Source organism: Parahaemophilus parainfluenzae, from assembly GCF_001053575.1.
GTDB lineage: Bacteria > Pseudomonadota > Gammaproteobacteria > Enterobacterales > Pasteurellaceae > Haemophilus_D > Haemophilus_D parainfluenzae_S.
Window position 1 is genome coordinate 1 of record NZ_JVSL01000009.1, and the last position, 57671, is coordinate 57671.

The 57671-nt window shown below is 39.8% G+C and carries 49 protein-coding genes and 1 tRNA gene (1 of these 50 running past the window's edge); 31 read left to right on the forward strand and 19 right to left on the reverse strand.

Annotation, left to right across the window (positions count from 1 at the left end; all coding sequences use genetic code 11):
- Window positions 1-199 precede the first annotated feature (199 nt).
- Window positions 200-757, reverse strand: a complete 558-nt coding sequence (gene pgsA / locus AC979_RS00255; protein ID WP_049365349.1) for a CDP-diacylglycerol--glycerol-3-phosphate 3-phosphatidyltransferase — start codon at window positions 755-757, stop codon at window positions 200-202.
- 90 nt (window positions 758-847) lie between these two features.
- Window positions 848-1450 carry a peroxiredoxin C gene (locus AC979_RS00260; protein WP_049370140.1) on the reverse strand — a complete coding sequence of 201 codons (603 nt, stop codon included), beginning with the start codon at window positions 1448-1450 and terminating at the stop codon, window positions 848-850.
- Between the two features lie 140 nt (window positions 1451-1590).
- Between AC979_RS00260 and metC the strand changes: the two genes are divergently transcribed.
- The 3 genes from metC to AC979_RS00275 all read left to right on the forward strand — a co-directional run bounded on the left by metC (window position 1591) and on the right by AC979_RS00275 (window position 4809).
- Window positions 1591-2781 (forward strand): cystathionine beta-lyase, encoded by a 1191-nt coding sequence (metC, locus tag AC979_RS00265; RefSeq protein WP_049372389.1) that lies wholly within the window; start codon window positions 1591-1593, stop codon window positions 2779-2781.
- Window positions 2782-2872: 91 nt separating this feature from the next.
- Window positions 2873-4228 carry a UDP-N-acetylmuramate:L-alanyl-gamma-D-glutamyl-meso-diaminopimelate ligase gene (mpl, locus tag AC979_RS00270; protein WP_049372390.1) on the forward strand — a complete coding sequence of 452 codons (1356 nt, stop codon included), beginning with the start codon at window positions 2873-2875 and terminating at the stop codon, window positions 4226-4228.
- Between the two features lie 74 nt (window positions 4229-4302).
- Window positions 4303-4809 (forward strand): DUF2301 domain-containing membrane protein, encoded by a 507-nt coding sequence (locus AC979_RS00275; protein WP_049372391.1) that lies wholly within the window; start codon window positions 4303-4305, stop codon window positions 4807-4809.
- Window positions 4810-4922: 113 nt separating this feature from the next.
- Here the strand turns inward: AC979_RS00275 and AC979_RS00280 are convergent.
- A tRNA-Met gene (locus AC979_RS00280) sits at window positions 4923-4999 on the reverse strand.
- 191 nt (window positions 5000-5190) lie between these two features.
- Between AC979_RS00280 and mltA the strand changes: the two genes are divergently transcribed.
- From mltA to rlmKL, 4 genes are all read left to right on the forward strand, one after another.
- Window positions 5191-6318, forward strand: coding sequence for a murein transglycosylase A (gene mltA / locus AC979_RS00285; protein ID WP_049372392.1), 1128 nt, complete (start codon window positions 5191-5193; stop codon window positions 6316-6318).
- The gene (tcdA, locus tag AC979_RS00290; RefSeq protein ID WP_049372393.1) at window positions 6318-7079 is read left to right on the forward strand and encodes a tRNA cyclic N6-threonylcarbamoyladenosine(37) synthase TcdA; all 762 of its coding nucleotides are present in this window, start codon (window positions 6318-6320) and stop codon (window positions 7077-7079) included. The genes mltA and tcdA overlap by 1 nt, the downstream gene beginning before the upstream one ends.
- 167 nt (window positions 7080-7246) lie before the next feature.
- On the forward strand, window positions 7247-8227 hold the full coding sequence (znuA, locus tag AC979_RS00295) for a zinc ABC transporter substrate-binding protein ZnuA (protein ID WP_049372394.1): 981 nt from the start codon (window positions 7247-7249) through the stop codon (window positions 8225-8227).
- A 290-nt stretch (window positions 8228-8517) separates the two neighbouring features.
- The gene (gene rlmKL, locus AC979_RS00300; protein ID WP_049372395.1) at window positions 8518-10653 is read left to right on the forward strand and encodes a bifunctional 23S rRNA (guanine(2069)-N(7))-methyltransferase RlmK/23S rRNA (guanine(2445)-N(2))-methyltransferase RlmL; all 2136 of its coding nucleotides are present in this window, start codon (window positions 8518-8520) and stop codon (window positions 10651-10653) included.
- A gap of 35 nt (window positions 10654-10688) precedes the next feature.
- Here rlmKL and AC979_RS00305 read toward each other — a convergent pair whose 3' ends face one another.
- The gene (locus tag AC979_RS00305) at window positions 10689-12593 is read right to left on the reverse strand and encodes a monovalent cation:proton antiporter-2 (CPA2) family protein (protein WP_049372396.1); all 1905 of its coding nucleotides are present in this window, start codon (window positions 12591-12593) and stop codon (window positions 10689-10691) included.
- A 168-nt stretch (window positions 12594-12761) separates the two neighbouring features.
- Here AC979_RS00305 and AC979_RS00310 point away from each other — a divergent pair, with 168 nt between their 5' ends.
- From AC979_RS00310 to dcuC, 5 genes are all read left to right on the forward strand, one after another.
- The gene (locus tag AC979_RS00310) at window positions 12762-13214 is read left to right on the forward strand and encodes a DUF441 domain-containing protein (RefSeq protein ID WP_049372397.1); all 453 of its coding nucleotides are present in this window, start codon (window positions 12762-12764) and stop codon (window positions 13212-13214) included.
- Complete coding sequence (locus AC979_RS00315) at window positions 13215-13604, forward strand: DUF423 domain-containing protein (RefSeq protein ID WP_049372398.1); 390 nt, start codon at window positions 13215-13217, stop codon at window positions 13602-13604.
- A complete protein-coding gene (hrpA, locus tag AC979_RS00320) occupies window positions 13601-17512 on the forward strand; it encodes an ATP-dependent RNA helicase HrpA (protein ID WP_049372399.1) in 3912 nt (1303 codons plus the stop codon). Before AC979_RS00315 ends, hrpA begins: the two co-directional genes overlap by 4 nt.
- A 9-nt stretch (window positions 17513-17521) precedes the next feature.
- Window positions 17522-18178 carry a hypothetical protein gene (locus tag AC979_RS00325; RefSeq protein WP_049365367.1) on the forward strand — a complete coding sequence of 219 codons (657 nt, stop codon included), beginning with the start codon at window positions 17522-17524 and terminating at the stop codon, window positions 18176-18178.
- Window positions 18179-18455: 277 nt separating this feature from the next.
- Window positions 18456-19814, forward strand: coding sequence for an anaerobic C4-dicarboxylate transporter DcuC (gene dcuC, locus AC979_RS00330; RefSeq protein WP_049372400.1), 1359 nt, complete (start codon window positions 18456-18458; stop codon window positions 19812-19814).
- A gap of 54 nt (window positions 19815-19868) precedes the next feature.
- Here dcuC and folK read toward each other — a convergent pair whose 3' ends face one another.
- From folK to dksA, 3 genes are all read right to left on the reverse strand, one after another.
- Window positions 19869-20372, reverse strand: coding sequence for a 2-amino-4-hydroxy-6-hydroxymethyldihydropteridine diphosphokinase (gene folK, locus AC979_RS00335; protein WP_014065105.1), 504 nt, complete (start codon window positions 20370-20372; stop codon window positions 19869-19871).
- Complete coding sequence (gene pcnB, locus AC979_RS00340) at window positions 20372-21730, reverse strand: polynucleotide adenylyltransferase PcnB (RefSeq protein WP_080971274.1); 1359 nt, start codon at window positions 21728-21730, stop codon at window positions 20372-20374. Before pcnB ends, folK begins: the two co-directional genes overlap by 1 nt.
- Before the next feature lie 235 nt (window positions 21731-21965).
- On the reverse strand, window positions 21966-22403 hold the full coding sequence (gene dksA, locus AC979_RS00345) for an RNA polymerase-binding protein DksA (RefSeq protein WP_049372402.1): 438 nt from the start codon (window positions 22401-22403) through the stop codon (window positions 21966-21968).
- A gap of 262 nt (window positions 22404-22665) precedes the next feature.
- Here dksA and AC979_RS00350 point away from each other — a divergent pair, with 262 nt between their 5' ends.
- The 7 genes from AC979_RS00350 to AC979_RS00380 all read left to right on the forward strand — a co-directional run bounded on the left by AC979_RS00350 (window position 22666) and on the right by AC979_RS00380 (window position 31493).
- The gene (locus AC979_RS00350) at window positions 22666-25068 is read left to right on the forward strand and encodes a DNA internalization-related competence protein ComEC/Rec2 (RefSeq protein ID WP_049372403.1); all 2403 of its coding nucleotides are present in this window, start codon (window positions 22666-22668) and stop codon (window positions 25066-25068) included.
- Between the two features lie 37 nt (window positions 25069-25105).
- The gene (gene msbA, locus AC979_RS00355; RefSeq protein WP_049372404.1) at window positions 25106-26869 is read left to right on the forward strand and encodes a lipid A ABC transporter ATP-binding protein/permease MsbA; all 1764 of its coding nucleotides are present in this window, start codon (window positions 25106-25108) and stop codon (window positions 26867-26869) included.
- 53 nt (window positions 26870-26922) lie between these two features.
- Window positions 26923-27903 carry a tetraacyldisaccharide 4'-kinase gene (lpxK, locus tag AC979_RS00360; RefSeq protein ID WP_049372405.1) on the forward strand — a complete coding sequence of 327 codons (981 nt, stop codon included), beginning with the start codon at window positions 26923-26925 and terminating at the stop codon, window positions 27901-27903.
- 17 nt (window positions 27904-27920) lie between these two features.
- On the forward strand, window positions 27921-28100 hold the full coding sequence (locus tag AC979_RS00365; protein WP_049372406.1) for a Trm112 family protein: 180 nt from the start codon (window positions 27921-27923) through the stop codon (window positions 28098-28100).
- Between the two features lie 9 nt (window positions 28101-28109).
- Entirely contained in the window at window positions 28110-28868 is a 759-nt protein-coding gene (gene kdsB / locus AC979_RS00370; RefSeq protein WP_049362145.1) for a 3-deoxy-manno-octulosonate cytidylyltransferase, read from the forward strand.
- Between the two features lie 9 nt (window positions 28869-28877).
- Entirely contained in the window at window positions 28878-30704 is a 1827-nt protein-coding gene (uvrC, locus tag AC979_RS00375; protein ID WP_049372407.1) for an excinuclease ABC subunit UvrC, read from the forward strand.
- Window positions 30705-30773: 69 nt separating this feature from the next.
- Window positions 30774-31493 carry a TerC family protein gene (locus tag AC979_RS00380; protein WP_049372408.1) on the forward strand — a complete coding sequence of 240 codons (720 nt, stop codon included), beginning with the start codon at window positions 30774-30776 and terminating at the stop codon, window positions 31491-31493.
- Between the two features lie 38 nt (window positions 31494-31531).
- Here the strand turns inward: AC979_RS00380 and AC979_RS00385 are convergent, their stop codons facing one another.
- The 3 genes from AC979_RS00385 to AC979_RS00395 form a co-directional block, all read right to left on the reverse strand.
- A complete protein-coding gene (locus AC979_RS00385; RefSeq protein WP_049370160.1) occupies window positions 31532-32584 on the reverse strand; it encodes an ABC transporter ATP-binding protein in 1053 nt (350 codons plus the stop codon).
- A gap of 13 nt (window positions 32585-32597) precedes the next feature.
- Window positions 32598-34118 (reverse strand): ABC transporter permease, encoded by a 1521-nt coding sequence (locus AC979_RS00390; RefSeq protein WP_049370161.1) that lies wholly within the window; start codon window positions 34116-34118, stop codon window positions 32598-32600.
- An 84-nt stretch (window positions 34119-34202) separates the two neighbouring features.
- Window positions 34203-35201, reverse strand: coding sequence for an iron ABC transporter substrate-binding protein (locus tag AC979_RS00395; protein ID WP_049355936.1), 999 nt, complete (start codon window positions 35199-35201; stop codon window positions 34203-34205).
- 206 nt (window positions 35202-35407) lie between these two features.
- Between AC979_RS00395 and gshAB the strand changes: the two genes are divergently transcribed.
- The 4 genes from gshAB to AC979_RS00415 all read left to right on the forward strand — a co-directional run bounded on the left by gshAB (window position 35408) and on the right by AC979_RS00415 (window position 40138).
- On the forward strand, window positions 35408-37681 hold the full coding sequence (gene gshAB, locus AC979_RS00400) for a bifunctional glutamate--cysteine ligase GshA/glutathione synthetase GshB (protein ID WP_049372409.1): 2274 nt from the start codon (window positions 35408-35410) through the stop codon (window positions 37679-37681).
- A gap of 98 nt (window positions 37682-37779) precedes the next feature.
- A complete protein-coding gene (locus tag AC979_RS00405) occupies window positions 37780-38868 on the forward strand; it encodes a PhoH family protein (RefSeq protein ID WP_049372410.1) in 1089 nt (362 codons plus the stop codon).
- 1 nt (window position 38869) lies between these two features.
- Window positions 38870-39334, forward strand: coding sequence for an rRNA maturation RNase YbeY (gene ybeY / locus AC979_RS00410; RefSeq protein WP_049372411.1), 465 nt, complete (start codon window positions 38870-38872; stop codon window positions 39332-39334).
- Between the two features lie 18 nt (window positions 39335-39352).
- Complete coding sequence (locus tag AC979_RS00415; protein ID WP_049372412.1) at window positions 39353-40138, forward strand: Cof-type HAD-IIB family hydrolase; 786 nt, start codon at window positions 39353-39355, stop codon at window positions 40136-40138.
- A gap of 40 nt (window positions 40139-40178) precedes the next feature.
- On the opposite strand, the gene hisC is transcribed toward AC979_RS00415, so the two are convergent.
- Together hisC and serC are read right to left on the reverse strand one after the other, a co-directional pair.
- Entirely contained in the window at window positions 40179-41282 is a 1104-nt protein-coding gene (gene hisC / locus AC979_RS00420) for a histidinol-phosphate transaminase (protein ID WP_049372413.1), read from the reverse strand.
- 64 nt (window positions 41283-41346) lie between these two features.
- Window positions 41347-42429, reverse strand: a complete 1083-nt coding sequence (serC, locus tag AC979_RS00425; protein ID WP_049372414.1) for a 3-phosphoserine/phosphohydroxythreonine transaminase — start codon at window positions 42427-42429, stop codon at window positions 41347-41349.
- Window positions 42430-42607: 178 nt separating this feature from the next.
- On the opposite strand from serC, the gene AC979_RS00430 reads away from it, so the two are divergent.
- Window positions 42608-42961: a DUF496 family protein gene (locus tag AC979_RS00430; protein WP_049372415.1), complete on the forward strand. Its 354-nt coding sequence runs from the start codon at window positions 42608-42610 to the stop codon at window positions 42959-42961.
- 76 nt (window positions 42962-43037) lie between these two features.
- Here AC979_RS00430 and AC979_RS00435 read toward each other — a convergent pair whose 3' ends face one another.
- Together AC979_RS00435 and rsmC are read right to left on the reverse strand one after the other, a co-directional pair.
- Window positions 43038-43535 carry a YbhB/YbcL family Raf kinase inhibitor-like protein gene (locus AC979_RS00435; RefSeq protein WP_049372416.1) on the reverse strand — a complete coding sequence of 166 codons (498 nt, stop codon included), beginning with the start codon at window positions 43533-43535 and terminating at the stop codon, window positions 43038-43040.
- Window positions 43536-43545: 10 nt separating this feature from the next.
- Window positions 43546-44538, reverse strand: a complete 993-nt coding sequence (gene rsmC, locus AC979_RS00440; RefSeq protein WP_049372417.1) for a 16S rRNA (guanine(1207)-N(2))-methyltransferase RsmC — start codon at window positions 44536-44538, stop codon at window positions 43546-43548.
- Between the two features lie 87 nt (window positions 44539-44625).
- Here rsmC and AC979_RS00445 point away from each other — a divergent pair, with 87 nt between their 5' ends.
- The 3 genes from AC979_RS00445 to rimI are packed head-to-tail and all read left to right on the forward strand — an operon-like array spanning window position 44626 to window position 46070.
- The gene (locus tag AC979_RS00445) at window positions 44626-45216 is read left to right on the forward strand and encodes a hypothetical protein (RefSeq protein ID WP_049372418.1); all 591 of its coding nucleotides are present in this window, start codon (window positions 44626-44628) and stop codon (window positions 45214-45216) included.
- Between the two features lie 3 nt (window positions 45217-45219).
- A complete protein-coding gene (locus AC979_RS00450; RefSeq protein ID WP_049370172.1) occupies window positions 45220-45624 on the forward strand; it encodes a DNA polymerase III subunit psi in 405 nt (134 codons plus the stop codon).
- Window positions 45625-45629: 5 nt separating this feature from the next.
- On the forward strand, window positions 45630-46070 hold the full coding sequence (rimI, locus tag AC979_RS00455) for a ribosomal protein S18-alanine N-acetyltransferase (RefSeq protein ID WP_049372439.1): 441 nt from the start codon (window positions 45630-45632) through the stop codon (window positions 46068-46070).
- Window positions 46071-46125: 55 nt separating this feature from the next.
- Here rimI and fdhE read toward each other — a convergent pair whose 3' ends face one another.
- From fdhE to fdnG, 4 genes are read right to left on the reverse strand one after another with little or no spacing between them, the layout of a single operon-like run.
- Window positions 46126-47034 (reverse strand): formate dehydrogenase accessory protein FdhE, encoded by a 909-nt coding sequence (gene fdhE, locus AC979_RS00460; protein ID WP_049372419.1) that lies wholly within the window; start codon window positions 47032-47034, stop codon window positions 46126-46128.
- Window positions 47035-47094: 60 nt separating this feature from the next.
- Entirely contained in the window at window positions 47095-47811 is a 717-nt protein-coding gene (locus AC979_RS00465) for a formate dehydrogenase subunit gamma (RefSeq protein ID WP_049372420.1), read from the reverse strand.
- A complete protein-coding gene (gene fdxH / locus AC979_RS00470; RefSeq protein ID WP_049366835.1) occupies window positions 47804-48736 on the reverse strand; it encodes a formate dehydrogenase subunit beta in 933 nt (310 codons plus the stop codon). The genes AC979_RS00465 and fdxH overlap by 8 nt, the downstream gene beginning before the upstream one ends.
- Before the next feature lies 1 nt (window position 48737).
- Window positions 48738-51821 carry a formate dehydrogenase-N subunit alpha gene (gene fdnG / locus AC979_RS00475; protein WP_152670480.1) on the reverse strand — a complete coding sequence of 1028 codons (3084 nt, stop codon included), beginning with the start codon at window positions 51819-51821 and terminating at the stop codon, window positions 48738-48740.
- A 274-nt stretch (window positions 51822-52095) separates the two neighbouring features.
- Between fdnG and fdhD the strand changes: the two genes are divergently transcribed.
- Window positions 52096-52905 carry a formate dehydrogenase accessory sulfurtransferase FdhD gene (gene fdhD, locus AC979_RS00485; protein WP_049372422.1) on the forward strand — a complete coding sequence of 270 codons (810 nt, stop codon included), beginning with the start codon at window positions 52096-52098 and terminating at the stop codon, window positions 52903-52905.
- 69 nt (window positions 52906-52974) lie between these two features.
- Here fdhD and AC979_RS00490 read toward each other — a convergent pair whose 3' ends face one another.
- Window positions 52975-54021, reverse strand: a complete 1047-nt coding sequence (locus AC979_RS00490; RefSeq protein WP_049372423.1) for an ABC transporter substrate-binding protein — start codon at window positions 54019-54021, stop codon at window positions 52975-52977.
- A gap of 147 nt (window positions 54022-54168) precedes the next feature.
- On the opposite strand from AC979_RS00490, the gene uvrD reads away from it, so the two are divergent.
- From uvrD to AC979_RS00505, 3 genes are all read left to right on the forward strand, one after another.
- Window positions 54169-56346 (forward strand): DNA helicase II, encoded by a 2178-nt coding sequence (uvrD, locus tag AC979_RS00495; RefSeq protein ID WP_049372424.1) that lies wholly within the window; start codon window positions 54169-54171, stop codon window positions 56344-56346.
- A gap of 109 nt (window positions 56347-56455) precedes the next feature.
- A complete protein-coding gene (locus AC979_RS00500; protein WP_049370180.1) occupies window positions 56456-57460 on the forward strand; it encodes an ABC transporter permease subunit in 1005 nt (334 codons plus the stop codon).
- 12 nt (window positions 57461-57472) lie between these two features.
- Window positions 57473-57671 carry the 5' end (the start) of an ABC transporter permease subunit gene (locus tag AC979_RS00505; protein ID WP_005699542.1) on the forward strand. 698 nt of this gene lie beyond the right edge of the window, so 199 of the gene's 897 nt are visible here — the first part of the coding sequence; its start codon is at window positions 57473-57475; the stop codon falls past the right edge of the window.

The window sequence follows — 57671 nt, forward strand, 5'->3', positions numbered from 1 at the left end:
CCGACCTTGGCAAGGTCGTGCTCTACCAACTGAGCTATTCCCGCGTTTGCTTGTTGCCAAACAACGGGGCGTATTTTACGGATTTATCTTATTGTGTCAAATAAAATTCGTAAAAAATTTTTTTGATTGGTTAAAAATAATTCAAAAACAAAAGGTGCGATTAAAATAACCGCACCTTTTATTTAAAATTTAGTCAATTCTATAATTCAATGTTATCTAACAAGCTACCTTTCGCTGCTTTCAAGTATTGGAGCATTGACCACACTGTTAAAATTGCCGCCAAGTAGAGTAGTATTATTGCCAATGTTTCCATATAAACGTTATATCGCCAGAGTAATCCACCTAAAGCTAGCATTTGAGAGGTGGTTTTTACTTTTCCCAGCCATGAAACAGCTACTTTATTACGTTCACCCAACTCAGCCATCCATTCACGTAAAGCAGAGATAATGATTTCACGTGAAATCATAATAATCGCAGGGATGGTAATCCAGAAAGAATGTTGATATTCCACAATTAATACAAGCGCAGTAATAACCATTACTTTATCAGCTACAGGATCAAGGAAAGCACCGAAGCGAGTTGTTTGTTTTAATTTTCGAGCAAGATAGCCATCAAACCAGTCAGTGACACCCGCGATAAAGAAAATAAGAGTGGTAATAAAAGGCGCTGAAGGGATAGGGAGATAAAACGCCAAGACGAAGAATGGGATTAAAATCACTCGGAGAATCGTCAGGAAAATGGGAATATTATATTTCATAAAAATAACCGCACTTTGGTTAAAGATACGTTCATTTTAAAGGATCTACAAAAATAAAAAAAGCCACTTAATGTGGCTTTTTCTTAAAAATTAAAGTTTGTCAGCGTTTTGTTTCAAGTATTTAGCAACACCTTCAGGGCTGTCTTTCATACCTTCTTTGCCTTTTTCCCATTGAGCTGGGCAAACTTCACCGTGTTCTTCGTGGAATTGTAACGCATCTACCATACGTAACATTTCATCGATGTTACGACCTAATGGTAAGTCGTTTACGATTTGGTGACGAACAACACCGTTTTTGTCGATTAAGAATGAAGCACGTAATGCCACACCTTCTTCGGGATGTTCAATACCGTATGCTTTAGCGATTTCGTGTTTAACGTCAGCTGCTAATGCATATTTAACTGCACCGATACCGCCGTTTTCAGTTGGGGTATTACGCCATGCATTGTGAGTGAATTCTGAGTCGATAGAAACACCAACCACTTCAACACCACGTTTTTTGAATTCTTCATAACGGTGGTCGAATGCAATTAATTCAGATGGGCAAACGAAAGTAAAGTCTAATGGGTAGAAGAATAATACCGCCGCTTTACCATTAACGTGTTTTTTGAAATTGAAGTTGTTAACGATTTCACCATTGCCTAAAACTGCAGAGGAAGTAAAATCTGGAGCTTGACGAGTTACTAATACCATAGTCATAATTCCTATATAAATGTTAATAAAAATTTTGCTAACGCAAAAACTCGGTAGTATTCTAAAAAAATTGACCGCACTTTAACAGCTGTTTTTATCTATTGAATTAATTAATATTGTCTAAGTTACAGGTGAAATATATGTCAGAACATCATACTTTATCAACCACACTGGTTCATGCCGGACGTAAAAAACGTTTTACCCAAGGGGCGGTAAACCCGGTAGTCCAACGTGCTTCTTCTTTAGTGTTTGACACTATTGCTGATAAAAAACATTGTACAAAAAATCGTTACAAGGGAGAGCTTTTCTATGGACGCCGTGGCACGTTAACGCACTTTGCACTTCAAGATTTAATGTGTGAAATGGAAGGCGGAGCGGGTTGCTATCTTTATCCTTGTGGTGCCGCAGCGGTAACCAATGCTATTTTATCATTTGTAGAAACTGGCGATCACGTTTTAATGACCGGTGCGGCTTATGAGCCAACACAAGATTTTTGCAATGTGATTTTGAAAAAAATGCATATTGATACGACCTATTATGATCCAATGATAGTCACGGAGATTGCGAAACTTGTGCAGCCAAATACGAAAGTCTTATTTTTAGAGTCACCAAGTTCTTTAACAATGGAAGTGCCAGATATTCCTGCTATTGTTAAAGCCGTTCGAGCCGTGAGCCCTGAAATCGTCATTATGATCGATAATACATGGGCAGGAGGCGTACTATTCAAAGCGTTAGAACACGGTATTGATATTTCCATTCAAGCAGGAACGAAATATTTAGTGGGGCATTCTGATATTATGATCGGCACTGCTGTGGCTAATACACGTACTTGGGATAAATTGCGCGAGCATTCCTATTTAATGGGACAAATGGTCGATGCCGATTCCGCTTATACGACGGCTCGTGGTATTCGTACTTTAGGTGTGCGATTAAAACAACATCACGAAAGTAGTTTAAAAGTGGCCAAATGGTTAAGTGAACAACCACAAGTTAAAGCAGTGTATCATCCTGCGTTACCAAGCTGTCCAGGTCATGAAAACTTTAAACGTGATTTTACGGGTGCAAGCGGTTTATTCTCTTTTGAATTACATAAACGTTTAAATGACGAAGAGATTTCTGCCTTTATGGATCACTTTGAACTGTTCACGATGGCTTATTCTTGGGGTGGGTTTGAATCACTCATTTTATGCAATCAACCAGAAGAAATTGCGAAAATTCGTCCAGGTATTGAGCGTAAATTAACGGGTTCATTAATTCGTGTTCATATTGGATTTGAAGACACGGATGAATTAATAGCTGATCTTCAAGCGGGCTTTGAACGAATCAAATAAGAAAGAGGGCTGTTTATGTAAACAGCCCTTATTTACTCAATCTTTGAGTTGATTTATCATAGTCAGCATTTTTAGCAACTAGAGAAGAACAATGAAACATATTCATATTTTAGGTATCTGCGGGACTTTTATGGGCGGTGTCGCGATGATTGCCAAACAAATGGGTTATAAAGTCACAGGCTCAGATACTAATGTTTACCCGCCAATGAGCACTTTTTTACAAGAGCAGGGTATTGAAATTATTCCTAATTATGATGTGGCTCAACTTCAGCCTGCACCCGATATGGTGATTGTAGGAAATGCCATGAAGCGTGGAAATCCTTGCGTGGAATATGTTTTAGATAATGCCTTGCCTTACACATCAGGTCCACAATGGTTACACGACCATTTATTGCGCAACCGTTGGGTGTTAGCGGTTTCTGGTACACATGGTAAAACCACAACAACGGGGATGTTGACTTGGATTTTAGAACAAAATGGGCTAAAACCCGGTTTCTTAATCGGTGGTATTGCAGGGAATTTTGGTACCTCTGCTCGTTTAGGGGAAAGTGAGTTCTTCGTGATTGAAGCGGATGAATATGATACGGCGTTCTTTGATAAACGTTCTAAATTTGTACATTACAATCCAAAAACTTTGATCATCAACAATATCAGCTTCGATCATGCTGATATTTTCGACGATCTTCATGCGATCCAGCGTCAATTTCATCATATGATCAGAACTATTCCTTCTACAGGACGCGTTCTTTCTTTTGCAGATGAACAAAGCGTGAAAGAAACTCTCAATATGGGATGTTGGTCAGAACAACAATTTATCGGTAAAGATAAAGAATGGTTTGCGGAACGTATTACTAATGATTGTTCAGAATTTACCGTATTCCATCACGGTAAAAAAGTGGTTGAAGTGAAATGGAATATTGTTGGACAGCACAATATGCATAATGCTTTAATGGCTATTGCAGCAGCTTACCATGCAGGTGTGAAAATTGAAGATGCATGTCATGCATTAGGCAGCTTTATCAATGCAAAACGTCGTTTGGAGGTGAAAGGGGAAGTAAACGGGATTACGGTTTATGATGACTTTGCTCATCACCCTGAAGCCATTTTGGCAACACTTACTGCGTTGCGTGACAAAGTTGGCGGTGGCGTACGTATTCTTGCCGTATTAGAGCCCCGTTCAAACACCATGAAAATGGGCGTGCATAAAGATGAAATTGCACCCGCACTTGGACGTGCCGATGCCGTATTTATGCTACAACCAGATAATATTCCATGGGATGTGGCTGAAATTGCGGGACAATGTGTTCAACCGGCATACTACACAGGAAACGTTGATAAATTGGTGGATATGATTGTGGCAGAAGCAAAACCAACAGATCACATTCTTGTGATGTCAAATGGTAGCTTTGGCGGCATTCATCAAAAGATTTTAGATCGATTAAAATAATCTTAATGTAAAGTGCGGTCACAAATGAGAGTATTTTTGACCGCACTTTTTATCATCAAAAATAAGGAAATCACATGGCTGATCCACATATTCAATCTCCAATGGATGTTTGGGATAAACTCACCGTCATTATTTATCGCACAGGCTTTGTCATTGCGGCATTTAGCATCTTGGCTTTAACTTGGTATCCTCAACAGGCTCAAATTGTCGTGTTGGTTGCGGCAACTTGTTGTGCATCATCCCTTCATATTTATTTAAAGCATTTCCGCTTAACATTCCAATTTGCCACGTGGCTTGCACTCTTATGTGCGCTTTTAGGTTGGCATGAATTAGCACTGGGTGGTGCATTGGTCACACTTGGCGGTTTATGCTTTAAAGAATACTTCTGTTTTAGAGTACCGCTGTTAAATTTACAACCTGCATTTGTCGCCGCACTTTGGTTTGCTTGGGTATTTGAAGGTGGCTGGATTGCCCGAATTTTATCGTTGATCGTCGGTGGATTATTATTGATTCTTGCGGTTCAAAAATGGCGAATGCCATTGCATTTTGATATTGGCGATAAGACAAAGTATCAAATCTAATAAGATTGATGGATAAAGGAATAATGTTTCACAGCATTGTGCTTTTTTATTTCGATTAAATTTACCTTTATCCAAATACAAAAAAAGCACCGAAATTTCGGTGCTTTGTAATTTGGTTGCGGGGGCCGGATTTGAACCGACGGCCTTCGGGTTATGAGCCCGACGAGCTACCAAGCTGCTCCACCCCGCGTCTGATGGCGCGTAATATACTCGTTTCAAAAATTATTGCAAGATTTAAACTGAATTTGACTTTCCATTTGTTAAGAAAATAAACAATGTGAATATTAATTAATCATTTTATGAAATAGTGCTAGTCCTAAAAGGGAATTTTTGATAGCGTATGCAACTTTGTATTAGTTAGTTTAATTTAGGAAAATAAGAATGAAATTTCGTCAAAATCTCGCCGTAAAGATTCTCTCTGTGATGGCGGCTGTTTCAGTGCTTGCATCATGTGGTTCAGCACCAAGTAAAGTCTCTTCAAAAAATAATTCTAGCTTGCCGCGTACTGCGACAGGCGACGATCCTCAAAAATTTGGGGCAAAGTATAATGGACGTACTTATCAACAAGCTATTTTAAGTCCCGTAGCTTCCGTGGAGAATAAAAGTGCGGTCGTTAACCAAGGTGACTTTTTAACACAGTTGACGAATGTTCGTGATTATTCAAATTCATTAACAAATCGCTTTGCGGCGAATTATGGCAAAATCACTAACTGGGTACTTGCAGGGGCTAACGTGAATGAATTAGCACAATACGGCATTAACCCACAGATTATGAAAGGTTTCGATGGTTATCAAAACGTGTTGATGACAGGTTATTACTCACCGGTTATTCATGCTCGCCGTACTGCACAAGGCCAATATCAACATCCAATTTATGCGATGCCAAGCTATAAACGTTATAGCCGTGCAGAAATTTATAATGGTGCATTGGCTGGACAAGGCTTAGAACTCGCTTACAGTGATTCAATGATGGATAACTTCTTATTAGGCGTGCAGGGGAGTGGCTATGTTGATTACGGTGATGGCAATTTAAATTATTTAGCCTATGCGGGACAAAATGGCTATAAATATCAAGCGGTTGGTCGTTTGTTAGTAGAAGATGGTGAAATTCCAAAAGAAAAAATGTCTATCCAAGCAATTCGTGAATGGGGGAAAGCAAACCCATCTCGCGTACGAGAATTGTTAGAACGTAATCCATCTTATGTTTTCTTTAAAAACGATCCAACAGGCGAAGTGAAAGGTTCTGCAGGTGTACCTTTAGTGCCTATGGCTGCTGTCGCTTCTGACCGAAATGTCATTCCTTCTGGAACCGTATTATTGGTTGAAGTACCGGATATTGATAATGATGGTAACTGGATGGGTACACACAAATTACACTTAATGGTGGCACTTGATGTGGGCGGTGCGGTAAATGGTCACCATTTTGACTTGTATCGTGGTATTGGCGATCAGGCAGGCCATATCGCAGGTTTATCAAAACACTATGGACGCGTTTGGGTACTACAATAATGGCTCGTGTCGATAACTACGAACAACGTTTTGGCGGTATTGGTCGCCTTTACACACCAGAAGGCTTGGCACGCTTGCGTCAGGCTCATGTGTGCGTCATTGGTATTGGCGGCGTAGGTTCGTGGGTGGTGGAAGCGCTTGCGCGAAGTGGCGTAGGGCAGATCACCATGATTGATATGGATGATATTTGTGTCACCAATATTAATCGTCAGCTTCCTGCGTTAAGTGGTAATATTGGCAAGCTTAAAACGGAAGTGATGGCCGAGCGCGTTAAGCTGATTAATCCAGAATGTGTGGTGAATGTCATTGATGATTTCATCTCACCGGATAATCAAGCAGAATACTTAAATCGTGGCTATGATTATGTCATTGATGCGATTGATAGCGTGAAAACGAAAGCCGCCATGATTGCCTATTGCAAACGTAATAAAATCAAGATTATTACCATTGGTGGTGCAGGGGGGCAAACTGATCCTTCGAAAATCCAAATTGCTGATTTAAGTAAAACGATCCAAGATCCATTATTGGCGAAAGTGCGGTCAGTTTTACGCAAGGATTTCAATTTTACCCAAAATCCACAACGTAAGTTTGCAGTTGATGCGGTGTTTTCCAGCCAACCTCTGATTTTCCCTAAAATAGGCGATGGCTGTGAAGTATCAGCCACCATGAATTGTGCAAATGGCTTTGGAGCTGCAACTATGATAACCGCAACCTTTGGATTTTTTGCCGTTTCTCGGGTAATCGATAAGTTATTAAAATAAAGAAATGAAGCAACGTGAAAACGTTGCTTTTTCTTTATGAATGAAAGTATTTAACAAGATGAAGAAATATCACTTCATTTTTTTATTTGGAATGTTGCAATTTTATCAAAAAGGCGTAGTCTATGTTGGCTTTGAGAATAATTCCCAATAAAAGTAAGGAAACAAACATGAAACAAGTATTAAAAATGAGTGCAATTTCTACCGCACTTTTAACCCTTCCAATGATAGCAAATGCAGATGTATTGGCCTCCGTGAAACCGCTCGGTTTTATTACATCGTCTATTGCAAACGGTGTGACGGATACACAGGTTTTAGTACCAGCAGGTGCTTCTCCACATGATTACAGCTTAAAACTTTCAGATGTGCAAAAAGTGAAATCTGCAGATTTAGTGCTTTGGGTTGGTGAAGATATTGATGCTTTCTTAGCAAAACCAATTAGCCAAATTGATAGTAAAAAAGTCATCAATATTTCTGATATTCCAGAAATTAAACCGCTTTTAAGCAAAGTGCATCATGAGCATTATCATGAAGGTGATGAACACGAGCATGGACATGATCACAAACATGGACACGATCATAAACACGAGCATGGTCATGACCATCACGACCACGATGTGGATGAAAATGGGTTAAGCGTGAACTGGCATTTATGGTATTCACCAGCCATTAGCCAAATTGTGGCACAGAAAGTCGCGGATAAATTAACAGAACAACACCCGGATAAAAAAGAACTGATTGCGAAAAACTTAGCCGATTTTAACCGCACTTTGACTGAGCAAAGCGACAAGATCAAAGCACAATTAGCGCCACTTAAAGATAAAGGTTTCTTTGTGTTCCATGATGCTTATAGTTATTTCAATGATGCTTATGGTTTAAATCAAACCGGTTATTTCACTATTAATCCATTAGTGGCACCAGGCGCAAAAACCATTGCTCACATCAAAGAAGAGATTGAAGAACACCATGTAAATTGTCTTTTTGCTGAGCCTCAATTCACACCAAAAGTGATTGATTCGCTTGCACAAAGTACAAAAGTTAATGTTGGTCGTTTAGATCCTATTGGCGATAACGTACAGCTTGGTCCAAATTCCTACGCGAATTTCCTTCAAGCCACCGCTGATAGCTATGCTCAATGTTTAAGTAAATAATCTAATTTGCTTCTATCTTAAAAACAGCCTTTAAGGCTGTTTTTTATTGCCCCATCTAAATCGCCCGAATGATTTTCAATTTTTAAGAAATTTTCGCTTGTTTGAGCGAAGTGAGTTCGAAAATTTCTGTAAAGAAAATTGAAAGAGAATGAGGATTAGCGATTTAATTGGGGTGTGTTTTCTTTTGCCTACTTTGCTTTGCACAAGCAAAGAAAAGTAGGTCGCCTTAGGCGAAATCCTAATTAAAACTATGCTATAATCCGCCCAATTTTTCCCTATCGAGAAAACGCATGAAACAACTATTTGCCACAACTGCCCGTGGTTTTGAAGAACTCTTAAAAGTCGAACTAACAGAGCTTGGTGCAACGGAATGTAAAATTGCACAAGGCGGCGTACATTTTCAGGCTGATGATGAAACACTTTATCGTAGCTTATTATGGTCACGTTTAGCTTCACGTATTTTGTTACCTATTGTAAATGGCAAGGTATACAGTGATTTAGACTTATATTCAATTGTGACAGGGCAAGATTGGTTAAGTTATTTTGATGAGAAAGCTACATTTTTTGTCGATTTCAACGGGACAAACCAAGAGATTCGCCATACCCAATTTGGTGCGATGCGTGTGAAAGATGCCATTGTGGATTATTTTGAACGCCAAGGGAAAGCGCGCCCAAATGTGGATAAAGACTACCCAGATGTACGAATTCATGTTTATTTGAATAAAGAAGAGATCGTCGTTTCACTCGATTTAAGTGGAGAAGCATTACATTTACGTGGTTATCGTGAAGATACAGGACAAGCGCCTTTACGTGAAACCTTAGCCGCCGCGATTGTACTCCGTTCAGGTTGGAAAAAAGGGACACCTTTAGTGGATCCAATGTGCGGTTCGGGTACTTTGTTAATCGAAGCAGCACAGATGGAAGCACAAATTGCGCCGCAATTACATCGTTTACATTGGGGCTTTGATTGCTGGAAAGGGCATAATCAAGATGCTTGGGATAAGGTAAAAGCAGAAGCGGTACAGCAAGCGGAAACTTATTTTAATCAAAATCCTAAACCACATTTTTATGGTTTTGATCTCGATCATCGCGTACTGAAAAAAGCACAAAAGAATGCACAAAATGCAGGTGTGGCACATTTAATTCAGTGGAAACAAGGTGATGTCGCCGCATTAAAAAATCCAAGTCCAGATGAAGTGGGAACGGTGATTTGTAATCCCCCTTACGGTGAGCGTTTAGGCACAACGCCTGCTTTGATTGCACTATATTCAGTCTTTGGACAACGTCTTAAAAATGAATTTGGTGGTTGGAATGCGTCGATTTTCAGTAGTGAATCTACGTTGCTTGATTGCTTGCGTATGCGTTCACATCGTCAATTTAAAGCGAAAAATGGTCCATTAGATTGTGTTCAGAAGAATTATCAAATTTCTGAACGCAAAGAAAGTGCGGTTGAAAATCCGCTTGAATTTGACCGCACTTCAACGGTCGCGGTGGATTTTGCGAATCGCTTGCAAAAAAATATCAAGAAAATTGAAAAATGGGCGAAACAGCAAGGCCTTGATGCCTATCGTTTATATGATGCAGATTTACCAGAATATAATGTGGCGGTGGATCGTTATGGCGATCATATCGTGGTGCAAGAGTATGCCGCACCGAAAAATATTGATGAAAATAAAGCACGTCAGCGTTTATTGGATGCAGTGACTGCAACCTTGCAAGTCACTGGTATTGAAACCAATAAACTGATTTTGAAAGTGCGTCAAAAACAAAAAGGCACGAATCAATATGAAAAATTGGCCAATAAAGGCGAATATTTCTATGTGAATGAATACGGTGCACGGCTTTGGGTGAATCTAACGGATTACTTGGATACAGGATTATTCTTGGATCATCGCTTAACCCGTAAAATGGTTGGTGAAATGGCAAAAGGCAAAGATTTCCTCAATCTTTTCGCTTATACCGGTTCCGCAACAGTGCATGCGGCATTAGGTGGGGCAAAATCGACAACAACCGTGGATATGTCAAACACCTATTTAAACTGGGCAGAGCAAAACCTAATTTTAAATGATATCGAAGGCAAGCAGCACAAGCTCATTCAGGCAGATTGTTTGCAGTGGTTAGAGAAATGTGATCGCCAGTTTGATTTGATTTTCGTGGATCCGCCAACATTCTCGAATTCTAAACGTATGGAAGACAGTTGGGATGTACAACGTGACCACATAAAATTAATGCGTAATCTTAAGCATATTTTACGTCCTAACGGCACCATCGTATTCTCGAATAATAAACGAGGTTTTAAAATGGATTTTGAGGCGTTAGATGAATTGGGATTAAGTGCGGTCGAAATTTCAGCGAAAACCTTACCGCTTGATTTTGAGCGTAATAAACAAATCCATAATTGCTGGATAGTGACAATGAAAGCCTAATAAAAAGCCCGATAATAATTTATCGGGCTTTTTTATTATTCGACTTCTTTTTGCTTTTCGGCTTCAGAATCATCATGAAGAAGGGTTTCAACCGCAGTTTCGTCATTGGTGTCGTCTTCTTTTTCTAAAATCTCAGCCGTTTCCTCATTGAGTGCTTCAGCATCAGAATGTGGTTTAATGAAAGGTTTTGGCATCCAATATTTTCGGATGATGTCCGTTGAAAAACCGTGTAAAACTTCTTCATTTAAACGTTCTTGGTCTAAATAACGAACTTCTGCAATGACCTCATCGGCTTCAATTTTATTGATACCTAGTTGCATCAAGGTCGCGTGGCTGAGCGTGAGTGCAGACTCAAAGGTTTCACGTACAATAAAGTCTACATCCCGTTTAATCAGGCTTACGGTTGTTTTACGGTCATAAGTTCGCGCCAAAATAGGGAGTTTCGGATAAGCGTCTTTCAAATTCTGAACAATGCTTTCAATACGATCTGTATCGTTAATCCCGATAACGACACATTTCGCTTTTTCGATACCCGCAGCACGTAATACATCAAGGCGAATACCATCACCGTAATAAACTTTAAAACCAAATTTGGCTGCCGCACGGATGTTTTCGATATTACGGTCAATCACCGAGACGTTAATACCACGAACAAGAAGCGATTGACAGACGATTTGGCTGAAACGACCAAAACCAATTACGAGCACGCTATCTTCTAAATCCACAATTGGATCGAGATCGCTAGTATCGACTTTTTCCTCTTGATTTACTGATTTGCGTTGGTTGATTTTACGCATCAATAAACCAATCAATGGAGAGAATAGCATCGAAATAATGACTGCTGCAGTAAAAGTTGCATTTTGATCTTTTGTCATTACACCCGCCGTAGTTGCAGCAGAGAAGAGTACGAATGCAAATTCACCACCGTGCGCCATAATGGTCATTCGTCCAACGGATTCTTTTCGGTCAAGTTTCGTAATACGTGCAACAGTGTAAACGGCCAAGGCTTTGCCGATGATATAAAGGCACACAATACCCAATAACCAAAGTGCATTGTCGAACACCAAGGTTAAATCAAGTGACATCCCTACGCCCATAAAGAAGAGACCGAGCAATAGACCACGGAACGGTTCAATATCCGCTTCGAGCTGGTGACGGAATGCAGATTCTGAAAGCATCACACCGGCAACGAATGCGCCCATCGCCATTGAAAGCCCGCTCGCTTCCATGGCTAATGCAGCACCTAATACCACAAGCAAGGCGGCAGCTGTCATCATTTCACGAATGTGAGCTTTGGAAATTAAGCGGAAAATTGGGTTCATTAACCATTTGCCCGCAACCACTAAACCGACAACGGCACCAAGTGCAATAGCAATAGATGTCCAGTTGGTTTGATGTTCAATGTGTTTGGTTTCAGGCGTTAAAAAGGCAATAGAAGCCAATAATGGCACAATGGATAAATCTTCAAAAATTAAGGTAGAAATCACCCGTTGGCCTTTTGGCGTGTTCGTAATCCCGCGTTCTTCTAATACCTGCATTACGATAGCAGTAGAGGAGAGCGTAAAGCCCATACCTGCAATAAACGCGACTTCTTTTGGAAGATTTAAAATATAGATACCGGCAAAGGTAAGTAGTGCACCACATAGCCCTACTTGTAGAAAACCTCGCCCGAAGATTGCTTTTCTCATTGCCCATAGGCGTTCGGGATGCATCTCCAAACCGATAATGAATAAGAACATCACCACGCCCAGTTCCGCCATATGGAGAACCGATTCTGCATCTTTTACTACGCCGAAAACGGAAGGACCAATTAAACAGCCTGCCACTAAATAACCTAATACGCTACCTAAGCCAATACGCTTAAACAGCGGCACAATGGTTACACTGGTAGCAAGTAGAACAACAGTTTTAATTAATTCAGGGCTGACGGCATTCGACATAGGGCAAAGAAACCTTAGTAAAAACAGGGAGTATGAGAAGAAAGTTCTCTTGTATTCTAGCCTTTTTTAGGTAAATAAAAAACACAGAAAAGCAAGAAATTGGTATAATTTACAAAAACTTTACATGCCAAAAAATGGTCAGTTTTCTGACCGCACTTTAGAGGTATTATGTCATTACAATTCAATATGATAGCGTTGTTGTTGGTTTTCTTAATCATTTTAGGTTTAATGAGTCAAAACAGCGCAATCACCATTTCAGCGGCTGTGTTATTAATCATGCAGCAAACCTTATTATCCAAATACATTCCCATACTTGAGCAATACGGGATAAAAATTGGGATCATCATTTTAACGATTGGTGTGCTTGCGCCGTTAGTGTCGGGAAAAATCCAACTGCCCGATCTCAGTTCATTTTTAAACTGGAAAATGGGTGTTTCTATTTTAACTGGGGTATTCGTCGCATGGCTTGCGGGGAAAGGGGTGCCATTAATGAGTGAACAACCTGTTTTGGTGACAGGATTATTAATTGGTACGATTATTGGTGTGTCTTTCTTAGGCGGTATTCCGGTGGGACCTCTAATCGCCGCAGGGATTTTAGCGGTATTAATAGGAAAATTTTAAATGAAAAACAAATGGTTATTTATCGCGGGATTAAGCGGTTTTTTGTGTGTGACGATTGGTGCTTTTGCGGCACATGGATTAAGTAAGGTTTTAGAACCTAAAGAATTAGCGTGGATTGAAACGGGTGTGAAATATCAAATGTTCCACACCATTGCGATTTTTGCGATTGGCATTTTGCAATTATGCCGGGAAGCATTGGTTGCAAACAAAATAGTTAATCTTGCTGCAGGCGCTTGGGCGTACGGTATTCTTCTTTTTAGCGGCAGTCTTTATGCACTTGCCCTTGGAGCGGGAAAGTTCCTTGTGTGGGTAACGCCAATTGGCGGAACGTTATTTTTAATTGGTTGGCTTTGCTTGGCTTACGGTGGTTTTAAAAGTAAATCAGTATGAAGAATAAATTAGTCAAACGTGAATTAAACCCGATACAACAATCTCTCTTTTCGAAACTCAAGGATATCATGCTGGTGGATCAACGTCGTTTATCTGCCCGAATTCATGGGATTGGAAAAATTAAAAGCCAAGAGGCTCAACAAGCCGTTGCTGCTGAAATTCAGCTGCAGATTGAACAGGCTCAATTACGTGTAGAAAATCGTAAAAGTGCGGTTAAAAATCCCATTGTTTTTCCAGAGAGTTTGCCCGTTAGCCAACGTAAAGCAGAAATTCAAAAACTACTTTCTGAACATCAGGTCATTGTAGTGGCAGGGGAAACAGGTTCGGGGAAAACCACCCAATTGCCAAAGATGTGTTTGGAATTAGGTTTCGGCAATTTGGGCATGATTGGTCATACTCAACCACGCCGTATTGCCGCTCGTTCGGTGGCAGCACGTATTGCAGAAGAGCTGGAAACAGAGCTTGGTGGTTTAGTCGGTTATAAAGTTCGTTTTAACGATAAAATCAGTGATGATACACAAATCAAGTTGATGACCGATGGGATCTTATTAGCAGAAATTCAAAACGATCGTTTTCTCAATCAATATTCTTGTTTGATTATCGATGAAGCCCACGAACGTAGCCTAAATAACGATTTTATTCTCGGTTATCTGAAACAGCTTTTACCACATCGTCGTGATTTAAAACTTATCATCACCTCTGCAACTATTGATGTGGAACGTTTTTCCAAACATTTCAACAATGCCCCAATTATCGAAGTCTCGGGCAGAACCTACCCCGTTGAAGTGCGTTATCGTCCCGTAGTGGAGGAAGACGATCAAGATCAGCTACAAGGCATTCTTAATGCGGTGGATGAACTGCAAGCAGAAGGCCGTGGCGATATTTTGATCTTTATGAACGGTGAGCGAGAAATTCGCGATACCGCCGAAGCCTTACAAAAACAAAATCTAAAACATACGGAAATTCTACCGCTCTTTGCTCGCTTGTCTGCACAAGAACAAAATAAAATTTTCCATCCAAGTGGTTTAAATCGCATTGTATTAGCGACCAACGTCGCGGAAACTTCATTGACCGTGCCAGGCATTAAATATGTAATTGACCCCGGTACCGCGCGGATTTCCCGTTATAGCTATCGCACCAAAGTACAACGTTTACCGATTGAACCCATTTCACAGGCATCTGCTAATCAGCGTAAAGGCCGTTGTGGTCGTGTGAGCGAGGGGATTTGTATTCGTTTGTATTCGGAAGAGGATTTTAATTCTCGTCCGGAGTTTACCGATCCTGAAATTCTTCGCACCAATTTAGCCTCTGTTATTTTACAAATGACGGCATTGGGCTTAGATGATATTGAAGCTTTCCCGTTTGTTGATGCGCCAGATAAACGCCATATTCAAGATGGTATAAAACTGTTGGAAGAATTGGGTGCGTTTGAAATGGTTCGCACCAAAGCGGGCGAGAAACGTCAATTAACCTCAGTAGGTCGTCAATTAGCTCAACTCCCTGTGGACCCTCGTTTGGCGAAGATGTTGCTGACTGCTGTCTCACAAGGTGCATTGCATGAAGTGATGATTATTGTCGCCGCGTTATCCATTCAAGATCCGCGTGAGCGCCCACAAGAAAAACAACAAGCTTCCGATGAAAAACATCGTCGTTTTGCCGATAAAAAATCGGATTTCTTGGCTTTCCTCAATCTTTGGCGTTATCTGCAAGAACAACAAAAAGAATTAAGTAAAAACCAATTCCGTCGTCAATGCCAAAAGGATTTCTTAAATTATTTACGTATTCGCGAATGGCAGGATATTTATCATCAAATTCGTCTAACAGTGCGTGAAATGGGCTTGCCGATTAATTCGGAAAAAGCAGAATATCAGCAAATTCATACCGCACTTTTAAGCGGCTTGCTTTCTCATATCGGTTTAAAAGAAGCGGAGAAACAACAATATCTTGGTGCACGTAATGCCCATTTTGCGATTTTCCCTAATTCTGTACTTTTCAAAAAACAGCCTAAATGGGTGATGGCGGCAGAATTAGTGGAAACCTCCAAACTTTGGGGGCGTATGGTGGCGGAAATAGAACCTGAATGGATTGAGCCGCTAGCCGAGCATTTAATTAAAAAATCCTATTCCGAACCGCGTTGGTCGAAATCTCGTGGCGCGGTGATTGCCGATGAAAAAGTGACGCTTTACGGTGTGCCGATTGTGGCTGCTCGACCAGTGAATTACGGTTCTATTGATCCGACGGTAAGCCGCGAGATCTTTATTCAATCAGCCTTAGTGGAAGGGGATTGGAATACCAAACATAAATTCTTCAAAGAAAATCAACGACTCGTTCGAGAAGTAGAAGAGTTGGAACACAAAAGCCGCCGCCGCGATATTTTGGTGGATGATCGCACGCTTTTTGAATTTTACGATCAGCGTATTGGCACGGAAGTAGTTTCCCAAAAACATTTTGATACCTGGTGGAAAAAAGCGCAGCAAAAAGATCCTGAATTGCTTAATTTTGAACGCTCATTCTTGATTAATGATGATGCGGAACAGGTGAGCAAGCTGGATTTCCCGAATTTCTGGCATCAAGGCAATTTGAAACTCAAACTGACGTATCAATTTGAACCGGGTACCGATGCAGACGGCGTGACGGTGCATATTCCGTTGCCATTGCTCAACCAAGTGGAAATGACAGGCTTTGACTGGCAAATTCCAGGCTTGCGTGAAGAATTAGTGATTGCGCTGATTAAATCGCTGCCGAAATCTTATCGTCGTAATTTCGTGCCAGCACCTAATTATGCCCAAGCTTTTTTAAGTCGAGCAGTGCCGCTGGAGAAACCATTATTAGATACGCTAATTTATGAATTACGTCGTATGACGGGCGTCACCGTAGAAGCAGAACATTGGAATTGGGAACAAATTCCAAGCCATTTGAAAATGACTTTCCGTGTGGTGGATGAAAACGGCAAGAAAATTGCCGAATCCATGAATTTGGATGAGCTGAAATTCAACTTAAAAGATCGTGTGCAGGAAAGTATTTCTGCTGTGGCAGATGATGGCATTGAGCAAAGCGGGCTGCATATTTGGAGTTTTGCAGATTTACCACAATGCTACGAACAAAAACAACGAGGTTTTAGCGTCAAAGCGTTCCCTGCCATTGTGGATGAAAAAGATGCCGTAGGTATCAAACTATTTGAAACAGAGTTTGAACAAGCAGTGGCGATGCAGCAAGGTTTGCGCCGCTTGTTGTTGCTCAATGTACCGTCACCGATTAAATATCTGCATGAAAAATTGCCGAATAAAGCTAAATTGGGGCTGTATTTTACCCCGTTCGGTCGCGTGTTGGATTTGATCGATGACTGTATCGCTTGTGCAGTGGATAAGCTGATTGCCGATTTTGGCGGTTTTGTGTGGGATGAAGCAGGCTTTCAAAAATTGCGTGATTTCGTTCGAGAAAATCTGAACGAAGTGACCGTAGATATTGCGCAGAAAGTGGAGCAAATTCTCTCCCTTAACCATGCCTTAAACCAACGTTTAAAAGGCAAAATGGATTTCACTATGGCTTTTGCCTTTTCTGATATTAAGGCGCAGTTAGGCGGATTGATTTATCCAGGTTTTGTGCAAAAGAGCGGTTATGATCGCCTACCGGATTTACAACGTTATTTACAAGCCATTGATAAACGTATCGATAAACTGGCTCAAGATGTGAATCGTGATCGTGCTGCGATGCTACGCGTAGAGCAAGTACAACAGGCTTACCAACAATTACTGGCTAAACTGCCAAAATCTAAACCAATTTCTGATGAAGTCGCGGAAATTCGCTATATGATTGAGGAATTGCGCGTGAGTTTATTTGCGCAGCAATTAGGCACGAAGTATCAGGTGTCGGATAAGCGGATTTTGAATTTGATTGTAGGGTATTAAAAATAATTTATGACAGATAAGAATAAGGTATTTGATACCATTGTTAGTTTTTTTAGATCTAAGTTAGGAATATTGACTGTAATAGGGAGTATTGTCATTGGATTAGATAGTTTCCTTGGTAGTATTCTTAACTTTCCAGAACATTATGAAAAATTTAAGAATGATTATGTATATGATCATTTTTTAAGTGGTACTTGGAGTACAAGCACAGATTATGTTGTAGATCATAAAGAACTAAATATTCCATATAATCAAACACTCTTTATTTTCGATATAGATGTTGATGAAAAGGATAATTCTATTAATGGTATGGTTCGTTCTCCTGAATTATGTAACTATAATCCTCTTACTGAGATTTTTAGAATAAATAGTGATGAGCCGAGTTTGTATAATGTATTTTTTAAAAGAAAGTTAAATATAGAATATTTAGTTGATGGGGGATATGTACCTTTTGCTAGTTTTAGTATAGAGAATATAGATAAAAAATCAGGTGTTATGACATTAAAAAAATTAAATGATATTAGTAAGGTATTACCTGATTTTTTGTATCTGACAAATAAAAATGAACCGTCAGAAGAAGAGCTTAATGATTTATTGGAAGAATGTATGAAACATAGATTTGAGCTTATTGATAAAATTAAATCTTCTACCAGTAATGAAAAATAAAATAATAATTTATAAATTTTTTAAGTGCATTCCAAAATAGTGTAAGCATTGATACTTATTTATTCTAAGTATAGACACTTGATGTATTGCTTAGTTTTCAAAAGTGCGGTCGTTTTCTCAAACATTTTTTAACTTCAAAAATTCCATCAAAACCAACCGCACTTTCTCCCTAAAACTCTTTTTGTGATCTACCTCAAATTTTCGTATTGAACTGATTTACAACTGCCAATTCAATCGCTATCTTGCTGATATTATTATTTTAATAAAGAGGTAAATTATGGATTTGATTATAGGTTTGATTGCCATTGTTTTGGTGGCATATTATATCGTGAAAGGCTATTCAGCGACTGGCGTGTTGATGTTCGGTGGCTTGGTCTTGTTATTCATTTCAGTGCTGATGGGACATTCGATTTTACCGGAAGGTGTGAAAAGTACCGGTTCCACCTATTTTGATATTTTAGAATATGTGAAATATCTACTCGGTAATCGTGGCGGCGGCTTAGGCTTGATGATTATGGTGTTATGTGGTTTCTCCGTGTACATGACTCATCTTGGTGCGAATGATGTGGTGGTGAAATTGGTTTCAAAACCACTGAAAAATATCCGTTCACCTTATATTTTAATGGTGTTTGCTTACTTCCTTGCATGTTTGATGTCTTTTGCGGTGTCATCTGCAACAGGTTTAGGCGTGTTATTAATGGCGACATTATTCCCTGTCATGGTAAACGTGGGGATTTCACGAGGGGCTGCTGCAGCAATTTGTGCATCGCCAATTTCTATTATCCTTTCTCCAACATCAGGCGACGTGGTGCTTTCGGCTGAAATATCAAAAATTCCTTTAGGTGAGTTTGCCTTTGGCACCGCATTACCGGTTTCGATTTTTGCGATTCTAGGGATTGCTGTCGCACACTTCTTCTGGCAGCGTTATTTAGATAAAAAAGAAGGCGTGCAAGTAGAACGCATTAATGCAGATGAAATTAAAACCACAGCACCAAACTATTATGCGATTTTGCCATTATTACCCATTATTGGCGTGTTGATTTTTGACGGTAAATGGGGCTTACCAAATTTACACATCGTTACTGTGATGGTGCTTTGCTTTATCATTACTGCTGCAGTAGATTTCTTACGTAGCTTTAACGCAAAACAAACCTTCGATAATCTCATTGTGGCATATCGCGGTATGGCAGATGCCTTTGCGGGCGTGGTAATGCTTTTAGTGGCAGCAGGTGTATTTGCACAAAGTTTAAGTACAATCGGCTTTATCACTAATTTAATCGACTCTGCACAATCTTTCGGCGGTTCAGCATTCTTTATGATGTTAGTGCTTGCGGTGATTACTATTTTAGCTACCATGGCGACAGGTTCAGGTAACGCGGCGTTCTATGCTTTTGCAGAATTAATTCCAAAATTAGCCACTCAAATGGGCGTTAATCCAGCGTTCTTAACCATTCCGATGTTACAAGCGTCTAACTTAGGTCGTGGTTTATCACCGGTTTCTGGTGTGGTTGTGGCTGTATCAGGTATGGGAAAAATCTCACCATTTGAAATCGTAAAACGTATGTCTGTCCCAATGTTGGTTGGTTTTATTTGTGTGATTATCGGCACAGAAATCTTTGTTTCTGTTGCTGCCTAGCTTGATAGGTAAAAAAGAAGGGCTGATAGTAAATATCAGCCCTTTTGTTTTGAGTTAAGTGCGGTCAATTTTCTCGCTGTTTTTGATTTTATGCATTTGATGATTTTCAAAAGCTTTCACCAAATCTGCGACTTTTTCGCCTTCCGGTAAAACCAAATCTTGTGCGATATCATTAAGTGGCACAATCACGAATTCGCGGTTTTTCATATCGTAATGAGGAACCGTTAAGCGTTCATTTTGAATGATTTGATCACCATAAAGCAGAATGTCCAAATCCAGTGTACGCTCACCCCAACGACGTAAACGCACGCGGCCTTGTTCATTTTCGATGCGTTGCAATTCATCAAGCAAGGCTAAAGGTGGGCGAGTGGTTTCGATCATCGCTACCGCATTTACATAATCCGGTTGATCCTGAGGGCCTAATGGTTTGCTTTGATAAAATCCGCTGACGGATTTTAATTCGGTATTAGGCAGCGCAGAAATAGCCTCTAATGCCGAATTTAATTGTTCTGTCGGCGTATTTAAATTGCTGCCAAGGGCGATATACACTTGAACCATTAGTTAGCCGCCTTAGGTTTACGTCTGCGATAATATTTTTTCTTTGGCGCTGGATGCAATTTTTGTTGCTCTTGAACCAACTGGCGACGTTGTTCTTGATTGCTGAGTTGGTACTCATGCCACCATTTTGCGAGTTCAACGGTTTCGCCACCTTCCACTTCGGCTCGCATCGCCAATAAATCAAAGGCTGCACGGAATTTTTGATGTTCCATCGTGCGAGCAGGGTGAGAGCCCGTACGTTTAAGCAGTTGTAATTGCAACATCCAAATATCACGAATGACAGCTGTATGACGGCGTGGTGCGGCTAATGAGCGGCATAATTGATCAAGCACTTCATTGCTTGCAAGGGCATAAGCATCGTGATTGTTTAAGCCACCTTCATTTTTCAGCACATCTACTTTTTCGCGTAATGGATACCAGAAGAATGCCGCGAATAAAAAGGCAGGATTAATGCGCAATTTATCGGCGATACGTTCATCAGTTGAATTTAACGAAGTTAAAATCATGCGCTCCGCAAGGCTGTCTTCTTTTTCGGTGAAATAAGGTGTTAAGCTTGGGAAAAGCTGTTCAAATAAGCCGTATTGACGCAGTAATTTATAGGTTTTTACGCCATTGCCAGACTGCAATAATTTTAAGCTTTCATCGAATAAACGCGCCGGTGGAATATTTTTCAGTAATGGTGCAAGTTCACGAATGGGTTGTTCACTTGGTTTTTCCAAGAACATATCTAATTTCGCCATAAAGCGCACAGAGCGTAACATACGCACAGGATCTTCTTGATAACGAGTCACTGGATCACCAATAAGACGTAATTTTCCGTTTTTCAGATCATCAATCCCGTTGAAGTAATCACGCAGCGTATTATCTTGCGGATTGTAGTAAAGGGCGTTTACGGTGAAGTCACGGCGTTCGGCATCTTGTTCAATGGTGCCGTATACGTTATCACGCAGTAACATTCCTTCATCGCTTTGTTTGGCTTGATTTTCGCTGCGAGCATCCGAATGGTTTGCACGGAATGTGGCCACTTCTATCACATCGCGACCAAACATAATATGCGCCAGGCGGAAACGACGACCAACTAAACGGCACTGACGTTGGAATACTGCCTGGATTTGCTCTGGACGAGCGTTTGTTGCCACATCAAAATCTTTTGGATGTTTACCTAATAATAAATCACGTAAACAGCCTCCAACGATATAAGCCTCATAACCTTGCCGTTGCAATTTTTCCACCACAGTTATGGCATTACGGCTAAACATACGCGGGTTAATGCCGAAATGAGAGGCTTTCACGCTATGTTTGTCGTAACGAGATGCTTGTGTGTTGGTTTTTTTATGGTGAGAAGAGGACGGGGCGATCTTGGGTTGTGAACGCTCTGTTTTTGAAACGTTTGATTTTTGGGTTTTGGGCGCCGTTTTTGGAACGGGCGAATTTATATTGGTTTCGGTTTCTTTTTTAGTTTTTTTACCAAATAAATTTTTTATATAAGTAAGAATAATTTACTCCATTCTCTATGTTCAATGCGCATTTGATAAAAACACGAAAAGTGCGGTTGTTTTTGACCGCACTTTTTCGTTGGGTTATTTGAATCAATTAACCTGCGACTTGTTTTTCACGAATTTCAGCAAGGGTTTTACAATCGATACAAAGATCAGCAGTAGGACGTGCTTCTAAGCGACGAATGCCAATTTCTTCCCCACAAGAATCGCAATAACCGAAATCATCGGTATCCAATTTTTTCAATGTGTATTCAATCTTTTTCATTAATTTACGCTCGCGATCGCGGTTACGTAATTCAAGACTGAATTCTTCTTCTTGGGTCGCACGGTCAGCTGGATCCGGGAAGTTTGACGCTTCATCTTGCATATGAGCAACAGTTCTTGATGCTTCTTCCACAATTTGCTCGTGCCATGCTGTTAAAATTTTTCTGAAATGAAGAATTTGCTCTTCATTCATGTATTCCTCATCTTTCTTTGGTTGATAAGGTGTAACACCGGCTAAATCCAGCAAACTTAGAGATGCCTTAGACATTGATAACTCCTAATAATAGTACAGAATTTAATGACGTCCTGTCTTGTTTTTGTGATTAGTTCTTATTGCTAAAAATAGCTGACATAAGAACCTAGTTATTTTAAGGGCGATATAAATAGCAGAACTTCATCTATTTAGCAAATAAATTTAGCCTGGAAATTTAAATTTTGCGATCGAGATCGCAAAAAATGGCGTAATTATTTGTTTATTTATGAGGTTAAAGCTAGGTTGCCTTATTTTCTCGCTATAAATCACACTCCAAATGAAATTCACGTTATTTCAACTGTGCATCATGCTCATCGTTTCAGCCTTTTCTTTGCTTGTCGTGCCCGATTTTTTACTGTTTACCTGGCAACGAGCGGGGCTGAGCATTTTATTGTTGGTTATGACCGCATTTTGTTTCCATTGGTTCAATTATTTTAAAGTCAAAAATTTTTGCATTAACGGCATTTGGTTTTTGCTTACTTTAGCTTACGTGCATTCACAAGCCTTATCGTTATTGACCCAAGCCGAAAAAATTTCAAGTTTACCGAATAAAATCACGTTAGATCTTCACATTTCAGAAATTCTTCATCAGCAAGATTATCAAACGTTAGTTGCGACGACGTCTTTATTTGATGGGAAAGAACAACAAATTTTTATTAATTGGCGAGCACCAGAAAAACCACAACTCGGTGAAATTTGGCGGGCGGATGTAAAGCTTCGCCCTATTTCGGCGAGATTAAATCATGGCGGATTTGATCGACAACAATGGTATTTTTCTAAAAGGATTATTGCCGTAGGAAATGTGAAAAGTGCGGTCAAAATTGGGGACGATTTTTCTTTCCGCACAGATTTTCTACAAAATACCCTCAAGCAGACGGAAGGGCTTTCTTTACAAGGTTTACTTATCGCATTGGCATTTGGTGAGCGGGCTTGGCTGGATAATAAAACGTGGCTGATTTATCAACAAACGAATACAGCACATTTAATTGCCATTTCAGGACTCCATATCGGTTTAGCAATGGGGATAGGCTTTTTCTTTGCTCGATTATTGCAACTCGCACTGCCTACACGCTTTATTTCACCCTGGTTTCCGCTTTGCTTTGGCGTGTTGATTGCTTTAGGTTACGCCTATTTAGCCGGATTTAGTTTACCGACCTTCCGTGCAATGATGGCATTGCTTTTTATTGCAATCCTTCAATTTTCGCGACGATATTACACGCCTTCTCAAATGCTTTGTTTAGTGGTGGAATTTTTGTTGTTTTGCGATCCGCTTATGCCACTTTCGGTGAGCTTTTGGCTTTCAGTTTGTGCTGTTACTTGTTTGATTGTGTGGTACAGATATGTTCCCTTATCGATCTTTAAATGGCGGCATCAAAAATTATCCCGCAAAGTGCGGTGGATTTTGGGCTTGTTTCATTTGCAACTTGGGCTGCTGATTTTATTCACGCCTATTCAACTTTTCTTTTTTAATGGCTTAGCATTAAATGGTTTTTTGGCGAATTTAATTGCCGTGCCCTTGTATAGCTTCTTACTGGTACCCTTGATTCTCTTTGCAGTGTTGACCCATGGCGCATTTTCTTCTTGGCATCTTTCAAATGCGATTGCTCAAGGTATTACGCAATGTCTCAGTATTTTCCAAGGATCGAATGTTCCGATTTCGATTAATTTATCCCTCATTCTGACCGCACTTTTAAGCCTTATTTTGGGTGGGATTTTAGGTGGATTGTATTTTTTGTCTCAAGCTCAAACAAAAAATATACCGTTAAAATCGAGTCGATTTTTCACGTTAAATAACACAAAAGTCTTATCGTCAGAAGATTATAAACAAGCCCTATTGGGCGTAATCCTTATTTTTAGTGTTTGTATGAGTACGCTAGGGTATCGATATTTTACGAAACCTAAATGGCAGTTAGACACGTTAGATGTTGGACAAGGTTTAGCCACCTTAATTGTGAAAGAGGGGAAAGGCATCTTGTATGACACTGGGGCTGCTTGGCAGAGTGGAACAGGGGGCTCTTCCATGGCAGAATTGGAAATATTGCCTTATCTTCAACGGGAAGGGATTGAACTTGAAACCTTGATTTTAAGCCATGATGATAACGATCATTCTGGTGGCGCTAAAGTGATTTTAGCCGCATACCCAGAGATTGAGCTGATTACACCTTCTCGCAAAAACTATGGCGAAACGCATCACACTTTTTGTCTTCAGGGAAAACGATGGTCGTGGCGAGGGATTGATTTTAAAGTTCTTTCACCTGAGCAAATTACAGACAGGGCGGAGAATCCTCAATCTTGCGTGGTTTTATTAACGGATGGACAGTATAAGATCCTTTTAACCGGTGATGCTGATCTGGCAACAGAAAGAGCTTTTGCTGAAAACCAAGGCAAGATTAATGTGTTACAAGTGGGGCATCATGGTAGTAAAACTTCAACAGGCGAGTTTTTACTGGCACAGACAAAGCCAGATATAGCCTTAATTTCAAGTGGACGATGGAACGCGTGGAATTTCCCTCATCCAAGCGTGATTGAACGATTAAATCGTTATCAAAGTGCGGTCGAAAATACGGCTATTTCAGGTCATATAAGGTTAAATTTTACTGAAAAAGGCATTGAAATTGAAAAGGAGAGAGGGGATTTTTCACCTTGGTTTGCCCGTGTAATTGGATTATCCCCGAAATAACAGGTACAATGCAGCCAATTTTTATTAAGACAATGTGATGCAAGAACAAACTATGCAAGATAAAGATTTCTCAACCTCGCAAACTTTTAAGCGTTTATGGCCGATGATTTCACCTTTTAAATCAGGTTTATTTGTCGCTGCTGTTGCTCTCGTTTTTAATGCATTGGCTGATTCTGGCCTTATTTATATGCTTAAGCCGTTGCTCGATGATGGGTTTGGGAAAGCAGATCATTCCTTCCTAAAACTGATGGCGTTTGTTGTGGTTGGTATGATTATGTTGCGTGGTGTGACTAACTTTATTTCCAGCTATTGTTTGGCTTGGGTATCAGGAAAAGTGGTGATGATTATGCGTCGTCGTTTGTTTAAACATTTAATGTTTATGCCAGTAAGTTTCTTTGATTGTAATTCAACGGGGAAATTGCTTTCTCGTATTACTTACGATTCAGAAATGATTGCCAATTCTTCATCTAATTCATTGGTGACCATTGTACGTGAGGGAGCCTATTTAATTTCATTGCTCGTGGTGATGTTCTATACCAGTTGGGAATTGACGTTGGTTCTTTTCGTCATTGGGCCAATTATTGCGGTGCTTATTCGCTTTGTATCGAAGATCTTCCGTAAGCTTAGTAAAAACATGCAAGATTCTATGGGGGAATTAACCTCTGCGACGGAACAAATGCTAAAAGGACATAAAGTGGTGCTTTCTTTTGGTGGTCAATTAGTGGAAGAAGAGCGTTTCGATAAAGTGAGTAACGATATGCGTCGTAAAGGTATGAAAATGGTGACAGCAGATGCCATTTCAGATCCTGTCGTGCAAGTGATTGCCTCTTTGGCGTTAGCCGCGGTGCTTTATTTAGCAACCACACCATTAATTGCGGAGCATAATTTAACCGCAGGTTCTTTCACTGTCGTCTTTTCTTCCATGTTAGCGATGATGCGTCCGTTAAAATCCTTGACGAATGTGAACTCACAATTTCAACGAGGCATGGCGGCCTGTCAGACATTATTTTCTATCTTAGATTTAGAAACTGAAAAAGATAATGGCACATATAAAGCAGAACCAGCAAAAGGTGATTTAGAATTTAAAAATGTAAGTTTTGCTTATGAGGGTAAAGAAGAGAAAGCCTTAAATAATATCTCTTTTAATGTGCCTGCAGGCAAAACCGTGGCTTTAGTGGGACGTTCAGGTTCGGGGAAATCAACCATTGCCAATTTAGTGACGCGTTTCTACGATATTGATGAAGGTGAGATTTTATTAGATGGCGTGAGAATTCAAGATTATCGTTTATCTAATTTACGTGAGAATTGTTCTGTTGTTTCTCAACAAGTGCATTTATTTAATGATACGATTGCCAATAATATCGCCTATGCGGCAGAAGATAAATATACGCGTGAGCAAATTATTGAAGCAGCAAAAGCAGCTTATGCCCTGGAGTTTATCGAGAAACTTCCACAAGGTTTTGATACCGTTATTGGTGAGAATGGAGCAAGTCTTTCTGGTGGTCAACGTCAGCGTTTAGCCATTGCTCGTGCGCTATTGCGTAATTCACCTGTCTTAATTTTAGATGAAGCGACTTCTGCACTTGATACCGAATCTGAACGAGCGATTCAGTCCGCATTAGAAGAACTGAAGAAAGATCGTACGGTATTGGTTATCGCACATCGTTTATCAACCATTGAAAATGCCGATGAAATCTTAGTTATTGAACACGGTGAAATTAAAGAACGTGGTACACACCAAGATTTATTAGCACTTGATGGCGCGTATAAACAATTACACAGTATGCAGTTTAGCGGATAAAATAATAAGGGCGAACCAATGAGTTCGCCCAAAATCAATATAGGACAAATGAAATGCCTTTTTGGTACTCTAATTCAAAGCTTGCTTGGTTGCTCTTGCCTTTTTCACTGCTATTTTGGTTGATTAGCCAAATTCGCCGAGCATTATTTTCCCTAAATATCTTATCTTCTTATAAATCTTCGAAACCCGTCATTATTGTTGGCAATCTTTCTGTTGGTGGAAATGGTAAAACGCCTGTCGTTGTCTGGCTAGTTGAAGAGTTACAAAAACAAGGATTGCGTGTAGGCGTGATTTCTCGTGGCTATGGTAGCCAATCTAAAATCTATCCTTTACTTGTCACACCGGAAACAGACCCTGTTCAAGGGGGCGATGAGCCCGTTTTAATTGTAAAAAGAACAGATGTGCCCGTGGTGATTTCACCGAATCGTCAACAAGCAATCGAATTACTTTTGAAAACACAGGATTGCGATCTGATTATTTCGGATGATGGATTACAACATTATAAGTTGCAGCGTGATATTGAAATTGTGGTAATGGACGCAGAACGTGCTTTAGGGAACGGCTTTGTATTACCCGCTGGGCCTTTACGTGAATTACCAAGTCGCTTAAAAAGTGTGGACTTTGTGATTACTAATGGCGGAAAAAATGCTTATTCTGATGCAGTTATGACGTTAGTTCCTCACTATGCGATTAATTTAGTGACGGCAGAAAAACGCTTGCTAAGTGAGTTTACCCAAGGTTCAGCTATTGCGGGAATTGGTAATCCACAACGTTTTTTCACGATGTTGGAAAATTTAAATATTCGTTTAGAAAATACGAAAGCGTTTCAAGATCATCAACATTTTGAGCCTCAATTATTAGAAAAACTCGCTGAAAATCAACCGCTCTTTATGACCGAAAAGGATGCCGTAAAATGCCAAGCGTTTGCTAAAGAGAATTGGTGGTATGTTCCAGTTGATGCGGAGATTGTTGAAGCTGAAAAGCAAGGCCAAAAACTTCCACAATTGTGGGAAAAAATCTGTCATTTGGTTTAACTCTATTCGAGTGAAATATGCGTGAGAAACTTAATCCTCGATTATTAGATGTGATCGCTTGCCCACGGTGTTTGGCAAGATTGAAATACGATCAAGAAAATCAACGGCTCATTTGCCCTTTTGAGCAAGTGGCGTATCCTATTGAAAACGGCGTGCCGGTTTTATTGGCAGAGAAAGCCGAAACACTGAAAGAATAAGGAATGCTTATGTCATTTACAGTTATTATCCCTGCTCGTTTTGCATCGAGCCGCTTACCAGGTAAACCTTTAGCAGATATTGCCGGTAAACCCATGATTCAACATGTTTTTGAGAAAGCTCAACAATCAGGTGCGAGCCGAGTGATTATCGCCACAGATAACGAACAAGTTGAAAAGGCCGCAAAAGCTTTTGGGGCAGAAGTGTGTATGACATCAGAAGCACATAATTCCGGTACTGAGCGTTTAGCGGAAGTGGTAAGTAAGCTTGGTATTGCTGATGATGAAATTATTGTAAACATCCAAGGGGATGAGCCGTTAATTCCACCCGTTATTGTAAGTCAAGTGGCAGAAAATTTAGCGAAGTTTAACGTGAATATGGCGACGCTTGCGGTAAAAATTCACGAAGCGGAAGAGTTATTTAACCCAAATGCCGTGAAAGTCGTTACGGATAAAGACGGCTATGTGTTGTATTTTTCCCGTTCAGTAATCCCTTACGATCGTGATCAATTTATGCAATTAGCGGATACCTCAAAGGCACAACTGGCTGATGCGTATCTTCGTCATATCGGTATTTATGCTTACCGTGCAGGCTTTATTAAACAATATGTGCAATGGGCACCAACACAATTAGAAAACTTAGAGAAATTAGAGCAACTCCGTGTATTGTGGTACGGTGAGCGTATCCATGTGGAATTGGCGAAAGAAGTCCCGGCTGTTGGTGTGGATACCGCAGAAGATTTAGAAAAAGTGCGGTCAATTTTGGCATAGTTTTTATTTATGTTTGATTCTAAAAAGTTTCTCTCAGACGTTTCTCATGAACCTGGTGTTTATCGTATGTATGACGATAAAGATCAGGTCATTTATGTAGGCAAAGCGAAAGATCTTAAAAAGCGCCTTTCCAGCTATTTCCGCAAAAACTTAAGTAGCAAAAAAACAGAAGCCTTGGTGTCGTCAATTCATCATATTGATACGACGATTACTTCTTCTGAAACAGAAGCATTATTGCTTGAGCATAATTTCATTAAGCTTTATCAACCTCGTTATAACGTATTATTGCGAGATGATAAATCCTATCCTTTTATTTTATTGACGAAAGAACGTCATCCTCGTATTACTTCTTATCGTGGAACGAAAAAAATTGCAGGTGAGTATTTCGGACCTTATCCTCATGCAGGTGCAGTACGTGAAACCTTGTCGTTAATGCAAAAATTGTTCCCTGTTCGTCAATGTGAAAATTCGGTTTATAACAATCGTTCCCGCCCTTGTTTGCAATATCAAATTAGGCGTTGCTCAGCACCTTGTGTGCCAGGTTATGTGACTGATGAGGAATATAACCAACAAGTGGAATTAGCACGATTATTTTTGCAAGGGAAAGATCAGCAAGTATTAGATTATCTCATTGGCAGAATGGAGCAGGCGAGCCGAGACTTGGATTTTGAAGGTGCAGCGCGTTATCGTGATCAAATTCAAGCCGTTCGTGCAGTTATCGAAAAACAATTCGTATCCAATGAGCGTTTGGACGATATGGATATTATGTCCATTGCGTATCAGCATGGTTTAGCTTGTGTTCAGGTGATGTTTATTCGTCAAGGCAAAGTATTGGGCAATCGCAGTTATTTTCCGAAAGTGCCTGCCAATACTGATTTATCTGAATTAACGGCGACGTTTGTTGGGCAGTTTTATTTGCAAGGTCATCAGGGCAGAAGTATTCCTAATAGTATTATTGTGGATCATAAATTAGATGAAAAAGCTGAGCTTGAAGCCTTGTTAACTGAACAAGCAGGTAGAAAAGTAGTGATACAAGAATCCGCTAAAGGCGATAAAGGTAAATATCTACAACTAGCGCAAATTAATGCCAAAGCAGCTTTGGCAACTCAGCTCAAACAATCTTCTCGAATGCACGAACGTTATCAAGCTCTTTGCGAATTGCTCGATATGCCTGAAATTAAACGTATGGAATGTTTTGATATTAGTCATACGATGGGGAATCAAACTGTAGCATCTTGCGTGGTATTTAATCAAGAAGGCCCACTGAAATCAGATTATCGCCGTTTTAATATTGAAGGCATTACCGGTGGTGATGACTATGCAGCGATGGAGCAAGCCTTAAAGAAACGTTACGACCGCGATCTTGATGAAGATAAAATCCCCGATATTATTTTTATTGATGGTGGTAAAGGGCAGCTTAATCGTGCCTTAGAGGTTTTTCATCACCTCAACGTAAAATGGGATAAAAATCGACCGCACTTAATTGGTGTGGCAAAAGGTGTGGATCGTCGAGCAGGACAGGAAGTGTTGATTATCAGCAAACAGGATCGTGAGATTCACTTGCCGGATGATAGCCTTGCGCTACATTTAATCCAACATATTAGAGATGAAAGCCATAATCATGCGATTAGTGGTCATCGTCAAAAACGCCAAAAAGCCTTTACCCAAAGTGGATTGGAAACCATTGAAGGAGTAGGCGCTAAACGACGTCAAGCCTTGTTGAAATATTTAGGTGGATTGCAAGGTGTCAAAAATGCCACATTAGATGAGATCGCATCAGTACCGGGTATTTCTAAAGCCTTAGCAGAAAAGATTTTCGAGACCTTAAAAAGTTAGGAAAAATCTTGATTTTCTAGGCAAACTGTCTATTATTTCAACCTTTCGGATTTTATATAGGAACATATTATGTTTGAATGGCTTGTTGATCCTGAAGCATGGATTTCATTGCTTACTTTGGCCGCTCTTGAAATCGTCTTGGGTATTGATAACATTATTTTTATTAGTATTTTAGTAGGACGTTTACCCGCGAATCAACGCCAATCTGGTCGTATTATCGGTCTTGGATTAGCGATGATTACTCGTATTTTACTTCTTGTTTCTCTTTCCTGGATGATGAAATTAACGGAGCCACTATTCACTTTAGTCGGTCAGGAAATTTCGGGTCGCGATTTGATTTTATTCCTTGGGGGCTTATTCCTGATTATGAAAAGTACAGGTGAAATCAAAGAAGCGATGCATCCTGAATCACATCATGAAGAAGAGAATAATAAGAAGAAAGTCAGTTATTTGGGTGTATTAATCCAAATTGCGATTTTAGATATTGTGTTTTCTTTAGACTCAGTGATTACTGCGGTAGGGATGGCAAACCACCTTCCAGTGATGATTTTGGCAATTATGATTGCAGTAGGTGTGATGATGTTTGCAGCGAAACCAATTGGTAATTTTGTTGATACCCATCCGACATTGAAGATTTTAGCCTTAGCATTCTTAATTTTAGTTGGAGTAAGTTTAATTGCTGAAAGTTTGGATATTCATATTCCAAAAGGCTACATTTACTTTGCAATGGGCTTCTCAACAGTAGTTGAAATGCTCAACATCAAAATGCGAAAATCACTTGGTCATTAAATCATATAAAAAGGCGGAACAATGTGTTCCGCCTTTTTTTAGTCATTATAGAATACCCCTTTCCCATACAAATACATGGTGACTTGTTCGTCAGTATGGTATTCGTTGATGAGATCTTCATTGATATTCAATTCATAACCGCAAACATCAATACAAATATTGATAGCTCGTCCTCTTGATTCAATTCGCTTAATCTCACCTTTAAAAGAAGCGGTCGGGTCTTGGATTTTTTTCGCAAGAGAGAATTGCTCAGGGCGGAATAACACTTTCCCTTGCGTATGGCCATTTCCTTTATTTTCGATGGCAATTTCACCTAATTGACAGGTCGCGATGCTATCGTTTTTTAATGTTGCAGGAAGAATAATGCTGTCCCCAATAAATTTAGCAATAGACAAATACTGAGGTGACCAATAGAGCGTTTTAGGTGTCGCAATTTGGAGAATTTTCCCTTCTTGAATCACTGCGATTTTGTCAGCATGACATAGTGCTTCATCGCGATCATGGGTCACGAATACGGCAGAGGAACCACTTTCTCTTAATACTTGTAACATATCGTAACGAATTTGATTTCTTAGATGTTCATCTAACGCACTAAATGGCTCATCAAACAGGATTAACTCAGGGCTTGGTGCAAGTGCTCGAGCAAGTGCAACACGTTGCTGTTGACCACCAGAAAGCTGATGAGGGAAACGGTCCGCTAAGCTGCTAATACCCGTGAGTTTCATCACTTCTTCGATGCGTTGTTTTTCCTCTTCCGTTTTCCCTTTGCCATCGCCTAAGCCATAAGCAATATTGCGGTAAACATTTAAATGAGGAAATAGCACGCCTTCTTGTACCACATAGCCTAATTTGCGTTGCTGGGTCGGCACATTGAGATTTTCTTTAAAAATAGGTTGATTCTTTAACCAAATCTCACCGCTTGTTGGTTGTTCAAAACCAGCAATACTACGCAATAAGGTGGTTTTTCCACAACCAGATGCGCCAAGAAGAAATAGAATTTCACCTTTCTCTAATTGCAGAGAGATATTGTGCAGAACCTGGTGTCCGTTAAAGGATTTATTCAAATTTTTAATGTCGAGTAATGTTGTCATTTTTATCTTCTCGTTATTTAAAACCGTATCGTTTCAGTAAAAATACAGGAATCCCTGAAAATAGCACTAACATAATGGCATAAGGCGTTGCAGCCGCATATTGTGCATCAGAGGTGTATTCCCACACCGCAGTTGAAAGCGTTTTAATGTCATTAGGGGTCAGTAATAAGGTTGCGGTGAGCTCTTTCATTAAGTTTAAAAATACTAAAGCAAAGGCAGCCGCAATCCCCGGTAACATAGCTGGAATGACTAAGGTACGGAAAATATAAAAGTTGCTACGGCCTAAGCTTTGCCCTACCTTTTCAATGTTACTAGACATTTGTTCAAGCGAGCTACGCAAGGTCGTTTGCGCCATTGGAAGATAAAGCATAAAGTAGGCAACGATAACCATGGCAAAGGTTTGATAAAGGGAATAGGCATAGTTGATGGTAAAGAAGACCAATGATAATGCGATAACAAGCCCTGGCACAGCGTGAAGTAGATAAGGGATTCGATCAAGCCAAATCGTCAATTTACTGCGATAGCGTACCGCAGCCCATACCAATGGTAGTGCACAAATAACGGTAAGTGTTGCACCCAGTGTTGATATAGTCAGTGAATTTGTGAAGGCGGTAAAAAATTCCCCAAAATCGACCGCACCTTCAATGGAACTTCCCACGGTTAGCCAATAAATCAGCATAGTAATCGGCACACCAATACTGAGCACAAAAATGGTCGTGAAAAAGCTTACGACTAAAATTTGTTTTCCTGCTGAGAGGGTTTTCAATGGATACGGACGTATTACGCCTTTGCCGCTTTGATAGAGTGTTTGTGTGCCTCTAAAACGAATTTCCCCCATCACAACAAAGATACAGATCACCATTAACACACCAGAAAGTAAGGCGGCGGTGTTGTTATTAAAGGCCATTTCATATTCTTGGAAAATTGCCGTAGTGAAGGTTTGGTAATTTAAAATAGACACGGCGCCAAAGTCTACCAACATATGAAGCGCAATTAATAATACGCTGCTACCGATGGCGGGTTTGAGTTGTGGAAAAATCGCATGCCAAAATGTGTAAGCATGGCTTTTAGCTAATGAAAGGCTCACTTCTTCTAAAGAGCGGTCGAGTCTTTTTAAGGTCGCCGCGACAGGGAGATAAGCAAGCGGGAAAGAACTCAGCGTCATAATGCCGATGGTTCCCCAGAAGCCTTCCACTCTGAAGGTAAGACTGATCCACGTAAAACAACTGACAAAAGCCGGAATACAAAGAGGGAGCGTCATGGCTACTTGGAAAAAGCCTTTTCCCCAAAAGCGATAACGTTCTAATAAAAACGCACATAGTGTGCCGAGAATAATGGCAAAAAGTGTGACAAATACCATTAAAAGTAGGGTATTACTGAGCAATTCCCACATTCTTGGGCGCCAAAGTAATTCAATGCTGCGAGCCAATCCGACATCTGCAGCACGCTCAATAACATATAAAAAAGGGAGTAATAATGGCAAACTAATCAGCACGATTAAGGCTATAAGCCAGCGAGGTGGGCGATTAGACACAGAAAAATCCTTTGAAAATATTAGTGTAGAGTAAATAACAGAAGGGCGTGTATTACACGCCCTATATTGCATAGCAAATTAAACTTATTTCAAACCAGCTTCTTCAATAAGTTTATTGGCGTTGTCTTTGTCTTCAGCAGTGGTTGCCGAAACAACAGGCGCTTCTAATTTTGCATAAGGTTCCATGTTAAATGGAGAAACCACATCGGTACGAAGTGGGTATTCTGCACGTACTGAAACAAACGCTTGTTGTCCTTCTTTACTTGCTAAGAAATCAACGAATTTTTTCGCTTCTTCTTTATTTTTAGAACCTTTTAATACCGCTGCACCAGAATAGGTCACTAATGCACCTGGATCTTGATGACGAATGAAGTAAAGACGTGTTTTGAGGTTATCAGCACCTTTTTCTTTTGCAAGTGTATACCAGTAATAGTTGTTGATTAACGCTGCGGGTACTTCACCATTTTCAACCGCTTGAAGAGCAACGCTGTTTTTCGCATAAAGTTTACCGTTTTCTTTTAAGCCTTTTAACCATTTAAGAGCGGCATCTTTACCCTTTAATTTGGTAATCGCAACAACTTGCTCTAAGAATGCGCCTGAAGTTGGAACGTAACCAATTTTATCTTTCCATTTTGGTGTTGCATAATCTAACACGGATTTTTCCATGTCTTTTTCAGATAATTTAGTGTGATCGTAAACCACAACACGAGAACGACCGCTTAATGCGACCCAGTCTTTTTTCGGTGCAACAGGAACGCCCTTGTGTGCAGTTTGTTTAATAGTATCTGCAGAAAGCGGTTCTAATAAGCCCGCATCAGACAGGGCAGCGAAAGGTGCAGTTTGTTCAGAAAAGAATACGTCAGCAGGGGTTTTATCGCCCTCTTCTTTTAATTGACCTGCAAGTTGATCACTTTTAGCACTGTTTAAGGTCACTTTAATGCCCGTTGCTTTGGTAAATGCATCAGCAACAGCTTGAGAACCTTCTTTGTGCTGTCCATTGTAAACAGTAATATCTGCAGAAGCGAATCCTGCAAACGCCATTAAGCCGGTTAGTGCGGCAATTTGGAAGTGCTTAATTTTCATGAAAACTCCTTTATGTTATCGGGCAAATCGCCCATTTTCTGAAAATAAAATTCGTCCCATTCTAATATATTTAAAAGAGATAATGCAAATAATTCTCAGATGTTTTTCTCTTATATCAAAATTTCATATCCCATTCTATTTTTTTACTTCGTCCTATGTTGATTTTTCTACATAATGTCTAGTAGAAATTTCTAATAAGGACGGATATGAATATTCAGCAAATCATTAAACAACATCATTTAGAGCTCTTATTCCAGCAAGGGTCGTTTGGGATTGAAAAGGAAAGTCAACGGGTATATGCAGATGGTTCAATTGTGACGTCACCGCATCCTAAAGCTTTTGGTAATCGTCGTTTTCACCCTTATATTCAAACTGATTTTGCAGAAAGTCAGTTGGAATTGGTAACCCCTCCGATGAAAAAATTAGAGGATACATTACGTTGGCTTTCAGCCATTCATGAAGTGACTTTGCGAACTTTACCGGAGGATGAATTTATTTTTCCTTTTAGTATGCCTGCAGGGTTACCACCAGAAGAGCAAATTAAGGTTGCACAATTAGATAATCAGGAAGATGTGGCTTATCGTGAGCATTTAGTCCAGTCTTACGGTAAATATAAGCAAATGATCAGTGGTATTCATTACAATTTTCAAATTGACCCTAAGTTTATTGATGCCTTATTTCATGCACAAAATGAAACACAAAGTGCGGTTGATTTTCAAAATAATTTTTACCTAAAAATAGCGAAGAACTTCTTACGCTATCAATGGATTTTACTTTACTTGTTTTCTGCAACACCGACGGTAGAGGATAAATATTTCAGAGGCAATTCCCCCCTTAAACCGCATCAATATGTGCGGAGTTTACGTTCAGGGAAATATGGTTATGTGAATGATCCGAAGATCCACGTCTCTTATGACAGTTTGCAAGAGTATGTTGAGACGTTAGAACACTGGGTGAAATCGGGTGATTTGATTGCGGAAAAAGAGTTTTACTCAAGCGTACGTTTGCGTGGCGCTAAAAAAGCGCGCGATTTACTTCAAAAAGGAATTCAATATTTAGAATTTCGTTTGTTTGATCTCAATCCGTTTGCACCTTATGGAATGGAACTCGCTGACGCGAAATTCATTCATTATTTTATTTTGTTAATGGCATGGCTTGATGATACCGCTGATCAAGAAGGTATAAAATTAGGCAAAGCATGTCTTGCTGAAGTGGCATGGGAAGACCCAAGACAGCAAAGCGTTTATGCGGTAGAAGGCGAATTAGTCCTCCTTGAAATGCTCAAAATGCTTGAGCAACTTAATGTGAGTGATGAGATTAAAACGATTGTTAAAGACAAATTAGGACAATTTGCGGATCCAAGCCAAACGCTTTGTGCAAAAGTGGTTGCGGCAATTGAACAGGTCGGTAGTTACCAACAATTAGGGGCCGATATTGCGCAATCTAATAAAGCAAAAGCCTTTGAACGTTTTTATGCATTAACTGCGTTTGATAATATGGAACTGTCCACACAAGCGTTATTGTTTGATGCAATCCAAAAAGGGCTAAAGATTGAGATTTTAGATGAACGCGATCAATTTATCAGTCTTCAATTTGGCGATCATTTGGAATATGTGAAAAACGGTAATATGACTTCTCACGATAGCTATATTTCCCCGCTCATCATGGAAAATAAAGTGGTGACGAAGAAAGTGTTATCGAAAGCCGGATTTAATGTACCGCAAAGCATCGAGTTTACCGATGTGAAAAGTGCGGTCGAAAATTTCCCACTTTTTGAGAATCGAGCTGTCGTGATTAAGCCAAAATCAACGAATTTTGGTTTAGGAATCAGTATTTTCCAACAAGGTGTAACGGATAGAGATGATTTTGCAAAAGCAGTAGAGATTGCTTTCCGTGAAGATAAAGAGATCATGGTTGAAGATTATCTACTTGGCACTGAATATCGTTTCTTTGTGCTGGGTGATCAAACGTTAGCCGTCTTATTACGTGTTCCAGCAAATGTAATTGGAGATGGCGTACATACCGTTGCTGAATTAGTTGCCGCTAAAAATGATCACCCTTTACGGGGCGATGGCAGTCGTACGCCATTGAAAAAAATAGCATTGGGGGATATTGAGCAGTTGCAGCTTAAGGAGCAAGGATTAACCGTGAATTCTATTCCTGCAAAAGATCAACTTGTTCAATTACGTGCGAATTCTAATATTAGTACAGGCGGTGATTCTATTGATATGACGGATGAAATGCATGCCAGTTACAAAGAAATTGCGGTAGGGATTAGCAAGGCAATGGGGGCGGAAGTTTGTGGTGTAGATTTAATTATTCCTGATTTGAAACAGCCGGCAGAACCGAGTTTACGTTCGTGGGGTGTGATTGAGGCAAACTTTAATCCTATGATGATGATGCATATTTTCCCATTTAGTGGACAATCTCGACGATTGACAATGAATGTGATTAAGATGCTTTTCCCTGAATTGCCTTAATTTGGTTATCGGGCTTCATCAGTTGGTGAAGCCCGTTTTACATTCATCGTAATTAGGCTAAAATGGAAACAGTATTCACAATTCTAAAATGAAATTTAATGACAACTTTTACCTTAGAACCTCAAGAAAATGATCGTCTGCAATCCCTTTGCGGTGCATTCGATGAAAATATCAAACTGATTGAAAAAGAATTTAACCTCAATATTTCCCGCAATAATTTTACTTTCACGGTGAAATCTAACGATGAAAGTCCGAAACCTCATCATGAGCAATTAATTGAGCGTGCGGCTAAATTAATCCAGGCATTATATGTAGAGACAGCACCAATTAAGGAGAAAGTGAAAGAACTTGATTTGGAAGATGTGCATATTGCCTTGCAAGAGAGCAGAATGTTATCGCAAGAAGGCAGTGAGTCACGCAGTGAAAATCACGTCTATAGCACCACAATTAAAACCAAGCGAGGTTTGATTAAACCGCGTGGTGAAAATCAAATTCAATATTTACACAATATTCTTACGCACGATATTAGTTTTGGGATTGGACCTGCTGGAACGGGGAAAACTTTTTTAGCCGTAGCAGCGGCTGTCGAGGCATTAGAACGTCAAGAAATTCGTCGCATTTTGCTGACTCGTCCTGCGGTGGAAGCAGGCGAAAAATTAGGTTTCTTGCCGGGTGATTTAGGCCAAAAAATTGAACCTTATTTACGACCACTTTATGATGCGTTATTTGAAATGCTTGGCTTTGAACGTGTACAAAAATTAATGGAGCGTAATGTGATTGAAATCGCGCCATTAGCTTATATGCGTGGGCGTACACTCAATGACAGCTTTATCATTCTAGATGAAAGCCAAAATACGACGGTCGAACAAATGAAAATGTTTTTAACCCGTATTGGTTTTAATTCCAAAGCCGTGATTACAGGGGATGTGACTCAAATCGATTTACCGCGAAGCACAAAATCGGGTTTACGTCACGCTATGGAAGTATTAAGCAAAGTGTCAGAATTGAGCTTTAACTATTTTGAGAGTAAAGATATTGTACGACATCCTGTGGTGGCAAAAGTGGTGCAAGCTTACGAAGAATGGGAAGCTCAAGATGAAATTCGTCGCCAAGAAATCGCAGCGCAGCGTCGAGCAGAACGTGAGCAAAAAGTGCGGTCAGAAAATGAAACGAATTTAGGAGAATAACATGGGCAATATGATTATCGATTTGCAACTGGCCTGTGAAAATACAGAAGGCTTGCCATCAGAAGCGCAAATTCTGCAATGGGCAACCGCTGCAGTTCAACCAGAAAGTGATAATGTTGAAATGACAGTACGTATTGTGGATGAAGCGGAAAGTCATGACTTGAATTTGACTTATCGTGGTAAAGATCGTCCAACCAATGTGTTGTCTTTCCCTTTTGAATGTCCTGATGAAGTGGAGTTGCCGTTGTTGGGCGATTTGGTGATTTGTCGTCAGGTAGTAGAACGCGAAGCTATCGAGCAAGAAAAGCCTTTAATGGCGCATTGGGCGCATATGATAGTGCATGGTAGCTTACATTTACTTGGTTACGATCACATTGAAGATGATGAAGCAGAAGAAATGGAAAGTTTAGAAACTGAAATTATGCAGAGTTTAGGCTTTGCCGATCCTTACCTTTCCGAAAAATAATGACTATTTGGAGCAATTATGTATAGAGCCGTATTCAGCGATTTTGATGGTACCTTATTAACGTCGGATCATCGAATTTCGCCTAAAACCTTAGATGCACTTCAACGCATTACAAAACAAGGTATTCCATTTACACCAATCTCTGCTCGTTCGCCGCTAGGTATTTGGCCTTATGCGAAACTCATTGAAAATTACAATATCATCGTGGCATTTAGTGGCGCCTTGATTTTAGATAAAAACGCCACGCCTATTTATTCGGTACAAATTGATCACGCTGATATTCAAGCCATTAACCAAGTATTAGCAGATCATCCTGCGTTAGGTGTCAATTATTATACCTATGATGATTGCGTCGCTCGCGATTTGGATAATAAATGGGTGATTTATGAACGTAGCGTGACAGGCATTCAGATTGATCCTTATGATGAAAGTGCGGTCTATTCTCCACATAAAATTCAAATCATTGGTGAAACAGATGAAGTGATTGCTATTGAGCAAATCTTGAAAGAGAAATTCCCGCATTTAAGTATTTGCCGTTCTCATGCGAATTTCCTTGAAGTGATGCATAAATCCGCGACAAAAGGTAACGCGGTACGTTTTCTTGAAGATTATTTTCATGTGAAGATGGAAGAATGTGTCGCTTTCGGTGATAACTTTAACGATTTAGATATGTTAGAAAGCGTGGGATTAGGCGTGGCAATGGGCAATGCTCCCGATGAGATTAAAAAAGCCGCCAATCGCGTCACCGCTTCGCATAATGATGATGGGATTGCATTGATATTGAATGAGATTTTCCCTGAATAAATAAAAAGGCGCTTTCTCGTTAAAAGAAAGCGCCTTATTTTTATTTTCCTAAATTCAGCACTTTAACGAGTGCAGTAAAAAATTTGTCATTTTCTTGTGGTAAGCCAATACTGATACGTAAGTGATTTGGCATGCCATAGCCTGCAATTGGGCGAACAATGACGCCTTCACGTAATAATGCATCATAAATTGGTGCGGCAGGCTGTTTAAAATCAATGGTAATAAAGTTACCTTTAGACGGAATAAAGTCTAAGCCATATTGTTGACAGAAGGCTTCATAACGTTTCATTTCTTGGCGATTATTTTCAGCCACTTTTTCGACAAAGGCATCATCGTTCATCACCGCAATTGCACTGGTCAAAGCAAGACTATTACAGTTAAATGGCTGACGAACACGATTTAATAAATCTGCAATTTCAGGATTAGAGACCGCGTAGCCAATGCGTAAACCCGCAAGTCCATAAGCTTTTGATAGGGATCGAGAAACGATAAGGTTTGGGTATTTTTCCAGTAACGCAAAAGAATTAACCCGTTCACTAGGATGGGTAAATTCAGTATAAGCTTCATCTAATACCACAATTACGTTTTCAGGTACTTTGGCCAAGAAGGCATCCAATTCAGCTTCTGTTAAGAAATTCCCGGTCGGGTTGTTTGGATTGGCAATAAAAATCAGCTTGGTTTTATCTGAAAGTGCGGTCAAAAATCCGTTTAAATCGTGTCCCCAATCTTTAGCAGGAATTTCTTTTGCAACGGCGTTAATGGCTTTGGTCACTAAAGGGTAAACAATAAAAGCATATTGTGAATAAATCACTTCATCATGTTCACCCGCAAAGGTATGAGCAAAGAGCTCTAATAAATCGTTAGAACCATTGCCAAGGGTGATTTGGTTTGGTTGCACACCAAATTTTTTCGCAATAGCTGCTTTAAGTTCAAAACCATTCGCATCAGGGTAGCGAGTTAAATGATCAAGTTGGGCTTGAATGGCTTTTTTCGCACTTTCAGGAAAACCGAAAGGGTTTTCATTTGAGGCAAGTTTAACGATATTAGTAATGCCTAGTTCGCGTTCGAGTTCTTCGATGGGTTTTCCAGCTTGGTAAGGTGAAAGAGATTTAACGCCTTGATTGGCGACGTTGATGTATTGCATATGCTTTCCTTATAAAAACGAGCGGGCCTTTCAGCCCGCACGTTGAGTTTAATGAATCAGATAATTAGCTATTTTCAGCTTCAAATTTTTTCATGAATTCAATGAGCGCTTGTACGCCTTCTAATGGCATCGCGTTATAGATAGAGGCGCGCATACCACCTAACACTTTGTGACCTTTTAAAGCTTGAAGACCGGCAGCTGTAGATTCTGCGACAAATTTAGCATCAAGTTCAGGATTACCTGTTACGAATGTCACATTCATGGTTGAACGGTTTTCTTTAGCCACTACGTTACGATAGAGTTTACTGCTATCAATGTAGTCATAAAGGGTTTGTGCTTTCACTGCATTACGTTTTGCAATTTCTTTTAAGCCACCGATTGCTTGAATATGTTTGAAGACCAATGAACAGAGATACCAAGCAAATGTTGGTGGTGTATTGATCATGGAGTCTGCATCACGTTGTGTGGCATAGTTCCAAATTGATGGCGTTGCTTGGCGTGCATGACCAATTAAATCATCGCGAATAATGACGAGTGTAATCCCTGCAGGACCAAGATTTTTTTGTGCACCGGCATAAATAACACCAAATTTGCTAATATCAATTTCACGAGAGAGAACATTAGATGACATATCTGCTACAAGCACCGCATTGCCTACATTCGGTACATCAAAAATTTCAACACCGCTAATCGTTTCATTTGGACAATAGTGAACGTAATCGTATTGTTCCGCAATGTCACTGAAATCAAGATTGGTGATGCGTGTGTGATCACCATTTTCTACAATGGTAATTTCATCAATTTCAGCAAAGTTACGCGCTTCTTTCGCTGCAGTTGCAGACCAGTGACCGCTATTTAAATAAAGTGCTTTGCCTTTCTCACCAATTAAGTTCATCGGTAAGGCTGCAAATTGACCACGAGCCCCACCTTGTAGGAATAACACGCGATAGTTATCTGGAATGTTATACACTTCGCGCAGATCTTTTTCTGTTTGGGTAATCAATTCCATAAAATATTTGCCACGGTGGCTGACTTCCATTACAGACACACCTTGACCAAGCCAGTTAGTTAGCTCAGATTGTGCTTTGTGTAGTACCTCAGGGAAAATCATGGCTGGACCAGCACTAAAATTAAAGACTTTTGACATTGTGTTTCCTTATTTTATTTTGAATAGATTCTTCATTTTTACCACTACCGAATAGGATAATCAACTAAATCAAACAGTTTTTTGATCTAATCCATCAATTTAAATTTAAGCTTTTGACGGGGACGAAAAAAAAGGCTACATTACCCGAAGTTTATTTTTAACTTTGAGAGAGTCGATCATGGGAAATGTAAATAAATCCTTCCAAGAAGTATTAGAGTATGTGCGTTTATATCGTTTAAAAAATAAACTTAAGCGTGACATTGAAGACAACAACCGTAAAATTCGTGATAACCAAAAACGTGTCTTATTATTAGATAACTTAAATCAATATATTCGTGATGATATGAGCATTGAAGATGTTCGTGCGATTATCGAAAATATGCGTGATGACTATGAAGGTCGTGTGGATGATTATAACATTCGCAATGCGGAACTTTCTACTTTACGCCGTGAAACGAGCAATAAGATGAAAGAACAGAAAAAAGCGCACGCGAAATTAGTGAAAGATTCATCAAATAAAATCACATTATAAACCCTCAAAATAAATGACCGCACTTCGATAAAGTGCGGTCATTTTTTATGGTATTTTTAGAATGAGCTATAAATGATTAAACATCATAGGTGCCCATTATCACAGCTTGATCCAAAATATGCCCTTGAATCGCAAAATGCAGATCATTAAAACGGAATCCCGGTTTGAGGTTTAGTTTGGTATCGAGTGCATACACAATAAGCTCATAACGGTGTAAACAGTTTGGTGGTGCCATACCGCCATAGAATGAGGCTTCTTCAATATCAAATTGACCTAATTTACTCGCCCAAGTGTTTACACCCTGCACATAATCTGTTGCGGTTTGGCTTTCATTTTCTTGAATAACTGTACGTTCAAGATCTGCAATGAGCCAATGAATCCAAACAAAACCGCTAGCAGTAATGGCATCTTTATCTTCTAAAACAATCGCAAAAGATTTGGTACCTTGAGGGGCATCGTGAATTTCAAACGGGATAGAGTAGGTTGGCATACCATTTGGGCTAAATTGTGTGCCGCGTTTGCCATATTTGTCTTCAAAAGCGCCATTTTGAATGGCTGAACTGGTTACAAACATTGTTTTCTCCTTAATTTCTCACGGAATATACTTTAAATTTGGAGGTTTGAGCAAGTACATCAAACTTACCGAAATGTTGTGCTAATAAATCGGGATAGGGGAGAAATGCATTAGCAACGATACGCAGTTCTCCGCCTGCCGTTAAATGCCATTTTGCTTGTTGAATAAGTTCTTTCACCACACGATAGGCGGTATCGACTCCATCGTGGAAAGGCGGGTTTGATATGATCAGATCAAATTTTCCCTCAATGTGGGAAAACACATCACTTGCGACAACCTGACCTTCAAGCTGATTTTCAGCAAGCGTTTGACGAGCAGATTGAATTGCCATTGCATGAATATCAGTCATTGTGACATCCGCTTTAGAATGATGTTTTTTGATCATTGAACCAATGACACCCGCCCCACAACCAACGTCTAATACTTTGCCTTGAATTGGTGACGTTAAAGTAGAAAGTAGAAGTGACGTGCCACTATCAAGTTCATTGGCACTAAATACACCCGGCAAGCTGTAAATACGGAGATCGCCTAATGCATCATTTTGGTAGCATTTCCAATAAGATTGAAGATCAAAGTGTGGTTGTTTTTGTAAGGAAAAATGGTATAAACCGCAACGACGAGCTGAGTCGATTTTGCCAATCTCACCGTAAGGTTCAAGCAGTTTTTCAGCTGAACGGACGCCACAACGATTTTCACCGATAATCAACACTTCTTGACCAATTTTACTTTTGGCGAGTAGTTGCATCAGCTGAAAATTCACTTCTTGTTTATTCTTCGTCCAATAATAAATAATCAAATCGGCTTGCGGCTGAAATTCAACTTCAAAATTGACCGCACGTTGGGTTTTGGCATAATCAAAATACCAACTCCAAACCTGCACAGATTGGCAATATTTTTGCAATGTTTGAGGGAAATCATCATTAATGCCGCCGGCAAGAAGAATTGATTTACCGCTAAAAAGGGGAAGATGGCGTTGTAAAACTTCGCTTTCGAGAGAAATCACGCTTTAAATCCTGTGGTTTATTGGTTAAAATTACGTGTTATTCTAACAAAAGAAAACGATTTAAACGTATTTATTAAGGAATTATTTATGAAAAAAATCATCACAGCAGTCGCCATGGCAAGTTTATTGTCCGGCTGTCAATTAATCGAACAAATTCAAGGTAGCAAGCAAAAACCTTCAACCTTACCAACTAGTTCAACAGTTGAATTGCCTGCAGCACAAGCACAAAGCTTAGATGCACAGTTTGAGCGCATTAAAAAAGGTAACCAAGAAGTCACCTTCAACGGTGAGAAATTCTATAAACAAACGAAAGCCTTCGATAAATCAGAAGATCCGCGTTTCTTAAGTGGTGCGGCGAATGTAGATCGTAGCAATCGTAAATTCATTATGAGCGAAACCTATTATCTAAAAGATGTTTCACATGTTCCGGCATTAACGACAAAATACCTTGATGCAAACAAAAAGGTATGTGAGTTAAAAACAATTGGTAACGCTTCAGATGTTTACTATACTTGTGATGGTAAAGATTTCCAACGTTTTATCGCCGTGGTTTATCAAGCAAAAAATATTCTTTCTTTCCGTAGCTTAAAAGCGTATCAAGAAAAACCAACTGAAGCGCAAGAACAAGCGATTGTTAAAGGTTTAAGAGATTATCCGTTAGATACTATCGCTCGTTAATCTATGGATAGACGCAATCTTCTTTTAAATGAAATGGGGGTAACCCGTTGGCAGCTCCATCGCCCAGAAGTATTACAAGGGGCGGTTGGTGTGAGTGTGTCTGAACAAGTAAAATTTATTGTGGTGGCGAAAGATAACGTATCGAACTCTCCACTTTTTTCAGATGTTCGACTGGCACTCGAGTTAAACAAAGAAGATTGCCTTTGCCTGAATTTCGATCAAATTCAACATATCACATTACAACATTCTGTGCGGTATTGGTTATTAGCTGAAAATGTAGATGAAATCGACCGCACTTTGCCTTATTGCTTAAATGCCGAGCGTGTTTATCGCTCTGTTGATTGGCAACAATTCCAGCAAGATAGCCAAGCTAAGCGTGAGCTTTGGCAACAAATCCAACAAATTTAATCATGATGCCTTCTCTTTTTCCTATTGAAGAATGCGATATGGATCGCTTATATGAAATTGAACAAGCAGCACACCTTGTGCCTTGGTCATTGGGAACATTGAAAAATAATGTCGGCGAGCGTTATCTCAATTTGAAATTAATGGAAAAAGAGCAAGTACTTGGTTTTACCATTTGCCAGACGGTATTAGATGAAGCCACATTATTCAATATTGCGATAGATCCGGTTCAACAAGGAAAGGGCTACGGTTCATTTTTATTGCAAGGTTTAATGAGTGAGCTTAAAGAGAAAGGTATTCAAACCCTTTGGCTGGAAGTACGAGAGTCGAATCCGGCTCGTTTCCTTTATGAAAAGCTGGGATTTAATGAGGTTGATATTCGTAAGAATTATTATCCAAAACCAGATGGTGGACGAGAAAATGCTGTTGTGATGGCATGTTATCTCTAGAATGCAAAAGTGCGGTCAATTTTGACCGCACTTTGTTTATCTGAAAAGTAAGACATTACACTTCTTCTGCAGGGAAGACAAATGGATTTAATCCACTGCGTGCGAAGCCTTTTTCTTCCATTTCAATATCTAAGAAAATAGATGCCAAATCATCCGCTACCGCTTCAACGTTCGGATCTTTTTCTTGGAACATGATTTTTAAATAGCTTTGGCAATCGCCACAGGTTTCCGCACGAACAAGAGCAAGCTCTTCATTTAATGACCACATTTCAAGATTTTTGTGTTCATTACAATTAGTACATTGAGCTCGGACTAAATTCCATTCGCTTTCACAAAGGCTACAGTGTAAATAGCGTAAGCCTTGTGAGGTGCCGATATGCACCACACTTGCAACAGGAGCAGAACCACAAACAGGGCAGTAATGCAGGTTATCTGTGCCTTCTTGGCGGCTGTTATGAGGAATTTGTTGAGCCAATTGTAACCAATAAAGAGAAAGTGCAGCCCAGATAAAGACAGCTTTATCAGTGCTCACTAAATTAAATTCTTGGCTTAAAAGATGAGTAGCCATCTCTTCAAGCTCTTTCTCTGAGGCTTTTTCAAGATTTTCAATAGTAGCAGTAACCTGTTCATTTGCTTTTGGTTTAATGCTATGTAAAATTTCTTTGAGATATTCAATCCAAATGCCTGATCGTTTAAATGTTTTAGCATTTAACGGCTCGATTTCATTTAAGTTATCGAATGACTGTTTTTCTAATGGATTTTTTTCAAATACGCTTAATTGGCTTTCTACAACATCTGCAGCAAAGAGTAAATAATCAGCCAATGGATGATCTTTCGCTAATTCTCTTAAACGTTTTGCACGACGTTGATAAAGATTTTTAGGGTTAGCAAACAAAACAGGTGGAATATCGTATGAATTCTTTTTTTGTTTGATTTCGTCTGCAGATAAGATTTTGATACTCATAATAGTCTCTTAAGTATTGATAAGAAAAAGTGCGGTCAATTTTAACCGCACTTTTTGATTTTAGCCATTGATACCTTTAAACAATGCTTTGGTTTTTACTTTTTTACCTTCAGCTTCATTTTCTAGGTCTTCTTCTAGCTTAGGAAGTACTTCCTCTCGATACCATTTCGGGTGGTGTTTTTTCGCCCAGCGAACTGTTACCCAACCTTCCACGATACCGCGAATAGATCCTTTAATCCAGAATGCCATGTACATGTGTACCAAAATACCAGTGAACAACATGAATGCACTTAAAGAGTGAAGGAAAATCGCAAAACGCAATACCGGAATAGAGAAGTAGTGTGAGAAATATTGACGCCACATAATGATACCGGTTACAAGTAAAGTGACCATCGCCAAGTTCAATGTCCAGAATAACATTTTTTGACCAAGGTTATACTTGCCGTTATCTGCAACAGCGTGCTCATTCCCTTTTAATACTTCAACGATGCCTTTTAACCAACGAATATCGTTTTTCTCTGGGATGTTGTGATCCCAGTAAAGATAGCCGAGGAAAATAAAGGCAACGAACATAATGATACCAGTGAACGGGTGAATTGCTCGAGCCAGTTGTGGCGTACCTAAAATCTCAGTTAACCACGCAAAATCTGGGAAGAAGAATGCCACACCAGTGAACATCGTCATAAAGAAGCAGATTACGAGTAACCAGTGGCTAAAACGAGCAGGCGTTCTATGACGAATGATTCGAGTATCATTGCTAATCTCAATCTTACTCATCTTTGCCTCCTTTTTTATCTTCTTCAAATTCATGGTGATGATCTTCTACATCTTCTTCAACGTTTGGACCTACAGCTAAGTAGTGAGCGATTTCAGCAAGTGCTAGACCACCCATTGCTACAGCCGCTACCGGTTTCAATACATCTTTCCAAAGGGTGACGGTAAGGTCAACTTTTGGATCTTTTGGAAGACCAGAATAAAGTTCAGGTTTATCCGCATGGTGTAATACATACATTACGTGTGTACCACCTACGCCTTCAGGGTCGTAGATACCTGCGTTTTCGTAACCACGTGATTTTAAGTCAGCAACACGTTGTTCTGCGTAGAGTTTCATCTCTTCTTTAGAACCAAAACGAATTGCACCGGTTGGACATGTTTTCACGCAAGCCGGTTCTTGACCCACAGAAACACGATCCACACAAAGGGTACATTTGTATACTCGGTTGTCTTCTGGGTTCATACGTGGAATGTTGAACGGACAACCTGCGATACAGTAACCACAACCGATACATTTATCAGATTGGAAATCCACAATACCGTTTGCATATTGGATAATTGCGCCTGGTGCAGGACAAGCTTTTAAACAGCCTGGTTCTGAACAGTGCATACAACCATCTTTACGGATTAACCATTCTAAACGATCATTTTCTTCAACTTCGTTAAAGCGCATTACCGTCCATGCTTTTGCATTGAGATCTACAGGGTTATCGTAGATCCCCACACATTGAGCATTAACATCAGAACGGATGTCATTCCACTCTGAACAGCCCACCTGACAGGCTTTACAACCGATACAGGTGGATACATCGATTAATTTTGCTACTTCAACTTTATGATCACGCGCTTGAGGTGCTGGTGTTAAACCAGACGTAGCGGAGACCTTGATAATGTCTTGCGATTGAACGCCTTGACCACTTCCTGCCATATTATGCCTCCGCTTTCTCAATGTTTACCAAGAATGTTTTATATTCTGGTGTTTGAGTGACTGCTTCACCCCAAGATGGTGTTAAGGTGTTGGTGGAGAAACCACGATTACCTTTACCATTTAAGGCTTTCATGTTCCAGTGAATTGGAATACCCACGTGATGTACGGTACGTCCGTCGACTTCTAAATCTTTCAAACGTTTTGTTACCACTGCAACGGCTTTAATGTAGCCACGGCGAGAAGTAATTTTCACCATATCACCTTTTTGGATGCCTTTTTCTGCTGCTAATTTCTCACCAATTTCCACGAATTGTTGTGGTTGGGCGATGATATTTAACGCAGATTGAGCAGTCCAGCTGTGGAAGTGCTCGGTCAAACGATAAGTGGTTGCCACATAAGGGAAATCTTTGTTTGAACCGATAAATTCACGGTCTTCTTTATAAATACGAACAGTCGGATCAGAGACGACACTTGGGTGTAGTGGGTTAGTGTCAATCGGACTTTCAATTGGTTCATAGTGTTCAGGCATAGGACCATTCGCAATTTTATCTACAGCGAATAGGCGGCCAACACCTTCTGCAGACATAATAAATGGACCTGCATCAGAACCTGGTGGTTGTGTGCCATAGTCAGCTACATCTAACCAGTTCCAGTTTTTACCGTTCCATTTGATTAATTGACGGTGTTTATCCCAAGGATTACCGTTAATATCAAGTGAAGCACGACTGTAAAGGATACGACGGTTTGCCGGCCATGCGAAGCCCCAACCTAATGTACAACCTAAACCTGATGGGTCAGAGTTGTCACGGTTTGCGGTTTGGTTACCTTTTTCAGTCCATTGACCCACATAGATCCAGTTACCTGATGAGGTTGTACCGTCATCACGTAAGTGAGCGAATCCGTTAAGTAATTGACCTTTTTTATACATGACGTTGCCATCAGCATCGAGAAGATCTGCAAGCGCGTAACCATTCAATTCTTTCGCTAATTCTACAGAACTTGGTGAATGCGGTTGAGCATAGTTCCAAGTCATAGCTTCGAAAGATTCGATACCATGACCACCTTCTTTTTGATAAAGGTGATGCATTTCTTCACGAATCATAGAAAGAATTTCAACATCTGGTAACGCTTCACCTGGTTGGTCACAGCCTTTCCAGTGCCATTGAGCCCAACGACCAGAGTTAGCAATAGAACCATCTTCTTCTGCGAAACAGGTGGTTGGTAAACGGAATACTTCAGTTTGAATATCTGCTGGATTCACATTGTTTGATTCACCAAAGTTTTTCCAGAATTCAGAAGATTCAGTTTGAAGCGGATCCATCACGATTAAGAATTTCAATTTGCTCATACCTGCAACAGTTTTATTTTTGTTCGGTAATGAGTTTAGTACGTTGAAACCTTGTAAAATCCAACCGTTTAATTTGCCATCATTCATTAACTTAACATGAGTGATAGGGTCGTATAAGCGGTCTGCTTTTGGTAAGAAATCGAAACCCCAACCATTTTCTTTGGTTGCTTTATCACCATAGAACGTTTTCATCATACTCACGAAGAATTTCGAGGTATTACGATAGTAGTTCACTTGGTTTGGTACGATATCTTTTGGCGTAATCGCATTAATGTATTGCTCGTAGGACGTATCTTTATCATTCGGCAAACGCATATAACCAGGTAAAGACATCGGCAATAAGCCCATATCTGTTGTACCTTGTACGTTTGAGTGTCCACGTAATGCATTAATACCGCCTCCTGGCATCCCCATATTACCTAAGAGTAATTGGATCATTGCCATTGAACGAATATTTTGTGTACCGATTGTATGCTCAGTAAAGCCTAACGCATATAAGTGCGTCATGGTTTTATTCGGTGCAGAGGTTTTACCAATTTCTTCACAGATTTGTAAGAAGAGTTTTTGTTTAACACCCGTGATACGTTCAACTATTTCTGGGGTATAGCGAGAAACGTGTTCTTTCAAGATATTAATCACACAACGTGGATCTTGTAAGGTCATGTCACGTTTAGCATTACCATTTTCATCAAATTGGTAATTCCATTTAGATTTATCGTAAGTACGTTTTTCTTCATCAAAACCTACGAATAAACCATCTTCAAATTTGAAACCTTCATCAACTAAGAATGAAGCATTGGTATAGTGTTTAACGTATTCGTGTTGAATTTGGTTAGTTTCCAATAAGTAACGGATCACACCCATTAAGAATGCGATATCAGAACCGGAACGAATTGGTGCATGAAGGTCAGCTACAGAAGCTGTACGGTTAAAGCGAGGGTCAACCACGATGATTTTCGCACCGTTTTTCTTCGCTTCAATCGCCCAACGGAAGCCAACAGGGTGAGCTTCAGCAGGGTTACCACCTTGAACAATAATAAGATTGGCGTTTTTGATGTCAACCCAGTTGTTTGTCATGGCACCGCGACCAAATGATGGAGCAAGACTTGCTACCGTTGGTCCGTGTCAAGTATTCGCTTGGTTACACATCGGCACTATGCCCAACATTCTCACCCATTTTTGAGTAAGAAGTGCGGCTTCATTACTCATGGCGGAGGCGGTCATAATACCTGTGGTTGTCCAACGGTTAACAGTTTTGCCACTAGCGTCTTTTTCAACGAAGTTAGCATCACGGTCATCTTTTAATAAACGAGAAACGCGTTTGATCGCTTCTTCCCAAGAAAGACGAACCCATTTGTCAGAACCCGGTGCACGATATTCAGGGTATAATGCACGGCTTTCACTATTAACATAGTCTAATGCGCCCGCACCTTTCGGACATAATGCCCCACGGCTTACCGGATGGTCAGGGTCACCTTCAAGGTGGAATAATTTAGAACGGGTATTGGTACCTGTATGGCTGCTTAAAGCATCGTAAGGTTTGCCTGTGCTATATAACAACATACCACAGCTCACTGCACAATATGTACAGGTGTTACGGGATTCAAAAGCCCGTAATAATTTGTATTCACGTGGTGCCGCTAAGACAGATGATGGTGCAAAGCCCAACATTGCCGCAGACGTCCCCGCCATACCACCTGCACAGATCTTAAAGAACTTACGTCTAGAGACCTGCATAATCACTCCTTCATAACGGCGAACCGTTAAGATATTTCGATAGTATAAATTCGTATAGATAATTTATTTGATTTCGTTAAAATAACGTATCAACCATTAAATTGATTATAATAATGACCAATTTAAACGGACCGATTTTAACTATTTTTTAACCGAAAATCTATAATCAAAACTTGTTATAATCGCTTTAAAACTTGAGCTAGATCACAAAACAAACATTTTTTGTTAAAAAAAAGTAACATTTTTACAACAGTCATTTTATTGGGAAAAAATAATGCACTGGATAATCCAAAAAACAATTAATTTTTTAAAAAAAACATCTGAAAATCCGACCTTACTTTTAGTGGAAAAACAAGATAGTTTGGCTGCGGAAGTGCCTGTTTCACTTGTTTATAATGGTATTGCACATACTGTTATGATGTGCTCTCCCCAAGATTTAGAGGATTTTGCTTTAGGCTTTTCATTAGCGGAAGGTATTATTGAGAAAAAAGCGGATATTTATGGCATTGATGTGGTGGAAGTATGCAATGGCATTGAAGTGCAAATTGAATTATCTAGCCGTCAATTTGTGGCATTAAAAGATCATCGCCGTACATTAACAGGTAGAACGGGATGTGGCATTTGTGGCACAGAACAAATTTCGCAAGTTTATAAAAAGTTGCCGAAATTAGACCACACTTTCCAATTTAATTTAAATTTATTAGATGGCTGTTTAGAACAATTACAAGCTAATCAAACACTCGGAAAAGAGACAGGGGCGACACATGCCGCCGCCTTTTTTGATTTATCAGGTAATTTACTGGCGATTCGAGAAGATGTTGGGCGACATGTGGCACTAGATAAATTAATCGGCTGGCATGCTAAACAGAATCAACCGAAAGGATTCGTACTAGTTTCGAGCCGAGCTAGCTATGAAATGGTTCAAAAATCGGTCGCTTGTGGCATCGAGTTACTTGTTGCAATTTCTGCAGCAACAGATCTTGCTGTCAATATGGCTGAACAACACAATCTTTCCCTTATCGGCTTTGCTCGCCCAGGAAAAGCCAATATCTATGCAGGGAAAAAGCGGTTGATTTTAGCTTAGTTTTATCTATATAAAAACGAGTGTGGTCAAAAACATTCTTATTTTGACCGCACTTTTTGTTTATTCCTTTTATTCTTTTGGTGATTTACTCTCTAAGAGCACTTCAGAAACCCAACGTTGGGTGAGGCGTTTACCTTCTTGATCTGTACCAAATTTCATAAAATCAATATCCACCAGTTTTAATTTACCAGCCGGTAGGAAACCTGGTGCAGGTTCTGCATGGATATTGGTTGGAAGTTGGTAAGAGTCTGATTCTTTCCATGGAATTTCTTGTGCTTCTTTGCTTAGCACGAAATCCATAAATAGCTTGGCATTATCAAGGTTTCTAGCTCCTTTAATAATGCTTGCCCCGCCTAAAGAATAGCCTACGCCTTCGCATGGTAAAATACCTTCAACTGGCGCACCATTTTTCTTCTCACGCGGATAAACCAACATAAAACCTAAATCAATCGCTACAGTACCGTTAGCCAAATAGTTGCTCGCAAGGCCTGTTTTGGTATGTTGCATGAGATTTGGCTCTAATTTTTTCAAATAATCAAAAGCTTTTTCTTCTCCCCATAATGTGGAAAAAGTGCTGATAAGGGAATAGCCCGTGCCTGATACACGCGGATCAGGATATTGAATTTGGCCTTGATATTCAGGTTTTATTAGATCTGCATAACATTTTGGCGCTGGAATATTCAATTCTTTTAATTTTTTAGTATTGACCCCAATGCCAAGTTCCATTAAGTAAATCACAGAGGTGAAATTGCCACGTTGGTCCATCAGAGATTTAAATTGTGGCATGATATCTTTTTGTAATGGGGAACGATAGGATTCAAGTAAGCCTAATTCAGCCGCTTGGAGATGAGGTTCAATCGTGCCACCAAACCAGAAATCAGCTTGTGGGTTTTCTTTTTCAGCTTTAATTTTGCCTAATACGACGCCTGTACTATTACGTACAAATTGTGCATCTACATTGTATTTTTTACTAAAGGCTTGAGTAACTTTTTCGCATACTACATTTTGTACACTGCAATATACGGTGAGTTTGCCTTCAGCCTGTGCGTGAGACGTGTACGTGAGGGCGGTTAGGGCTGAAAGTGCGGTTAATTTTAATGTAGTTTTTATTGACATTATGTCTCCTTTTTCTTTGTCAATATATAGTAATTATTTGATATTGCTAATATAAGCGGGCGGAGGAAATTTGTAAATATTGGGATTGTTTAAAAATATAATTCACACTATAATCCCTGTAAATTTAACCAGATTAAAATAAGAGCGATGGATATTTCAGAATTACTTGATGGCTTGAATGATAAACAACGTGAAGCAGTGGCAGCACCGCTTGGCAATTACCTTGTGCTTGCGGGGGCTGGAAGTGGTAAAACTCGCGTCTTGACTCATCGTATTGCTTGGTTGATTGCCGTAGAAAATATTTCTGAAGGCAGCATTATGGCGGTCACCTTTACCAATAAAGCCGCTGCTGAAATGCGTCATCGTATTCAAGATACCTTATCCAAACATGCTCAATCGAATCTATTTGGTATGTGGATTGGGACATTCCATAGCATTGCCCATCGATTATTACGCGCTCACCATTTAGATGTGAACTTGCCACAAGACTTCCAAATTTTGGATTCTGAAGACCAACTTCGTTTAGTAAAACGCTTGATGAAATTGCACAATTATGACGATAAAGCATTTCCACCAAAACAAGCGTGTTGGTATATCAATAATAAAAAAGATGAAGGTTTAAGACCGAAAGATATTAATGATTTTGGTGATCGCCAGGAAAAAGAGTGGATTAAGATTTATCAAATTTATCAAGATACTTGTGATCGTGCGGGCTTAGTAGATTTTGCTGAATTGTTAATTCGTGCGTATGAATTATTTGCTAAAAAGCCTGCAATTTTACAACGCTATCAGCAACGTTTTCAGCACATTTTGGTGGATGAGTTTCAAGATACCAATAAAATCCAATATGCTTGGATCAAAATTCTTGCCGGTAATACGGGCAAAGTGATGATTGTGGGCGATGATGACCAATCCATTTATGGTTGGCGTGGTGCACAGGTCGAAAACATTCAAAAATTCCTAAAAGATTTCAATGCTGAAACCATTCGTTTGGAACAAAATTATCGTTCTACTGGCAATATTTTGAAAAGTGCCAACCAACTTATTTCGAATAATAGTGATCGCCTCGGTAAGAATTTATGGACCGACGGTGAAATGGGTGAGCCAGTAGGTATTTATGCAGCATTTAATGAATTAGATGAGGCAAAATTTGTGGCGTCTCAAATCCAAAATTGGGTAGATGACGGTGGAAAATTAGATGATTGTGCTGTTTTATATCGTAGTAATAGCCAATCTCGTGTCATTGAAGAAGCCTTGATTCGTTGTCAAATTCCTTATCGTATTTACGGTGGAATGCGATTCTTTGAACGCCAAGAAATTAAAGATGCGTTGGCGTATTTACGCTTAATCAATAATCGTCAAGATGATGCCGCGTTTGAACGTGTGATTAATACCCCTACACGAGGCATTGGTGATCGTACTTTAGATGTGTTACGAAATTTAACCCGTGAACGTCAAATTACCTTATGGCAAGCAGTACAAGTGGCCACACAAGAAAATATGTTAACGGGACGTGCTTCAACCGCATTGCTTCGTTTCCAAGAGTTGATTAATTCTTTACAGGTTGATACAGCCGAAATGCCACTGTTTGCACAAACTGATTTCGTGATTAAACATTCTGGCTTATACGATATGTATAAACAGGAAAAAGGCGAGAAAGGTGAAGTCCGTATTGAAAACTTAGAAGAATTGGTGACGGCAACCCGTGAATTTATCAAACCCGATGAAGCTGAGGATATGACTGATCTTACTGCTTTTTTAACTCATGCATCTTTAGAAGCGGGAGAAGAACAGGCCTCCCCTCATCAATCATGTGTGGAAATGATGACTTTGCATTCAGCAAAAGGCTTGGAATTCCCGCGCGTATTTATGGTGGGGGTAGAAGAGGGCGTATTCCCAAGTTTCCGTTCATTTGAAGAGCCTGGTCGTTTGGAGGAAGAACGCCGTCTTGCTTATGTGGGCATTACTCGAGCGAAGCAAAAACTTACCATTTGTTATGCTGAAAGTCGTCGTGTTTACACGAAAGAAGAACGCCATTTACCTTCGCGTTTTATTACAGAATTGCCATCAGAGTGCATTCAAGAAATCCGTTTACGCGGAACAGTCACCCGAGCATTAAACCAAGCGAAAGTAGGGAGTTTAAGTGCAAGTTTGCCTGAGAATGAATGGAAAATGGGGCAAAAAGTGAAACATGAAAAGTTTGGTTTTGGCACTGTTATAAACGTTGAAGGCTCAGATAATAACACCCGTTTACAAATTGCTTTCCAAGCTCAAGGCATTAAGTGGTTGATTGCACATTTGGCAAAATTAGAAAAAGTGCGGTAGAATCGGGAGGATTTTATTGCAACGAGTATGAATATTGATGTTTATGCTCAAGGTGCCAAGTGCGAAAGCATTCGAAGAAATGACCGCACTTTTATCATGTGGGAAGTAGATGTTTAAATTTATTTTAAAACGTATTTTGATGGTGATTCCTACCTTTATCGCCATCACTTTTGTGACTTTTGCTCTCATTCATTTTATTCCAGGCGATCCTGTGGAAATTATGATGGGAGAGCGAGGTTTAACGCCAGAAGTTCATCAACAAATGATGAAACAACTTGGTCTCGATTTACCGTTGTATCAGCAATATTTCAATTATATTGGTAATGTAATACAAGGCGATTTTGGTGAATCATTCCGTACTCAACAACCTGTTCTGAGGGAGTTTTTCACACTTTTCCCTGCCACGTTTGAATTGGCTTTCTTTGCTCTATTTTGGTCATTAATTGCCGGCATTACGTTAGGAACGATTGCTGCCGTCAAGAAAGATAGCTGGATTTCTCATACCGTGACCGCCATGTCATTAACGGGTTATTCCATGCCAATTTTCTGGTGGGGATTAATTTTGATCTTATATGTTTCACCTTGGTTAGATTTACCACAAGGGGGACGTTTAGAAGATAGTTTCTGGATCGATACACCAACCGGTTTTATGTTAATCGATACTTGGCTTTCAGGTGAGCCAGGTGCCTTTGGAAATGCCATTAAGTCATTGATTTTACCATCTATTGTGCTAGGTACCATTCCACTTGCGGTGATTACCCGAATGACACGTTCTTCGATGTTGGAAGTGTTAGGTGAAGATTATATTCGTACCGCAAAAGCGAAAGGCTTAAGTTATACCCGAATTGTGATTGTTCATGCGCTACGTAATGCACTGATCCCTGTTGTGACCGTGGTGGGATTGATTGTAGGACAGTTATTATCCGGTGCAGTTTTAACCGAAACAATTTTCTCATGGCCGGGTATTGGTAAATGGATTATTGATGCGATTTCTAATCGTGATTATCCAGTCTTACAAGGCGCCGTGTTGATTATTGCTACAATTATTATTGTGGTGAATTTGACGATCGATTTACTTTATGGCGTGGTAAACCCACGTATTCGCCATCAATAAGGAGCCTTATTAATGACGGAACAAACTTTACCTATTGAAACCTTCGCACCGCGCACACCGTTGCAGGAGTTTTGGTTTTATTTCAAACAAAATAAAGGGGCGGTGATTGGGCTCACTTTTATCCTTGCTGTTGCATTAATCAGTATTTTTGCCCCTTGGATAGCACCTTTTGATCCTATCGAACAAAATCGTTCAGCGCTATTGTTACCGC

What these genes read in the sequence shown, in the direction of transcription:
- rlmKL (WP_049372395.1), top strand. Translation starts at nt 8,518, where the DNA reads ATGAAACAACTATTTGCCACAACTGCCCGTGGTTTTGAAGAACTCTTA.
- AC979_RS00415 (WP_049372412.1), top strand. Translation starts at nt 39,353, where the DNA reads ATGTATAGAGCCGTATTCAGCGATTTTGATGGTACCTTATTAACGTCG.
- AC979_RS00450 (WP_049370172.1), top strand. Translation starts at nt 45,220, where the DNA reads ATGGATAGACGCAATCTTCTTTTAAATGAAATGGGGGTAACCCGTTGG.
- AC979_RS00395 (WP_049355936.1), bottom strand. Translation starts at nt 35,201, where the DNA reads ATGAAAATTAAGCACTTCCAAATTGCCGCACTAACCGGCTTAATGGCG.
- AC979_RS00310 (WP_049372397.1), top strand. Translation starts at nt 12,762, where the DNA reads ATGTCATTACAATTCAATATGATAGCGTTGTTGTTGGTTTTCTTAATC.
- tcdA (WP_049372393.1), top strand. Translation starts at nt 6,318, where the DNA reads ATGGCTCGTGTCGATAACTACGAACAACGTTTTGGCGGTATTGGTCGC.
- dcuC (WP_049372400.1), top strand. Translation starts at nt 18,456, where the DNA reads ATGGATTTGATTATAGGTTTGATTGCCATTGTTTTGGTGGCATATTAT.
- AC979_RS00365 (WP_049372406.1), top strand. Translation starts at nt 27,921, where the DNA reads ATGCGTGAGAAACTTAATCCTCGATTATTAGATGTGATCGCTTGCCCA.
- uvrC (WP_049372407.1), top strand. Translation starts at nt 28,878, where the DNA reads ATGTTTGATTCTAAAAAGTTTCTCTCAGACGTTTCTCATGAACCTGGT.
- mltA (WP_049372392.1), top strand. Translation starts at nt 5,191, where the DNA reads ATGAAATTTCGTCAAAATCTCGCCGTAAAGATTCTCTCTGTGATGGCG.
- uvrD (WP_049372424.1), top strand. Translation starts at nt 54,169, where the DNA reads ATGGATATTTCAGAATTACTTGATGGCTTGAATGATAAACAACGTGAA.
- AC979_RS00430 (WP_049372415.1), top strand. Translation starts at nt 42,608, where the DNA reads ATGGGAAATGTAAATAAATCCTTCCAAGAAGTATTAGAGTATGTGCGT.
- AC979_RS00490 (WP_049372423.1), bottom strand. Translation starts at nt 54,021, where the DNA reads ATGTCAATAAAAACTACATTAAAATTAACCGCACTTTCAGCCCTAACC.
- znuA (WP_049372394.1), top strand. Translation starts at nt 7,247, where the DNA reads ATGAAACAAGTATTAAAAATGAGTGCAATTTCTACCGCACTTTTAACC.
- msbA (WP_049372404.1), top strand. Translation starts at nt 25,106, where the DNA reads ATGCAAGAACAAACTATGCAAGATAAAGATTTCTCAACCTCGCAAACT.
- AC979_RS00260 (WP_049370140.1), bottom strand. Translation starts at nt 1,450, where the DNA reads ATGGTATTAGTAACTCGTCAAGCTCCAGATTTTACTTCCTCTGCAGTT.
- AC979_RS00305 (WP_049372396.1), bottom strand. Translation starts at nt 12,593, where the DNA reads ATGTCGAATGCCGTCAGCCCTGAATTAATTAAAACTGTTGTTCTACTT.
- AC979_RS00315 (WP_049372398.1), top strand. Translation starts at nt 13,215, where the DNA reads ATGAAAAACAAATGGTTATTTATCGCGGGATTAAGCGGTTTTTTGTGT.
- AC979_RS00465 (WP_049372420.1), bottom strand. Translation starts at nt 47,811, where the DNA reads ATGAGTAAGATTGAGATTAGCAATGATACTCGAATCATTCGTCATAGA.
- dksA (WP_049372402.1), bottom strand. Translation starts at nt 22,403, where the DNA reads ATGTCTAAGGCATCTCTAAGTTTGCTGGATTTAGCCGGTGTTACACCT.
- hrpA (WP_049372399.1), top strand. Translation starts at nt 13,601, where the DNA reads ATGAAGAATAAATTAGTCAAACGTGAATTAAACCCGATACAACAATCT.
- AC979_RS00445 (WP_049372418.1), top strand. Translation starts at nt 44,626, where the DNA reads ATGAAAAAAATCATCACAGCAGTCGCCATGGCAAGTTTATTGTCCGGC.
- AC979_RS00435 (WP_049372416.1), bottom strand. Translation starts at nt 43,535, where the DNA reads ATGTTTGTAACCAGTTCAGCCATTCAAAATGGCGCTTTTGAAGACAAA.
- AC979_RS00325 (WP_049365367.1), top strand. Translation starts at nt 17,522, where the DNA reads ATGACAGATAAGAATAAGGTATTTGATACCATTGTTAGTTTTTTTAGA.
- AC979_RS00405 (WP_049372410.1), top strand. Translation starts at nt 37,780, where the DNA reads ATGACAACTTTTACCTTAGAACCTCAAGAAAATGATCGTCTGCAATCC.
- hisC (WP_049372413.1), bottom strand. Translation starts at nt 41,282, where the DNA reads ATGCAATACATCAACGTCGCCAATCAAGGCGTTAAATCTCTTTCACCT.
- metC (WP_049372389.1), top strand. Translation starts at nt 1,591, where the DNA reads ATGTCAGAACATCATACTTTATCAACCACACTGGTTCATGCCGGACGT.
- kdsB (WP_049362145.1), top strand. Translation starts at nt 28,110, where the DNA reads ATGTCATTTACAGTTATTATCCCTGCTCGTTTTGCATCGAGCCGCTTA.
- AC979_RS00275 (WP_049372391.1), top strand. Translation starts at nt 4,303, where the DNA reads ATGGCTGATCCACATATTCAATCTCCAATGGATGTTTGGGATAAACTC.
- AC979_RS00385 (WP_049370160.1), bottom strand. Translation starts at nt 32,584, where the DNA reads ATGACAACATTACTCGACATTAAAAATTTGAATAAATCCTTTAACGGA.
- AC979_RS00500 (WP_049370180.1), top strand. Translation starts at nt 56,456, where the DNA reads ATGTTTAAATTTATTTTAAAACGTATTTTGATGGTGATTCCTACCTTT.
- fdxH (WP_049366835.1), bottom strand. Translation starts at nt 48,736, where the DNA reads ATGGCAGGAAGTGGTCAAGGCGTTCAATCGCAAGACATTATCAAGGTC.
- gshAB (WP_049372409.1), top strand. Translation starts at nt 35,408, where the DNA reads ATGAATATTCAGCAAATCATTAAACAACATCATTTAGAGCTCTTATTC.
- fdhE (WP_049372419.1), bottom strand. Translation starts at nt 47,034, where the DNA reads ATGAGTATCAAAATCTTATCTGCAGACGAAATCAAACAAAAAAAGAAT.
- ybeY (WP_049372411.1), top strand. Translation starts at nt 38,870, where the DNA reads ATGGGCAATATGATTATCGATTTGCAACTGGCCTGTGAAAATACAGAA.
- lpxK (WP_049372405.1), top strand. Translation starts at nt 26,923, where the DNA reads ATGCCTTTTTGGTACTCTAATTCAAAGCTTGCTTGGTTGCTCTTGCCT.
- rimI (WP_049372439.1), top strand. Translation starts at nt 45,630, where the DNA reads ATGCCTTCTCTTTTTCCTATTGAAGAATGCGATATGGATCGCTTATAT.
- serC (WP_049372414.1), bottom strand. Translation starts at nt 42,429, where the DNA reads ATGTCAAAAGTCTTTAATTTTAGTGCTGGTCCAGCCATGATTTTCCCT.
- folK (WP_014065105.1), bottom strand. Translation starts at nt 20,372, where the DNA reads ATGGTTCAAGTGTATATCGCCCTTGGCAGCAATTTAAATACGCCGACA.
- AC979_RS00350 (WP_049372403.1), top strand. Translation starts at nt 22,666, where the DNA reads ATGAAATTCACGTTATTTCAACTGTGCATCATGCTCATCGTTTCAGCC.
- AC979_RS00380 (WP_049372408.1), top strand. Translation starts at nt 30,774, where the DNA reads ATGTTTGAATGGCTTGTTGATCCTGAAGCATGGATTTCATTGCTTACT.
- pgsA (WP_049365349.1), bottom strand. Translation starts at nt 757, where the DNA reads ATGAAATATAATATTCCCATTTTCCTGACGATTCTCCGAGTGATTTTA.
- mpl (WP_049372390.1), top strand. Translation starts at nt 2,873, where the DNA reads ATGAAACATATTCATATTTTAGGTATCTGCGGGACTTTTATGGGCGGT.
- fdhD (WP_049372422.1), top strand. Translation starts at nt 52,096, where the DNA reads ATGCACTGGATAATCCAAAAAACAATTAATTTTTTAAAAAAAACATCT.